We start from the raw sequence: 57,009 nt of genomic DNA, 5'->3' as shown, positions 1-57,009 counted from the left end.
GCCGACCAGGAGTACCCGGAGCCGGGCAAACTCGACAAGATCCAGGTCGAGGGATACGGATACCGGTGGATCCGGATGCGCAGAACCGCCTGACCACGACTAGCATCGGCCTCCGGTGAGTCTTCCTCGCGACCGGTGGCGATCTTGCGACTTGACTCGCGGATTCGCTACTCACAAGGTTGATCGCGTACAAGACTCAGTAGTCTGGATCACTACCGGAGGCCCGCAATGTCGCAGTCCGCAGCCAGTCGTGTCGCCGTCGTGACCGGGGCCGCGCGCGGCATCGGTGCGGCGATCGCCCGCAAACTCGCCGCCGGAGGCATGGCCGTCGCGGTCGTCGACCTCGACGAGAAGACTGGTGCCGAGACGGTCGACGCCATCGTCTCCGCCGGGGGCTCAGCGATCGCGGTCGGCGCCGATGTGGCCGACTCCGGTCAGGTCGCGGCCGCCGTCGAGAGGGTCGTCGCCGAGCTCGGCCCGCCGACCGTGCTGGTCAACAACGCCGGGGTGCTGCGCGACAACCTGCTCTTCAAGATGTCCGAGGACGACTGGGACACGGTCATGGGCGTCCACCTGCGCGGCGCGTTCCTGTTCAGCAAGGCGATCCAGAAACACATGGTCGACGCGGGTTACGGCCGCATCGTCAACCTCTCCAGCACGTCCGCTCTCGGCAACCGGGGCCAGGCCAACTACGCCGCCGCCAAGGCCGGCCTCCAGGGCTTCACCAAGACTCTCGCCATCGAGCTCGGCAAGTTCGGCATCACCGCCAACGCGGTCGCGCCCGGCTTCATCGTGACCGATATGACCAAGGCGACCGCCGCCCGCATCGGTGTCGACTTCGCCGACTTCGAGAAGGCCACGGTGAGTCAGATTCCCGTCGGGCGTGCGGGCCGTCCCGAGGACGTCGCGGCTACTGTGGCGTTCCTGACCAGCGAAGACGCCGGTTTCGTCTCCGGCCAGGTCATCTACGTGGCCGGCGGCCCGCAGGACTGACACGCCCTCGTCGCTGGCAACTTGCTGAGAAGAGTTACAAAGAAATCATGAACCGACGCATGAGTTCCCGGACCGTGTCGCTGACCAGCACCTTCCTCCTGCTGGCCGCGGGCGGTACGGCCGCGTGCGACAACGATGAGACCGTCGACGAGGGCTTCTACTGCGCCGACGCCAACGGGGTGATCGTCGACGAGGACCTGTGCGACGACGACGGCGGCGGCGGTGGCGGTAGCGGCTTCTTCATCTGGCACTCGTCGGCTTACCGGTCCGGTTACCCGGTCGGGCAGAGGCTGCCGGCCGGCGGGACCAAGTTCGCGTACAACGACTCGGCGGCCCGTTCCCGGTTCGGCTTGCCGTCCAGCGGCCGGATTCCCAACGGCACCATCAAGAGCAGCGTCGTCGGCAAGGGCGGCAGCGGCTCGTCCGGCAAGTCCGGATCGTCGGGAGGCTGACCGTGCGCCGGATTTCGAACGGGCCGGTGCGCGACGGGTGGCGGCTGACCAACTTCAGCCTCGGCCTGACGTACAACGACGACGTCCTGCCGGACGGGACCGCGTACTCGTACTGGCAGGAGGGGGCGTACTACGACTTCACCGCGGCCGAGATCGAGGAGCTGGAGACCGCCACCTCGACCCTCTACGCCATGTGCCTGGAGGCCGGCGACTGGATGGTCCAGCAGTGCCCGCGGCGCACCGTCGAGGGTCGCAAGCAGGGCTATTTCGCCTCGGTCTGCACCGCCGAGTCGTGTTTCCTGACCCGCATCGGGATCCCCGAGTACACCCATGAGCAGATCATCCGGACCTGGTTCGACGGCGACGCGGAGACGTGGACGCACTACGACAAGGACCCGGACATGCGCCTGCCCATGCAGACGCCGGACTACTCGCCGACCGTCTACGGCCGTTTCGACTTCTGGTACAACGGGGCCGGCACCGTCCCGAAACTGCTCGAATTCAACGCGCAGACCCCGACGTCGCTGGTCGAGGCCGCCGTCATCCAGTGGCACTGGATGGACCAGACCGGCGTCACCGAGCACCCGTGGCGTCAATGGAACTCCATCCACGAGCGCCTGACCGGCTGGGAACCCACCCCCGGCGAGCCGGGCGACCCCGGCGCCTGGCGGCGCAACATCGGCAAGCTGCGCGAGGCCCGGCACTGGCTCCCGGAAAAACCCAAGATCTTCTTCGCGTACGAGACGTCGGAGACCTCGGGCGAGGATCGGATGAACGTCGCCTACCTGATGGCCACCGCGGAGGAGGCCGGTTACCCGGTCGAGCTGATCGCGATGAGCCAGATCGGCTGGGACGTGGCCGGCGACCGGGTCCTGTTCGTCCCCGCGCCCGGCCAGGAACACCGCGCCGAGCCCATCGACGTGATCTTCATGCTGTACCCCTGGGAGTGGTTCTGGCACGAGGAAGGCGGCAAGGCCTTCTTCCGCAACATGGCCGACCCCGAGAAACGCGGCACCGTCTGGATCGAGCCCCCTTACAAGGCGGCCCTGCTCGGCAACAAGGCCCTGCTCCCGGTCCTCTGGAAGCTGTTCGGCGACCACCCTGAGCGCGGGAAGTACCTGCTCCCGGCCTACTTCGCCGAATCGTCCGGCGCCGCCACCCTCACGTCCTACGCGAAGAAACCCGTCTGGGGCCGTGAGGGCGGTTCGGTCACCCTGGTCCGCGACGGCGTCCCGATCACCGACGTCCCGTCCGAGTACGGGTCCGACGGCCGCTACGTCGTCCAGCAGCTCTGTGAGCTGCCATCGTTCGAAGGCCTGGAAGGCGTCGTCCACCCGGTGATCGGCTCCTGGCTGATCGACGGCGAACCGGCCGGCATGGGCATCCGCGAGGGCGTCGGCACCGCGGGCTTGGTGACGACGAACACCTGCAACTTCATCCCCCACGTAATCACCTGACCACCCCAAGAACGCCCAGCCCGGAAACCCGCCCCATAGTTTTCCAGTGCGCACGCCCCCACCAAACGGCCCGCAAAACGCCGCGGGTGACGTGGCGTGTTTTTTTCCAGCGCCGCGGGGTGTGCGGCGGTGGAAACTCACCCGCCTCGTCACCGGTAACCAGGCGTTTTGCCGCGGAGCGAAGCGGAGCAATCAAGCACAGCGGAGCAATCAAGCACAGCGGAGCAATTAAGCCCTGCGCCAGATCCACCAGAGGCCGATGAACGGCAGAACCAGCGGAATGTAGCCGTAGCCGCTGCCGAAACGGGACCACACCGTGTCGTCGGGGAAGGCGACGCTGTCGACGATGCTGAGAGTGCCGATGACCAGCACTCCGATCAGCTCGATGGTGCAGCTGACCAGGGCGAGGAGCCGGCCGCGAGGGCCGCCGCGGGCCAGTCCGACGGTGGCGGCGATGTAGACGAGGCCGGCCACGGCGGAGAGCAGGTAGGCCAGTGGCGCCTCGCCGAAGTGGGTGCTGATCTGCACCAGGGCGCGAGCGCTCGCGGAGAGCGCGAAGACGCCGTAGACGAGGAGCAGCACGCGCCCGATCCCGGAGCCGAGAGCGGCGTCGCGGGGGCGGCTGACGGCTTCCGCGGGGGTCTGGTCAGGCACCGGTCACCGACGCGATCTGCTGCAGGCGCAGCACGAGGACGGGCAGGACGAGGCAGCCGATGCCGAGGATCAGGTTGCCCCAGCGGGTCGGTTCCATCTTGGCCAGGATCAGCGCCGTCGGGACGAGGCCGATGGTCGTGATCAGGTAACCGGCGAACGTGCCGGTGTCGGTGGGGCGGCTGCCGTCGAAGAGGCCGGCTACGGCGACTACGACGAGGACGGCGACGAAGGCGCCGAGCACGCCGGCGGCGATCAGATCGAGACGGCTCGGCGCGCGGTCCAAGGCTGTCCGCAACAGGTACCAGGCGGCCAGGAGGAGGGCGGCGACGATCGTCGCCGTCGACAGGGCACCGTTCACCCGGTCAGGTTACTGAGGTGCCCGATGCCTGGTAACTTCCGGCCCGGGAGATCAATGATGCGAGGGCGGGCGATCCGGTGCGCTTCGGACTATTCGGTACGGGGCCGTGGGCTCATCAGGCGCACGCGCCGGCACTGGCCGCGCATTCCGGCGTGGAGTTCGCCGGAGTCTGGGGACGGGACCCGGAGAAGGCGGCCGATCTGGCCGGCCGGTACGGCGTACCCGTCTACACCGACGTCGATGCCCTGATCGCCGACGTCGACGCCGTGGCGGTCGCGCTGCCACCGGACGTGCAGGCGCCGATCGCGCTGCGGGCGGCGCGCGCGGGCCGGCACCTCCTGCTCGACAAGCCGGTCGCGCTGCGTACCGCGGATGCCGAAGCCCTCGCCGAGGCGGCGGCCGGCGTGGCGTCGGTGGTGTTCTTCACCCGCCGGTTCACGCCGGAGCTGGACGCCTTCGTGGCCGAGGCGGTGGAGACCGGCGGCTGGTCCGAGGCCCGGATCGACCATCTGGGCTCGATCTTCCAGCCGGGCAATCCGTTCGGGGCGTCGCCGTGGCGGCGTGAGCGCGGCGGCCTCTGGGACGTGGGCCCGCACGCGCTGGCCCTGGTGCTTCCGGTGCTGGGCCCGGTCACCGAGGTGACCGGGATCGCCGGTGACCGCGACCTGACGTACCTGCTGCTCAAGCATGCCGGCGGGGCGGTGAGCCGGCTCACCCTCGCGGTGGACGCGCCGCCCGCGGCGGCCCGGGAGGAGGCCGTCTTCGTCGGCGAGGCGGGGCTCCGGGAGGTGCCGCGCGGCCGGTGGGTGCCGTCGGAGTCGCTGGGGCGTGCTCTCGACCAGTTGATCGCGGCGGCTGCGGGCGGGCCCCGGCCGGCTTGCGACGTGCGGTTCGGCGCTCAGGTCACGGCGGTCCTGGCCGCCGCCGAGCGGGCGATCACCGACCGCGCCACGGTCAGCCTCTCTGTCTGATTCTGATAGCGCCTTCCGGGCGGATGGTCGCGACCCGTGACCGGGCCCGGCCGAACTGAGCGCTAACTGGACAGAACCTGCGCGTTACGGATGGACGCATAGTAGCGAGCCGAATACATTTTCGGCTTGTCACGTGTGCCGGGAGCCGGATTCCCGTCGGTGGCCGTCGCGGGCCCGCGACGCCGCCGGGCACGTGTCGGGGTGAGGGGATGCACTGCATGACCGATCGCACAGCCAGAGTCGTGAAACCGAAGCCGGGCGAGCGTGGGGGAGCGCGGGCATGACCGGTCTGTGGGACGCCGAGCGTGACGCTTCCGAGGCGGCACAGGCCCTGGCCGGCCTGGTCGCCCTGCTGCGTGAGGGTGTTCCGGCCGATCCCCGGATGCTGCTGAGCATCGCCGAGAACGGCGGCGCGGCGGCCGAGCGGGTCGTCGCCTATCTCCGGCAGCGCCGCGCGCCCGGGGACGGCGAGATGGCCGCGGTGCCGCCGCGGCTGGGGCCATGGCGCGACTGGACGCCGGCGCGTGGGCACCTGTTCGGAACGGCCGATGCGGGCCGTCACGCCGACGGAGTGCCGCAGCCGCGGCGGTGTGGCGACCCGGGCGAGTGACACCCGTTCAGGTGGCGGACCGCAGCGTCTCCGACGGTGACTCCCCGAACCGTTTGCGGTAGGCCGACGCGAACCGGCCGAGGTGCGCGAAGCCCCACCGGTGCGCGACGTCGGCGACCGTGACCGCGGCTGGGTCGCTCCGGCGCAGCGTCTCGTGGACCCGGGTGAGCCGGACCTGTTGCAGGTGCGTCATCGGGGCGCTGCCGACGTGCCGCCGGAACCCGGACTGGAGCGACCGGATGCTCGTTCCGGCGATCGCCGCGAGTTCGCCCACGGTGAAGGCGCGTTCCGGTTCGCCGCTGATCGCCTCCAGGACCCGCCGGATGGGCCGGGGCGGACCGGTCGCGGCCGGCGCCACCAATTCGTCGTGGTAGCGATGCGACACGCTGAGCAGCAGGCCGCTCAGGACGCTGCTGCAGAGCTGCTCGGCGATCAGCGGCTGGTAGATGAGGCTGGTCTCGTGCTCCAGCTCGTCGCGGAGCAGCCGGATGAGCCGGCTCCAGCTGTGCGCGGGGCCCTCGGTGAGGTCGAAGGCGGGCGGCAGGTCGATCGGCCCCTCGATGGGGTGGCCGAGCAGCCCGGCCAGTTCCGCCTCCAGCGCCCAGCTCTCGATCCGCACGTCGATCTCCGCGGTGTTCGGCTCGTGGCGCAGCTGGATCCGGTCGCCGGGGCGGAACGCGAGCGCGGTCGTGGGAGTGGCGACGACCTCGCGCCCGTCGCGGCTGGACCGGACGACCCCGCTGGTGGGCAGGGTGACGTGGTAGGCGGCGGCTTCGGAGAAGTCCAGAGTTGCGCTACGGGCGAACGTGAGGTGACCGACGGTCAGTGGTCCGAGTTGGATCACCTCGACGTCGAGCTGGAGGTCCGCTCCCGCGGACACCGGGTGATAGAAACGATTCAGGACGTCACGGACCCGGTCACGGTCGACGCTGTCGAAATAGACGCTGTCGAAGTAGACGGTGCCCGGCGCCGATGTGGCGCACGGCAGGGCGTCAACCATGCCGCCAGGTGCTCCAACGCATACGGTGAGTATTCGGTCAAAGTCAGTGGACAGTCAACGCGGGCGCCACGCACTGACCGTTCCAGCACATTCCGGCCATATGAACTACTCTGGCGTTCCGCGCCTACGTGGCGTAACTTGCAGACCAGCGGATTGTTGTAGGAACGCGGGTTCCGGTCGGCGTCCCTCAGCGAACGCCGCTCGCGCACGGCCCCCTCATCAGTGAGATCTCTAGATTGTGAAATCTCTCGGGAGCCGGCCGGCGCAAAAAACCGTGTCCCGCGGCAAATCGGCGTCGGCCCGAGGCCGGACGCCAGGAAGAGGGCAGCTGTGTATCTGCCGATCACGACCCGCCAGCTGGCCGACGGCACTGTTGAGATCGCCCCCAGCGGCGAGATCGATCTGGACAACGCTCACGTCATGCGGGACGCGGTCAACGACGTCCTGACCGCGATGACGCCGGGCAAGATCTGTCTGGACCTGCAGCGGGTCATGTTGATCGACAGTATCGGGATCGGCATCCTCGTCGCCTGCTTCCACACCGCCGCCGCGAGCGGCGTGAAACTGGTGGTCAGCCACCCCAGCGCCACGGTTTACCGGCAGCTCTGGGTGTCCGGGCTGGTCGGCCTGCTCGGCTGCGCCGAGCCGCCGACCCCGCGGACCTCGGTGGGCCTGCGCCCGTCCTGAAGCTTTTCACCCGTCCGGGAGGACCGGCCGACTGATTTCGACCGGTCCTCCCGCGCGGGCGCCGAGCGCCGAGGGCGCATCAATCGTTGAGCTGAGACCGCTCGATCTCCCCGAGCGCCGCCGTCCACCAGGGCGCGACCGGCCTTCCGGCCAGCAAGTCGGCGATCAGCACGGCGGCGTGCCACGCCAGTGCGCCGGGTTTCGGGCCCGGTGTCCCGTCCTCCTCCAGCACGCCGAGCGCCCCGGCCAGCAGCCAGAGCACCACCTGCGGATCGGCCTGTGGCCACGACCGGACACAACCGGTCAGAGCGGCCCGCACGTCGTCGGCGGTGAGCCCGTCCGGGTGCCCGTCCTCCAGCAACAGGCGCACCGCCGTGCCGAGGACCAGGCCGGTCTGCGCCGGATCGAGGGCGGCCAGTGTGGCGGCCGCCTCGTCGAGGGCCGCGGTGTCGTGCGCCTGGGCGGCGGCCACGGCCGAGGTGGCCGCGGCGGCGATGGGGCGGGCCGGTGCGGGCAGATGCCGCCAGGAATCGGTCATGAGGCCCGACCCTACGGCCCCGCGGCAGGAGGGTCGGTGTCACTCTCCGGGGCGAACCCCCGGCCGCCGGAAAGCGTGCCGGCGCGGGCCGAACCGGGCTCCGGACCACGCCGCCTATCCGGAATCGGCATTCGAACATGAAAAGTGAAGGTAATTCCGGTGCCACTCGGATGTGCGAATCGCCCGGCATTTAGGCAGACTGCGTCGGGTGGAGGCGGAGCGGAAACTCGGCGGGCGGTACCGGCTGGAGAACGAACTCGGCCGCGGTGGCATGGCGGTCGTCTGGCTTGCCATGGACGAGGTGCTGGACCGCCCGGTGGCGGTGAAGGTGCTGGCTGGGCGCTACGCGGGAGACCGCCGGTTCCGGGCCCGGATTCTGCACGAGGCGCGGGCGGCGGCGACCCTTTCGCATCCGAACATCGCACAGATCTACGATTTCGGGGAATCCCAGGAGAATGGGAGCCCGGTTCCCTACGTGGTCATGGAACTGATCAACGGGCCGACACTGCAGCAGCGGGTCTCCCGCGGCCGCATTCCGCCGAGAACGGTATTCCGGATCTGTGGTGAAGTGGCCACCGCGCTGGCCGTCGCGCACGAGGACGGGCTCGTGCACCGCGACATCAAACTCGCCAACATCATGGTCACGCCGGCCGGCGCCAAGGTGGTGGACTTCGGCATCGCCGCCGTCGCCGGACCCGCCTCGCCCGAGGACGCGCTGCTCGGCACCCCCGCATACCTCGCCCCGGAGCGTCTCCTCGGCGGCGCCATCGAGCCCGCCTCCGACGTCTACGCGCTCGGTGTGCTGCTCTATCGCCTGCTCGCCGGGACCGCGCCGTGGAGCGTGGAGACCACCACTCAGATGCTCAAGGCGCACGTCTATCTGGAACCGCTGCCGCTGCCCGGCCTCCCCGGCGTGCCGGCCGAGATCATCGACCTGGTCGGCCGCTGCCTCGCCAAGGACCCGGCCGGGCGGCCGGACGCGGCGGAGGTGGCGGGCCTGCTCGGCGACGCGGCCGAGGCCGCCAACATCACCAAGCCCTATCTGGTACGGGCGACCGCGTCCCGCTCCGGCGAACAGGAGCGGGACGGCCCCGGCGACGCGACGGTCCTGGTGGGTCCTGGCCCGGAGCGGACCGCGCTCACACCACGGCCGCGCGGAACGGCAGGGGGCGCCGCGGGACGGTCCGGTGCGGTGGTGGTGCGGGCGGCGCCCGTACGACATCGGTGGAGAAAAGCTCGGCTGCCGGCCGCCGCAGCCGTCGCCGCGACCCTGCTCGCCGCCGCGCCGTTCTTCCTCGCCGGCGGAAACGGTGACCAGCCGAGTGTGCCCGGGGTGGCCGCGCCGCCCGCCTCCGCGCCGGAGGCGGCCCGGAGCGTCGCCGGCGGACCGGGCGCCACGCCCCCGGCCGAGTCGACCACCCGCCCCGAGCGCACCCCCGCGACCAGCGGAGGCGCCCCCGTCCTGTGGCCCAGCCGACCGGACGCCCAGGACTCCCCGCCGCCGTCACAGGCCGTTCCGCGACCGAGCGGGTCGGCCGCCGCCCCGTCCGCTTCGGCGCCGGCGACCGGCACGTGGCTGGAATCGCCGGGTGGGTCGGTGCTGGCGCGGTGCGTGACCGCCGGCGCCGAACTGCTGGCCTGGGAGCCGCGGCCCGGCTTCGCCGTGAAGCGGGCCGATCCGGGCCCGGCCCTGACCACGGCGGTGGTGTTCGCCGGAGACCTGACGCAATACCGGATGACCGTGACCTGCGTGGGCGGCCGTCCCTCCGCGGTGGTTCTGCCGCTGTAGAGCCCGGTCCGTCCGCTCGCTACCGAGGTGCGCCCGATGTCCGACTAAACTGCGGCGGCACGCTGCGAAGGGACCTCGATGACGGCGACCGCGCCCACTGACTCCTGGCCGACCCGGTTCCGGGCCGCGCTCCGCCGCACCCCGCAGCCGGAGCCCAGGCCGGCGCCGGTCGTGCCGTCCGTGGTCAACCTGGTGCCGGACCCGGGATTCCGGGGCGCGATCGACCGGCCCGCGGAGTCCGGTGGTGTGGACGTGCCCCCGGCCGTGTCCGCCGAACCCACCGAGGTGCCCGGCCGGCCCGGCGTCACCGGACTGCGGGTGACCGCCCTGAGCGGCGACAACGACACGTGGATCGCGCCCGGCGGGATCCGCCTCGGCCTGCGTGCCGGCGGCACCTACACGGCGTCCGTCTCGGTCTTCCTGACCGAGCCGCTGGGCGGTCCGCTGCACCCGTCGGCGCTGCGCCTGGCGCCCGGCTGGACCACCGGCGAACCGGCCCCCGGGCTAGCGGCCCGGTCGATGCCGGCCCGCAACGAGTTCGGGCACCACCGGATCAGCGTGACGTTCACGATCCCGCCCGACGCCCGCGACGCCTGTGTGCGGCTGTGCTCCGGCATGACCGCCGGGCACGGCGCGGTGATCTGGTACGACTACACGCTCACCGAGACCGCCGCGCCGGTCGGCCACTTCGACGGCTCCACCCCCGACGACGCCTCCTACGTCCACCAGTGGACCGGTGAGCCGAACGCGTCACCGTCACGCCGCACGCTGCGCCCCGCACCGGCCGCCTTCCACCCGGAGACGCCGGAGGAGGCCGCCTTCCTGCGGTCGCTGGCCGTCGACGATCCGATGGCCGCCGCCCGGCTCGCGCTCGCCGCCGGCGACCGGGAGAGCGCGGTCTCCGAGCTGCGGCGGGTGGCCAAGGCCGGCGACCCGGACGGGGAGGCGGCGTACGAGCTGGGCCGGCTCGCGCTCGCCGAGCGGAAGTGGGCGACAGCGGAGCAGCTGCTGCGCGGCGCGGTGGCGAAACGTCCGGAGGCCTTCGAGCGGGGTTACGCGCTGGCGCTCGCCTACGACAAGCTCAAGCGCCGCGACGACAGCCGCCGGGCCTCGGCCGCCGCGCTGGTGCACGACACCAAACTGCCGTTCGACGGCCCGGCCCTGCTCGACTCCGACGTCACGTCCTTCGGCGCCCGCCGTGAGATCGGGATCTTCCTCGCCGAACACCTCACCCAGATCCGCACCCAGGCCGAGCAGCGGCTGGCCCGGCCGGTCCGGAGCACCTTCGACCAGCCGATCTTCGTCTACTGGGCGCAGGGTTTCGAGGCCGCCCCGCCGGTGGTCAAGGCCTGCCTGGCAGCGCTCAAGGCGAACAACCCCGGCTCCCGGGTGCACGAGCTGTCGCTGGACAACCTGGGCGGCTACGTCGACGTGCCGGAGGACCTGGCGGACGCGCTCGCGGACGACCACTTCCACTTCTCCGACCTGCTGCGCATGCTGCTGCTGGAGAAGTTCGGCGGCATCTGGGTGGACGCGACCTGCTTCGTCTCCGAGCCGCTGCGGCCGCACATCGACCGGGCGCTGGCCAAGGGGGGCGTCTTCGCCTTCAACTACACCGGGCCGTACCTGGTGAACTGGTTCCTGGCCAGCCGTCCGGACAGCTACGTCATGCACCTGTGGCGGGCCGCGTCGTTCCTGTGGTGGGAGAAGCGCGGCGAGATCGTCGATCCGCTGCTGCACCATCACGTCTTCGAGATGCTGCACCGGCTGGACGACCGTTTCCGCGCCGAGTGGGACGCCGGGTTGCGGCTCAACGCGACACCGCCGCACGCTCTGCAGTCGGTCATGCTGCGGCCGTACGAGCCCGAGATGCTCCAGACCATCATGGAGGGTGCGTTCGTGCACAAGCTGCGATACCAGGTGGACGGCATGACCAGCGAGTCCTACCTGGCCCGAATCATCCGCGGCGACCACGGAAACGGCGCCTGACCGCAAACGCCCAAGACCCCACCCCCGCCGCCGAAGAAGGCCGCCTCCGTGCTGCCCCCCCCTGGAAGTTGACATCGCGGGCGGGGCGTCACACATCAAGAACCGCAAGCAGAACCCCACCTTTGAGTACGAGTCAATCGGCATGCTTGGACTCGGCCAACCGCGCTAGGAAGCCCTCCAGCGCGTAGAGCTGATGCGGTTCGTCGGTCGGACGTTTGGTCCGGCGTGCCAGATTCTGTAGATCCAGATATGCCCGGCCGGCAACGGGACGGTACGTGCCTCGTGGGAGCGCCACGTCGATCATTGACGGAATCTCGTCGGTCAACCCGTGCCGGGCGGGGGCGGTAGTGAGGCACAGCGTTGCCGAGGACGCCCGTCGGGCGACACTCAGACGATCGACATCGGCAAGAGCATCCACATCGGTACGGCAAAAAGCCCGCGATCGATGACCTCGATGACGTCGTCATCCCTGAGTTGATACAGCTGACGATCGGACAGCCCGCCCAGGCGTGCTTCGGAATAAATGAACGTGACGGGAAGCCCGCGACGAGCGTCGTCCCACTTGACTGCCACGGAAGAAATCCTACGCACCTGGACCGTAACTAAAGCAACATTCCTCCGCATGGATGGCTCCGGCTAGGCGTGGGACGCCGCCTCTCAGAGACTGCGTCATACCCGCCCGAGCCCCCGAGGCGCTCGGCCAGAAAGCCGACTGACGGCTTACAAGACGAGGCGAAGGCGTGTCAGCCAAAGAGAAAGAGGCCGGACCAAGCCGCCCACCGCGACCACCGGCAGTGCGGGGTCCTGGGGGCGCGGCGCGGAGTTTGAGGCTTGGGCTTCAGGAAAGAAAATCACGGTGGGCACCAGTTCGCGTTTATCAGCGAACACAGGTGCCCACTCACATTGGGCCCCCGGCAGGATTCATCCCAAACCGGCTCCCCCGCATAGGCGAATAGCCATAGCGGCTGACGTGCCAATATAGGCTAAGACGGGCAATCTGTGGGCGGCGGTGTTGGAGTTCCAGGCGCGAAGGGAACGCCAGCGGGTGGGCCGCCGCCGCATCGCCGACGCGGTCCAAGCCGCAGACCTCCCTACTGACCCGGAGGCATTCTCAACGACGAGAATTTTCGTAGACATCAACGTATTGTTCCCGTTCTCGGTCATGGATCTCATGCTGGCCTTGACCGAGGACGGCGTGCGCGAGGTGTTGTGGACGCAGGCGCTGTAGCGGGTGGGAACGGGTCATCGTACGGCCGAGCGTCGATCCGCTGCCTCTGCTGCGGCCATCACGGCCGCCATCCGCGCATACTTCGCGGAGAGCGAGGTGCCTGAGGACGCCCATGCCGATCCGATCGCCCGGATGCCCGCCAAGGATCCCGATGATCGGGTTTACATGATCGCCGCCGTTGCCGCACACGTGGCTGCGATCGTGAACTGGAATCTTGCTGATTTTTCCGCCTAAACGTCGGCATCTCACGGAGTTCGTGTTTGCACGCCGGACGACTACCTTTGTTCGTTCGTCAGGCGAAAGCGCCGGCCGCCGATGACTCTGGTCGACCTTGCTAACTCACTTGCCAAGGCTGGCGCGCCGGCGTTCGCCCATAGGTTGCAGGCCGGACTAGCCGACCAGGGGCAACTTTAGCCAGCTGTGGGAGCTGACGTCCGGTGCAAATTGCCCAAGGCACGACCTGTTGACCGAGTCTTTGCGCCAAATTTACTCATAGGAGAGAAAGTGTAGCGAATTGCCTACTTTCAGCTGCGGCGAGATGTCTTCGAGTTGCCAATCGGACGCCGTGTCCGTTGAGCTCTTCCCGAGGAAAATACATTGACGGGTCATGAAGAGTGCTCCTCAGGGCGGCGTAATTCCTCCTAAATTATCAAGACGGCAAGCCGGGAAATACTTTATCGATACCGTTTTGCAGGTGTTGAATATGCGGCCAGCTCAGTTGTCTGCGCTTACTGGTCATGCCGCGGTCACCGTCTCGCGCTATCGCGCCGGAAAGCGCGTTCCGACAATGGGATTTATTCTCGACCTTGTCGACGCGGCGCCTAATGCGGGATTTACGGTCGATCAAGTTGCTCCGAGGTTGGGGCACCCGTGGAGGGCCACCAAAGATCCTGAACGTCACCGGACCTTCGCCGATTATGTAATCACCGTCCGTGTGCTGGCGAGACTTCCCGGGAATCAGTTTGCGATCAAGTCAGGCCTGACGATCGACTGCGTTCGGGATCTGGAGCGCGGTGTCCTACCGGATGATGCTGTGCTAAGAAAGTTTGTGCGCCACATTCCTGCGACCCGACTATTCGATTAAAGCCGTCATTGCTGCATTCCCTCAGTTGCGGCCGGATGAACGGGCGATAGAGCTTCGCGAGAAGTTCCTCAAGTTCCAGCATCTACCCAAAGGGGACTTGGTGAGAAGGGCGATGGATAATTCGATTATCGAGGAATGTGTACCGATGGCACAGAAAATAGCCCGGGCAGTCTCCGGGCGATATCGTCGGCCGGATTTGGCCGAAGAAATCTGGGGTCTAGGTCTAGTCCTCGCCGTCCGCGACCATGATCCGCGACGCGGATACTTACCTGGTTATTTAAAGGCGCGAATCCGGGGCCTCGCTCGTAGGATTATCTGGTCGCGGATGCAGACTGGCGTGAACGCCGCGTTGCGTGATTATGGCTTCGCGGTCAGGGAAACAGATGAATTTCTTCTCCAGGAATTCGGGCGAAGTCCCACCGAATTTGAAATCGCTCAGCATCTTGATGTCTCGGTGGAGGTCGTCCGCGAAGTCGCGCAGGCGCTGATCGCAAGTGATGCGCTGTTCACCGAACACCTTGACCTGCTGATGCAGGATGTCGTCGACTTGAGCGTCGCGTCTCGCGAGTGGGATGACAACGATGACGTGCTCGTCAGAAGATTTCGTCGACTTTCCCGAGAAGAGCAAGAAGTATTGTACCTCTTCTACTTCGATCAGTTCCCGATCGAAGAGATAGCACGTGTCACGGACGCCTCGGAGGCCGATGTATCGAATGCTTTGAAATGGGCGCTGGCGCAACTTTGCTCGGACGAAAGCTGAGTCTGTGTCGACGGCGCCTGAAGACTGGGTCGGCCGTCCTTGACAGGGTCGACCGTAGGTGGGGAACGAGGTCGGGCAGCAGAGCCGCCTCAGAGGTGGTTACGTGTGGTCTGGGCTTCGACTCCAGAAAGCAAAACGAGCGACCAAGCTCCGCGCCTTCCTGCGGACATGGGTCGCTCGGAGCTTGTGCCCTGCAGGATTCATCCCAGGCCTGCTCTCCTACATGGCCGGCTAGCCATAGCGGCTGACCTGCCCATGTGAGCTAGAAGGGCAATCGGTGAGAGGCGTGCGGCGGTGCGATCGGCCGCTGTTCCGGCGTGGTGGCAAACGTGTTCAAACGATGCGACTCCTAGCGCGCGGCGCTGTCCGCGCCAGGTACGGCAGGTTGGGCATAGGCATCAGTGCCGTCGCGGGTTACAGTTGTTTCGGATATCGTCGGTGTGAGGAGGCTTCGGTGGCGCGTTCAAGCGTTCTAGGAGAGGCGACCCGCGTTGAGCCGACCTCCGACGATCGTGATCGCGCGGCCGAGATCAGCCGCGCGGGGGCGAACCTTTCGCAGGCGGTCCTCCGGCTGCCCACCGGGGAGGAGATCGCGCTGCCCGAGTCCTTGGTGACCGTGCTGGTCGCATCCGCAGGCCAGTTGTCACAAGGCCATGGCGTCACAGTGCTCGCCACGGAGGTTTGTCTGACTCCGGCTGAGGTGGGCGAGTTGCTCGGATTGTCTCGTCCGTTCGTGGTCAGGTTGTTGGACGCCGGCGAGATCCCGTCGGAGCACCTTCCTGACAGCAAGCATCGCGTGGTGCGCTTGGTGGACGTGTTGGAGTTCCAAGCGCGCAGGGAACGCCGACGGGCGGGCCGCCGACGTATTGCCGACGCGGTTCAGGCCGCCGATCTTCCCTACTGAGCGCGGCCGCGATTTCGATGGCTAGGGTCTTCGTCGACACCAATGTGCTGTTCCCGTTCTCGGTCATGGATCTCATGCTGGCCCTGACCGAGGACGGCGTGCATGACGTGATGTGGACCCAGGCTCTGCTCGCCGAATGGGAGCGGGTCATCGTGCGGGAGCAACGCAGGTCCGCCGCCTCGGCCGCAGCGATCACCTCCGCGATCCGCGAGCACTTCGCCGACAGCGAGGTGCCCGAGTCCGCCTATTCCCCTCTGATCGAGCGGATGCCAGGCAAGGACCCCGACGATCGAGTGCACATGGCCGCTGCCGTTGCCGGTCGCGCGATTGCGATCGTGACGTGGAATCTCGCTGACTTTCCCGCCGCGGCGCTGGCATCTCACGGAGTCCGGGTCTGCACGCCGGACGACTACCTGTGCGGCCTGCTCGACGTCTGGCCAGGCGAGATTCTCGATACTGTTGTCCGGATGGCTGGCGAGAAGCGTCGCCCGTCGATGACTCCGGCCGATCTGGCTGACTCGTTGTCCAAAGCCGGCGTGCCGGCGTTCGCTCAACGACTACAGGCGACGTTAGTGGACCGGCGCGGTTGAGGTAATCGATCCCGATTCCGCTGGTGCTCGATATGACTGCGCAGGACAGGTCGAGTCTTCAATGGTGGTCCGACTCCGTGTCAAAGGTGTCGCCACGCGGTGGGTGTCCCTCCGCTGACGGTTTCACGGGGCGGTAGAGCGATTCAAGTCTTCTAGTACGGCAGCCGCCATTCGTGATCATGGTTGAAGTTCGAGGGTGAGGCGGCGGGCGTAATGGGCTCGTCTGGCTCGTGCCTGGTGTCGGCGTCGCCAGTTTGACATCTCAGACGGTAGGCGATGCTCCGGGTCGGCCGGATCAGCAGGACGTTGATCAGGCGACGGATCTCGTTGACGGTCAGCTCGATCATGTCGGGCTGAGCGTGGCGGTCTGCTGTTCGGGCGTCGGCGGCGCAGATCGCGAGAACGGCGAGGGCCGCGATGGCGAGGGTGGTGAACCGGTGCCAGGACGTCCAGCGGCGGACTTGGTGCTGGACGAGGCCGACCTGGCCCTTTCCGGCTTGGAAGCTTTCTTCCACGATCCAGCGAACTCCCGCCACCCGCACGAGCTGAGCGAGGGTAGCCGAGCCGGGTGTCCAGCAGCGGTAGAAAGCCAGCTCACCGGTGGTGTTGTTGCGGCGGATCAGCAAACTGTGCCGACCGTCGTCGTCGGGGTCACCGTCGGCGCCGACATCGGCCAGCCAGGCCCAGTCGTAGAACCGGGGACTCTCCGACCCGTCGCCGGCACTGCGGCGGGTCCACGCGGTGGCCGGCAGGTTCTCCACCAGCCGGTCGGCGCGGCAGCGGGTCTTACCGCCGTCGACCGGCACGAGATGATCACAGGAGACGGCCAGGACGTAACCCAGGCGGAGTTCCCGCAGCTCGGCCCGCAGGCTGGTGTTGTTGCCGTAGGCCTCGTCCGCGGCGACCCATCGAGCCGGGACCAGGGCCTTCACAGCGGCGTTGATCATGTCATCGGCCAGCTCGGATCGGGTGGCAAACGCGATGTCGTCCGGCACGCCGGCCTGTTCGCACCGCTGGGGGTCGCCGGTCCAGGACTTCGGTAGGTAGACCCGCCGATCGATCAGGGTGTGGCCGTGTCTGCTCGCGTAGGCCAGGAACACACCGACCTGGGCGTTCTCGATGCGTCCCGCGGTTCCGGTGTACTGGCGCTGGACACCGACGGTGTGCACACCCTTCTTCAGATCGCCGGTCTCGTCGACGACCAGGACCCCGTCCGGATCACCGAGCCGGTCGACGACGGCCTTGCGCACATCGTCACGCACCGCGTCGGCGTCCCACTTCGCCCGGTACAGCAACCTTTGCATCGGATCCGGGCGACCATGCCCGGCCTGCTCAGCCAGCTGCCAGCACGTCTTGATCTCCAGGTCGGCGAGCAGGCCGGTGACGAAGCCCGCGACCGCCCGGCGGGGTTCGCCCCGGGCGAACCGACCCGCGAACGCCCCGGTCACCAGGTCGATGGTTCGTCGCCACTGGGCGGGCTCTACGCTGCGGCTCTCGGCCACCGCAGGGTCGGATGTTGTGTCCACAACGCACAGACGATCATGCGGTGGCCGTCCTCGTTCCTGCGGGATCCGAGGTCGCCTCACGAACGGTGGCTGCCGTACTAGAATCGCCGCTGGCTGGGACTACTGCGAGCCATCGCCCGCGTTCGCCGTCCACGAAAGTGATCTCGTAGTCGAACCCCACGTTGCGTGACTTACCCATACTGCACCTGAGCACGGACAGCGCCGATGCGAAATGACGGTAACCCCAGTGGGTGACGGGAGTGAAGTCTGCCAGTAGCCGGCAGCGCCGACCGGCTCGCTGATGATGCGTCTGCGGCTCTAGCGTTTGAGGTGCGTACTCGCAGCTCAACTAGACTGATAGCGGATCACTCGATTCGAGATTAACCCGAAAGTGGTGCAAATGTGCCCCCGGCAGGATTCGAACCTGCGCTTTCGCCTCCGGAGGGCGACGCTCTATCCCCTGAGCTACGGGGGCTCAGTGAGGATGAGCCTAGCAGCACTCGCGCGGCCCCGGCCAACCGGTATGGGTCTTCGCGGGCGTTGCGGCCTTAAGGGGTTCCGGGCCCCGGGCGTCCCGCGGGGGGCCCGATCCCGTTCGCGCAGTTCAGGCGGCTGCTTCGATCTGTTGCTGGAGCGATTTCATGTCGGTGAGCTCGCGCTGCTGGCTGTTGATGGTCAGCTGCGCGGCCTCCACGACCTCCTGATCGTCGCTCAGTTTCAGGACTTCCTGGGCCATGTGGACGCCGCCCAGGTGGTGCTGAATCATCAGCTTGAGGAAGAGGCGGTCCTCGTCGAGGCCGGTGGCCTCGTTCAGCTGTTTCAGTTCCGCCTGGGTGGCCATGCCGGGCATCAGGCCGTTGACGACGCTCTGCTCACCGCCGGGCATCCATGCCATCGGGGGCTCGGACCTGGTCGGCTGCAGTTTCCACTCGCGCAGCCAGGCCTGCATCATGCCGATCTGGCCCTGCTGGTTGAGTGCGATGTCGACGGCCATGGAGCGGACGTCCGGGTTCTGCGCCCGGACGAACGCGACCAGGCCCATCTCGACCGCCTGCGTGTGGTGGGTGGTCATGTCCCGGGCGAAGCCGGCTTCCGGGGAATCGTCGGCCGGCAGGCTCGCGCCGCGCGGCACCACGAAACCGATGACGGCGCCCAGGATGAGCCCCACCACCAGGGCGACCGGAATCCAGTAGCTGATTCGCCGGGGCGCCGGGGCGGGGCCGTCCTCGTCGCCGGTCGGTGCCGGGCCGTCGTTCGTCAAGGTCAGGCCTGCGGGGTCGTGCCGGTGGCCGAGATGCCGCTGTCGCAGAGCGCGGTCGGGCCCTCGATGGAGGCGTTGATCCGCAGCGACTTGATGAACTCGTCGATCCGCGGGTCGTCGACCGTGTCGACCTTGAGCTGGTAGCCCCAGGCCTGCAGGGAGACGTTGTTGCTGAGGTCGGCCACCGGGCTCATCAGCATCTTCTCCAGGCCTTCGACCTTGGAGGCCAGGGTGGCGACCTGGTCGGCGGGGAGGCCCTGCTTGTAGGTGATCCAGACGGCGCCGTGTTCGAGGCTGTGCACGGCGTGCTCGTTGGCGATCGGTGCGGGATAGACGATGCCGTTGCAGTTCTGCCAGCGCGCGTTGTGCTCACCGGCGACCGGGGGCGACTGGTCGTACTTGAGCGGTCCGGCCTTGTGCTGGCTGCCCTTGACCAGGTCGGGGTTCGACTCGCGGTAGTTGACGACGCCGGCGATGGCGGCGGCCCGGTCGGCCCACGGGATCGCGTTCTTCTTGTCCGACTGGACGGAGGCGAACACGCCCCAGCCGATGATGCCGACCGCGATGAGCACCACGACGCCGACGACCGCGATCGGGCCCCAGTTGCGGCCGCCGTTCACCTTGACCGGGGTGACCGTCTTGCGGCCCTTGCCCTTGCCGCCCTTGCCGGTGGGACGAGGCCCACTTGGCCGGTTGGAGCCGGACTTGCCCGCAGGAGGCTTACCCTGACCGGTGGTCTTGTCGACCTTGACGGTGGACGGGACCCGTTCGGGCCCCGGCGTGCTCATGCTCATCGTGCCTCGTCGATTCTTCAATAAGGGGAAGGGGCGGGGCTCGGGTGGCCGCCGAACGCCGAAGTCTACCCCCGATAGCATGGTTGAGTGACTCCCGCCAACCTTGCTGACACCGTTCTCTCAGCCGCTCGTGCCGTTTTCGAGACGCGCGGACTCGACGTCGCGCTGTTGCCCGCCACGGCGACGGTGGAGCGGCCGCGCAACCCCGAGCACGGCGACTACGCCTCGAACCTTGCTCTGCAGCTGGGCAAGAAGGCCGGCGTCGTCCCGCGGGAGCTGGCCGCGGCCCTCGCCGAGGAACTCGGCCGCCGGGACGGCATCAAGTCGGTGGAGATCGCCGGTCCGGGCTTCCTGAACATCCGGCTGGACGCGGCCGCCGCCGGCGCGCTGGCCCGCGACATCGTGCTCGCCGGGGAAGCGTACGGCCGGACCGACCGGCTCGCCGGGGAACACGTCAACCTGGAGTTCGTCTCGGCCAACCCGACCGGCCCGGTGCACATCGGCGGGGTCCGGTGGGCGGCCGTCGGTGACGCCCTGTCCCGGCTGCTGCGCACCGCGGGCGCGCAGGTCGGCACCGAGTACTACTTCAACGACGCGGGTTCGCAGATCGACCGGTTCGCCCGGTCGCTGCTGGCCGCGGCGAAGGGCGAGCCCGCCCCGGAGGACGGCTACGGCGGCGCCTACATCGCCGAGATCGCGGCCGACGTGGTCAAGGCCGAGCCCGGGGTGCTGTCGCAGGACGACGCGGCGGCGCAGGAGACGTTCCGGCGGATCGGCGTCGAGCTGATGTTCGCCGAGATCAAGAAGTCGCTGACCGAGTTCGGCGTGCGGTTCGACACCTACTTCAACGAGAAGGACCTGCACGAGGGCGGCAAGCTGCAGGAGGCCCTGGACCGGCTGCGGGAGCAGGGCCACGTCTTCGAGCTGGACGGGGCGACCTGGCTGCGCACCACCGACTTCGGTGACGACAAGGACCGGGTGCTGCGCAAGTCCGACGGCGACTGGACGTACTTCGCCGCCGACTGCGCCTACTACCTGGACAAGCGCAAGCGTGGCTTCGATCGGGTCGTCATCATGCTCGGCGCCGACCACCACGGCTACATCGGCCGGATGAAGGCGATGGCGGCGTGTTTCGGCGACGACCCGTCGAAGAACCTGGAGATCCTGATCGGTCAGCTGGTCAACCTGGTCCGGGACGGCGAGCCGCTGCGGATGAGCAAGCGGGCCGGGACCGTGGTGACCCTGGAGGACTTCGTCGAGGCGCTCGGCGTCGACGCCGCGCGGTACGCCCTGGCCCGTTACTCGTCGGACTCGCCGATCGACATCGACATCGAGTTGTGGACCAAGGCCGGTAACGACAATCCGGTCTACTACGTGCAGTACGTGGCCGCCCGGACGGCGAACGTGGCCCGCAACGCCGCCGATCTCGGTCTGACCCGGGGCGACGCGGACGCCTTCAAGCCGGAGCTGCTCAGCCACGAGAAGGTGAACGCCCTCCTGAAGAGCCTGAACGAGTACCCGGACGTGATCGTCCGCTCGGCCGAGCTGCGGGAGCCGCACCACGTCGCCCGCTACCTGGAGAAGGTGGCCGGCGACTATCACCGGTTCTACGCCGACCCGGAGTGCCGGATCACCCCGATGGGCGACGAGGAGATCAACGACCGGCACGTGGCGCTGCTCTGGCTCAACGACGCCACTCGTACGGTGATCGCGAACGGTTTGGCCCTCCTCGGGGTCTCCGCTCCGGAGAGGATGTAAGGCATGCGCGCACACGAGGCCGGGGCACTGCACGGCGACCTCGGTAGTCGCGGGCCGGCCTGGTTGCGTACCCCCGAGGACGTGAACGCCCTCGTGCCGCAACTGTGGCCGCGGACCGTGACCCGCGGTGGCGCCGGGGCCCTGGAGATCGGCGGCGTGAGCGTCGCCGATCTGGCGGCGGACTACGGCACCCCCGCCTACCTGCTCGACGAGGACGACCTGCGGGCCCGCTGCCGGGACTTCGCGGCGGCCTTCGCCGGGGCCGACGTCTACTACGCCGGCAAGTCGTTCCTCTGCAAGGCCGTGGTCCGCATCGTCGAGGAGGAGGGGCTCTTCCTCGACGTCTGCTCCGGCGGCGAGCTGGCGGTCGCGCTGGCGGCCGGCTTCCCGCCCGAGCGGATGGGTTTCCACGGCAACAACAAGTCGGAGAACGAGCTGCGCCGGGCGCTGGACGCCGGGGTGGGCCGGATCATCGTCGACTCGTTCCACGAGATCGCCCGCCTGACGGCGCTGGCCACCGAGCTGAACAAGCGGCCCGGAGTGCTGGTCCGGGTCACGGTCGGTGTCGAGGCGCACACCCACGAGTTCATCGCGACCGCCCACGAGGACCAGAAGTTCGGGTTCTCGCTGGCCGGTGGGGCGGCGTTCACGGCGGCCGCGCAGATCATCGACGAGGGCGTGCTCGACCTGCGTGGCCTGCACTCGCACATCGGCTCGCAGATCTTCGACACCAGCGGGTTCGAGGTGGCCGCCCGGCGGATCCTGGAACTGCAGGCGCAGATCCGGGACGCCCGCGGGGTGGAGCTTCCGGAACTCGACCTGGGCGGTGGGTTCGGTATCGCGTACACGACGCAGGACGACCCGTCGACGCCGGGTGATCTGGCCAAGCGGATCAACAAGATCGTCGAGTCGGAGTGCGAGATGGCGTCGCTGCGCAAGCCGCACCTGTCGATCGAGCCGGGCCGGGCGATCGTCGGCCCGGCGGTGCTCACCCTCTACGAGGTCGGCACGGTCAAGGACGTCGACGGCATCCGGACCTATGTGAGCGTCGACGGCGGGATGAGCGACAACATCCGGACCGCGTTGTACGACGCCTCGTACTCGGCCACGCTGGCGAACCGGCAGAGCGTCGCGGAGCCGATGCTCGCCCGAGTGGTGGGAAAACATTGTGAGTCCGGGGACATTGTCGTGAAGGATGAATTCCTGCCCGCCGACGTGCAGCCCGGAGATCTTGTCGCGGTCCCCGGCACCGGTGCCTATTGCCGGAGCATGGCCAGCAACTACAACCACGTTCCTCGGCCGCCTGTGGTGGCGGTGCGCGACGGCGCCGCCCGCGTCATCGTGCGGCGGGAGACCGAGGACGACCTGCTTGCATTGGATGTTGGATGAGCCCCGCCGCTGTGCCCTCTGCCGCTGTGCCGGCCAAACAGCCGTCGGCTGACCGGCCGCCGGTCCGCCTCGCCCTGCTGGGCTGCGGCATCGTCGGTTCTGAAGTGGTCCGTCTCCTGCACGAGCAGCACGAGGACCTGACCGCCCGGATCGGCGCCCCGCTCGACATCGTCGGCATCGCGGTGCGGCGGGCCGGCCGCGAGCGCGGTGACCTCCCGGTCGACGCGTCACTGTTCACCACCGACGCGCTGGGCCTGATCAAGCGCGACGACGTGGACGTGGTGATCGAGGTCGTCGGTGGCATCGAGCCGGCCCGGACGTGGCTGCTCGAGGCGCTGCGGGCGGGCAAGAGCGTGGTCACGGCGAACAAGGCGCTGCTCGCCGAGGACGGCGGCGCGCTGCACGACGCCGCAGCCGAGGGCGGCGCGGACCTCTATTACGAGGCGTCGGTGGCCGGCGCGATCCCGCTGCTGCGCCCGCTGCGCGAGTCGCTGCACGGCGACCGCGTGACCGCGGTCACCGGCATCGTGAACGGCACCACCAACTTCATCCTCTCCTCCATGGCGTCCACCGGCGCGGGCTTCAACGAGGCTCTGGAAGAGGCCACCGAGCTGGGGTACGCGGAAGCCGACCCCACCGCCGACGTCGAGGGCTTCGACGCCGCCGCGAAGGCCGCCATCCTCGCGTCCCTGGCCTTCCACACCCGGGTCACCGCCGCCGACGTGTTCCGCGAGGGCATGACCGGGGTGACCGCCGGCGACATGGCCAGCGCCAGGGAGATGGGCTGCACCATCAAGCTGCTCTGCATCGCGCAGCGTGGTGAGGATTCCGTCTCGGTGCGCGTGCACCCGGCGATGATCCCGCTCACTCACCCGCTGGCGAGCGTGGGCGACGCGTTCAACGCGGTGTTCGTGGAGACCGAGGCGGCCGGCCCGCTGATGTTCTACGGCCGGGGCGCCGGCGGCCGGCCGACGGCCAGCGCGGTGCTCGGCGACATCGTCGCGGCGGCCCGCAACAAGCTGTCCGGCACCCGCGCGCCGAGCGAGAGCAACTACGCCCAGCTGCCGGTGCGCCCGATCGGCGAGTCGATGACCCGCTACCACATCAGCCTCGACGTGGCGGAGAAGCCGGGCGTCCTGGCCACCGTCGCCGGGGTCTTCGCCCAGCACGAGGTCTCCATCGCGACGGTCCGCCAGTCCGGCCGCGAGGACGACGCGAAGCTGGTCATCGTCACCCACAGCGCGCCGGACGCGGCCCTGGCCGCTACCGTCGAGGCGCTGTCGCGGCTGGACATCGTCCGGTCGATCGCGAGCGTGCTGCGTGTCGAGGGAGGAGCCGGCTGATGCTCGACCACGTGGGATTCCAGTGTGCCGATCTGGCGGCGAGCGCCGCGTTCTACGACGCGGTGCTGGCGCCGCTGGGCGGGCGCCGGATGCTCGACCACAAGGTCGCGATCGGCTACGGGACCGACCACCCGGACTTCTGGATCGGTGAGCTGACCGAGGGCGAGGGGTTCGTCGAGGCCCACATCGCCTTCGTCGCCGCCGACCGGGCCGCCGTGGACGCCTTCCACGAGGCGGCGGTGGCGGCCGGGGCCGAGGTGCTGCACGCGCCGCGCCTGCACCCGGAGTACCACGAGCATTACTACGGCGCATTCGTGCGCGATCCGGACGGCAACAACGTCGAGGCCGTCTGCCATCGCCCGGAAGAACCAGCAGCGTCCTGAATAGTGGGCACCCGGTCCCACGGGCCGGATGGATCGGGCACGCTGTGCCCGACTTCCCAGCGTGAGTGAGGAGTACGGCCATGTGGCGGGGCTTGATCGAGGCGTACCGGGACCGGCTGCCGGTCACCGACGCCACTCCGGTGGTCTCGTTGCACGAGGGGAACACCCCGCTGGTGCCGGCGCCGGTGCTGTCGGCGCGGGTCGGCGCGGACGTCTACCTGAAGGTGGAGGGCGCCAACCCGACCGGTTCCTTCAAGGACCGGGGTATGACGATGGCCGTCTCCAAGGCCGTCGAGGAGGGCGCGAAGGCGATCATCTGCGCGTCCACCGGCAACACCAGCGCTTCCGCCGCGGCGTACGCGGCCCGCGCCGGCATCACCTGCGCGGTGCTCGTGCCGCAGGGCAAGATCGCGCTCGGCAAGCTCGCGCAGGCGCTGGTGCACGGCGCCCGCCTGCTTCAGGTGGACGGCAACTTCGACGACTGCCTGGCGCTCGCCTCGAAGCTCTCCCAGGACTACCCGGTGGCGCTGGTCAACTCGGTGAACATCTTCCGCCTGCACGGGCAGAAGACGGCGTCCTTCGAGATCGTCGAGGCGCTCGGCGACGCGCCCGACATCCACTGCCTGCCGGTCGGCAACGCCGGCAACATCTCCGCCTACTGGATGGGCTACCAGGAGGACTACGAGGCCGGCAATGCCACGAAGCTGCCGAAGATGTACGGCTTCCAGGCCTCCGGCGCCGCCCCGATCGTGAACGGCAAGGTCGTCGAGCAGCCGTCGACGATCGCCACCGCGATCCGGATCGGCAACCCGGCGAGCTGGACCAAGGCCCTGGACGCCCGGGACGCGTCGGGTGGCCTGATCTCGGCGGTCACCGACCGGGACATCCTGAACGCGTACCGCCTGCTGGCCCGTGAAGTGGGTGTCTTCGTCGAGCTGGGCAGCGCGGCCAGCGTGGCGGGTCTGCTGCAGCAGTCGGCGGCCGGGAAGATCCCGGCCGGTTCCCGGGTGGTCTGCACGGTGACCGGGCACGGCCTGAAGGACCCGGAGTGGGCCATCTCCACGGCTCCGTCGCCGACCGTCATCGCGAACGACGCGCTGATCGCGGCGAAGGCCCTCGACCTGGCTTAGTCCTCTGGTTCACCGGTTTGCGGATCGGCCGCGGCATGGTCTGAGAGACTGGCTGCGGCCTCGTCCGTTTTCTGGCATCCCGCCTCGCGGACCAGGATGTCCATGGCTTTGGACACGATCGCGAGCTCCTCGGCTGAGAGCCTGCTGAGGAGTTCGCGCTGTTTGGCCACGCCCGCCGTGATGATGCCCTCGATGACTTCGGTCCCTGCCCTGGTGAGCCCGATCCGGCGTACCCGCCGATCGCTCAGGTCCTCTGTGCGCGTGACCAGGTCCTGCACGACGAGGCGGTCGACCATGCCGCTGAGCGCGGCGGCGCCGACCCCGAGCGACCGGGCCAGCTCGCCGCCGGCGAGGGTGCCGCGCCGGGACAGCAGCAGCAGGATCTTGAGCTGCGACATCGTCAGGTGCGACGAGAAGAGCGGGTGCGACCGGTCGTCGGCGAACAGATGCTCCAGCCGGATCTGCGCGCCCATGATGTCCGCGATGAGCTTCTCTTTCTGGCTCAGCGCCCACTCCTCTGGTGACATGCCGGTGGCCTGTTTGTCTCCACCTGGTGACGGACGCTACCAGTGGGCCTCGTCCACGACCTACGTCGAGCCGCGTCTTACCCGCGGGAAGCGCCACGTCTCCACCGTCGTGAGCAGGTCCCTAGGGGGCCCGGCCGAAAATCATTTGTTCGTGTCATGCAAACTATCAATATCGACCGAACCATTCTCGGGGGAGCGCCCATGTCAGCTCTGACACGGCTCAGCCTTGCCAACCGAGGTCTCGTCGCCCTGATCGCCCTGGTGATCAGCGGCTTCGGAATCTATGCGATCCCGTCACTCAAGCAGCAGCTCTTCCCCTCGATCGAGCTGCCCGCCGCGTTCGTCAGCGCGGTGCTGCCAGGAGCCTCGCCGGAAGCGGTCGAGGCACAGGTGACCAAGCCGATCGAGGACGCGGTCAAGGGCATCGACGGCATCGACACGGTGACGTCGACGTCGCGGGAGAACGTCTCGAGCGTCGTGGTGATGTTCGAGTTCGGCACCGACATCGAGTCCGCCGTCAACCAGGTCACCACCTCGGTGAACCGGATCCAGGCGCAGCTCCCGGAGAACGTCGACCCGACGGTCTTCGCCGGCGGCACCGACGACATCCCGGCCATCGTGCTCGCCGCCTCCGGTGGCTCCGACGAGGCCGACCTGCTCAACAAGCTCAACCAGACCGTCGTACCGGAACTGAACTCGATCGAGGGCGTCCGTGACACCCAGATCACCGGGGCCCGGGCCAAGCAGGTCGTGATCACCCCCGACCTGGCGAAGATGGGCGCGGCCGGGGTCGCCCCCACCTCGCTCACCACGGTGCTCCAGGCCAACGGCGTCTCCATCCCGGCCGGGGCGGTCGTGCAGGGCGACAAGTCGCTCACCGTGCAGGTCGGCACCCCGATCACCACGGTCGGCCAGCTCAAGGACGCCTATCTCACCGGCGCGCGCGGGCCGGTCCGGCTCGGTGACATCGCGGCGGTGGAGAGCAAGCTGCCGGCCGCCGAGTCCTACACGCGGACCGACGGGATCGACAGCCTCGGCATCGCGGTGACGGCCCGCCCGGACGGCAACCCGGTCTCGATCTCGCACGAGGTCCGGGACATGCTCGATCAGCTCCAGAAGGACTCCGGCGCCACGCTGAAGGTCATCACCGACCAGGCGCCGTACGTGGAGCGGTCCATCGAGAGCCTGACCACCGAAGGCCTGCTCGGTCTCCTGATGGCCGTCGTGGTCATCCTGGTCTTCCTGCTCAGCGTGCGGTCGACCCTGGTCACCGCGGTGTCCATCCCGCTGTCGGTGCTGGTCGCGCTGATCGCCCTGTGGATCGGTGACTACACGCTCAACCTGCTCACCCTCGGCGCGCTGACGATCGCGGTCGGCCGGGTGGTGGACGACTCGATCGTGGTGCTGGAGAACATCAAGCGCCACCTCGAGTACGGCGAGGAGAAGGTGCACGCCATCCTCGGCGCGGTCCGGGAGGTGTCCGGCGCGGTCGTCGCCTCCACGCTCACCACGGTCGCCGTCTTCGCCCCGATCGCCTTGGTCGGCGGTCTGGTCGGCCAGATCTTCGCGTCCTTCGCGATCACCGTGACGGTGGCGCTGCTGGCCTCGCTCCTGGTGGCGCTGACCATCGTGCCGGTGCTGGCGTACTGGTTCCTCAAGCCGCCGGCCGCCGGCGCCGACACCGCGGAGTTCCGCAAGGCCGCGGAGGCGAAGGAACTGCGCAGCCCGCTCCAGCGCGCCTACCTGCCGGTGATCAACTTCGCCACCACCAAGCGCTGGACCACGGTCCTGATCGGCCTGCTGGTCCTGGGCGGCACTGTCGGCCTCGGCCGGAACCTGGAGACGAACTTCCTCGACGAGTCCGGCCAGGACAGCCTGACGATCACGCAGGAGCTGCCGGCGGGCACCAGCCTGGCGGCCACCGACGCGGCGGCGAAGAAGGTCGAGGCGGTGCTCGCCGCCCGCGCCGAGATCACCACCTATCAGGTCACCGTCGGCGGCAACGCGGCCAACCCGTTCGCCGGGGGCGGCGGCGCCGGCAACGCCACCTTCAACGTGGCGCTCGGCGAGGACGTCGACGGCGAGAAGCTCTCCGACGAGCTGCGCGAGCAGTTCGCCCAGCTCACCGACAAGGGTGAGATCAAGATCGGCCAGGAGGGCTCCGGCCTGGGCAGCAGCCAGCTCTCCGTCCAGGTGTCCGCGGCCGACAACGTCGCGCTCGCCGCGGCCACCGAGCAGGTGCGGGCCGCGATGGCCGGCATCGCCGGTGTCACCGACGTGGACACCAGCCTGAAGGCCAGCGTCCCGCGGTTCGACGTGGTGGTGGACCGCAAGGCAGCCGCGACCGCCGGGCTGACCGAGGCGCAGATCGCTCAGACCGTGGCCGGCATGTTCCGCAGCGCCCCGGCCGGTGAGGTCAGCATCGACGGCACCGCCCAGGACGTGGTGATCTCGTTCGGGACGGCTCCCGCCGACCCGGCCGCGCTTCGCGCCCTGCCGCTGACCACCGCCCGTGGCGTGGTCCCGCTGGACCAGGTGGCCGACGTCAAGGAGGTCGGCGGCCCGGAGACCGTCACCCGGGTCGACGGCAACCGCACCGCCACCGTCACCGGCACGGTCACCGGCTCCGACCTCACCGCGGTCAACAAGGACCTCGCCGAGAGGCTGGACGCCCTCCAGAAGCCGCCCGGCGCCGAGACCACGGTCGGCGGTGTCAGCGCCGACCAGGCGGAGGCGTTCGAGCAGCTCGGCCTGGCCGTGCTGGCCGCGATCGCGATCGTCTTCATCATCATGGTCGCCACCTTCCGCAGCCTGCTGCAGCCGGTGATCCTGCTGGTGTCGATCCCGTTCGCGGCGACCGGCGCGATCGGCCTGCTGCTGATCACCGGCACTCCGCTCGGCGTACCGGCGTTGATCGGTGTGCTGATGCTGGTCGGCATCGTGGTCACCAACGCGATTGTGCTGATGGACCTGATCAACCACTACCGGGCCGAGGGGTACGGCGTGAAGGAGGCCGTGATCGAGGGCGGCCGGCACCGGCTGCGCCCGATCCTGATGACCGCCATCGCGACCATCTTCGCGCTGATCCCGATGGCGCTCGGCCTCACCGGCGAGGGCGGCTTCATCTCGCAGCCGCTCGCCATCGTGGTGATCGGTGGCCTGGTCAGCTCGACGCTGCTGACCCTGGTGCTGGTGCCGACGCTCTACACCATGGTGGAGAACCGCAAGGAGAAGAGCCGGGCCAAGCGCCAGGCGAAGCGGCTCCGCAAGCGCCAGGGCCCGGGCGCCCCGAAGCACGCCGCCGACGAGCCGGCCGACGACCTGGTTCCGGCCGGGGCGGCGCCGGACTCCAGCGGCGGCGCGCACGAGGCCCGGTCCTAGGCCGGTGGCCGGTCCGCGCCGCGCGGCATCACCGACCGGTTCGAGGTGCTCAAGGCTCCGCGCGGGCCGGTGAACCCGGCCGAGTAGTCAGCGTCACATAGTCAGGCCCGGTCCCGCGAGGGGCCGGGCCACGTCTATATAGGGTCGGTACGTGCCAGCCTCGTTCTCGGTCCTTACCCGCAACCGTGACTTCCGTCGCCTCTTCGGGGCCGAGCTGGTGGTCTTCGGCGCCGACTGGTTCGTCATGGTGCCGCTGCTCGTGCTGCTTCCCGAGCTCACCGGCGACGGCACCCTGGGCGCGCTGGTGCTGGCCGTGGACACCGGCATCCTGGCGCTGCTGCTGCCCTGGACCGGCACGGTCGCCGACCGGATGGACCGCCGGAAGATCCTGATCTGCTCCAACGTCGCCGCCTTCGTCTCGGTGCTGCTGCTCTTCGCGGTCCGGTCCGAGGCCACCGCCCCGCTGGCGCTGGTGGCGGTCGGGGCGATCGCGGTGTCGAAGGCCTTCTACTCGCCGGCGGCGTCGGCGGCGCTGCCGAACCTCGTGGACGCCCGCGACCTGGCGGCGGCGAACACCGTCGCCGGCTCCGCCTGGGGCACCATGACGGTGGTGGGCGCGTCGCTCGGTGGCGTGGTGAGCAGCGTCTTCAACCCGTACATCTGCTTCGCTGTGACCGCGGTCTGCCTGCTCACCGGAAGCCTGCTGACCGCGTTGATCCGGCGCCCGATGCAGGCGCCGCGCAGCGGCGGCGCCGAGCCGGCCCGTGCTCTGCCCGCGCTGCTGGAGTCGCTGCGCTACATCGCCGGCCGCCCGCGCATCCGGGCGCTGGTCACGGTGAAGTCCGCGGTCGGCCTCGGCAACGGGGTGCTGGCGGTGTTTCCGCTGATCGCGGCGGCGCACGGAGTGGGTGCGCTGGGCACCGGCCTGCTCTTCGCGCTGCGCGGGGCGGGTGCGCTGGTCGGCCCGCTGGTGATGCGCCCGGTGCTGAACCGCCCGTCCTGGCTGCTGCCGGGTCTGGCGATCTCCATGGGCCTGTACGGCGTCGGCTATCTCGGTGTCGCCTTCGCGCCGTGGTTCCCGCTGGTGCTGACCCTGGTCTTCGTCGCGCACTTCGCCGGCGGCAGCAACTGGGTGCTCTCCAATTTCGCGCTCCAGGGCGAGGTGCCGGACGCGCTGCGTGGCCGGGTCTTCGCCACCGACATGATGCTGGCGACGCTCGCCATCGCGATCAGTCAGCTCCTCGCGGGCGCGGCCATCGCGCACGTCGAACAGAAGTGGATCATCGCGGGCTGTGCGTCGATCACGCTCACCTATGCGATCGGCTGGCGGATCGCCACCCGGCGTCTGCGGCCGTCCCCGGCCGAGCCGACATTCGGGACTGCCGGGACCGGGGAGCCTCCCCGCCAATGATCAAGCCCTAGCATGTGGCGATGGGCTTGACCTTCGGCACCGAACCGGTCTCCGTCAGCACGCCGGCGACCAGCGCCAACCTCGGACCGGGCTTCGACGCCCTGGGCCTCGCGCTGACGCTCTACGACGACCTGACCGCCCGCGTGACCGGCGGCGGGTTCACGGTGACCCTGCACGGTGAGGGCGCCGGTGAGCTGCCCACCGACGCCCGTCACCTGGTCATCCGCGCGATGCTGGCGACGTTCGACGAGGCGGGGGAGAGGCCGCCGGGCGTGGCCCTGGAGTGCGTGAACCGGATCCCGCAGGCGCGTGGCATGGGCAGTTCGTCCGCGGCCATCGTGGGTGGCGTCCAACTGGCCCGTGGACTGATCAAGGACGGACAGAAGCTGATCGATGACGCGGCCGCGCTGCGCATCGCGGCCCGGCTGGAGGGCCACCCGGACAACGTCGCTCCCTGCCTGCTCGGCGGATTTACGATCGCGTGGACCGAGCCGGGCGGGGCACGTGCGGTCAAACTCGCGCCCGCCGCGGGCGTACGCCCCATGGTTTTCGTTCCCGCGGAACTTGGGTACACCGCCTCGGCGCGTGCGGCGCTGCCGTCCGAGGTGCCGCATCCCGACGCGGCGTTCAACGCCGGGCGGGCCGCGCTGCTCACACACGCGCTCACAGTTGATCCGTCGCTGCTGTTCCCGGCCACCGAGGACCGGCTGCACCAGGGTTACCGCGCTTCCGGCATGCCGGGCACGGCCGCTCTGGTGGCGGCGCTCCGGTCGGCCGGGGTGGCCGCCGTGGTCAGTGGCGCCGGGCCGACCGTGCTCGCGTTGACCGAGGTCCCGGGCGATTTCGCGCCCGGTGCGCACTGGCGCGGCGAAGTGCTGGGCGTGGATGACGCCGGTGCTTGTGTGAAAGGGGGTATGGTGGAACACGCCTAGCGGGGTCCTGTTGCCGCAGGTCGCACGAGTTGACTACGCTCATGGACCTGGCACGGTTTCATAGACATGCCGCGAAGCAAGCGATCTCTGCGGTTCGGCGCACCCGAGATTTCTGGGCCAACGCCCTTTCTCAACTCTCTCAAGGCATACGCCGAGCAGCAGTCGATTGATTGCTGCACTCGCCCGAGACCTACCCGTCAAGCCCTGACGGGAGGGATACCGGTCGAGCAGCCGTGCTGCACAAACTCCCGCGCCGCTGTTGCGAAGCGGGTTCCGAGGGCACCCGGCCCAAAGCCGAGTTTCCGGGTGATCTCGGGCTTTTTCCGACGGAAGGAATCCATTGAGCGACACCACCGACGTGACGTCGGGTGTTTCTGACGTCGCTGACGGCGCCGGCACCACCGCGACCGCTACGAAGCGCCGCCGGGGCGGCACCGGGCTGTCCGCGATGCTGCTGCCCGAGTTGCAGAGCCTCGCCGCCTCCCTCGGCATCTCCGGCACCGCCCGGATGCGCAAGGGCGAGCTGATCGCCGCGATCACCGAGCGTCAGAGTGGCGGCACCCCCGCCGCTGCCGCCGAGCCGGCCCCGCGCCCGCGCACCAACGGTTCCGAGGCCGTCGCCGCTCCCGTCCAGGCCGCTCCGGCCCAGTCGGCCCCGGTCCAGGCAGCCCCGGTCCAGGCAGCCCCGGTTCAGGCCGCTCCGGTTCAGGCCGCTCCGGCCGAGGCGCCCCAGACCGCAGCAGCTCCGGCCGAGACCGCTCCGGCTGAGCGCCCGTCCCGGAGCCGCCGCGAGCGTGGCTCCCGGGATTCGGCGGCCCGCGAGACGGCTCCTCGTGAGTCGGCTCCGCGGGAGACCGCTCCCCGCGAGACCGCCCCGCGTGACACCGCTCCGTCGGACGCCGCTCCGGCCGTCGCGGCCGAGGCGCCGGCGCCCGCCGCCGAGACCGCCGAGCGTCCCGAGCGGGGCGACCGGCCCGAGCGTGGCGAGCGCAACCGTGACCGGCAGCGCAACCAGCGCGACGGTCAGCGTGACGGCGGTCCGCGTGACGGCCAGCGTGACGGCGGCCAGCGTGACGGCGGTTCACGTGACGGCCAGCGTGACGGCGGCCCGCGTGACGGCGGTTCACGTGACGGCCAGCGTGACAGCGGCCCGCGTGACAGCGGCCCGCGTGACAGCGGTCCGCGTGACGGTCAGCAGCGTGACGACCGCGGCAACGACCGTGGTCAGCGCACCGACCAGGGTCACGACGACGACGACAGCGACGGCGAGGGTGGCCGCCGCAGCCGCCGCAGCCGCTTCCGGGACCGTCGTCGCGGCCGTGACCGTGACGAGAACCCGCGTGAGGACAACCGGCCCTCGGGCGGCCGGGAGCCGCACGTGTCCGAGGACGAGGTGCTCGTCCCGGTCGCCGGCATCCTGGACGTGCTGGACAACTACGCGTTCGTCCGCACCACCGGCTACCTCTCCGGCGCCAACGACGTCTACGTCTCGATGTCACAGGTCAAGAAGTACGGCCTGCGGCGCGGCGACGCGGTCACCGGTGCGGTGCGGTCGACCCCGCGCGAGAGCGGCACCGGCGACCAGCGGCGGGACAAGTACAACCCGCTGGTCCGGCTGGACACCATCAACGGGATGGAGCCCGACGAGGCCCGCCGGCGTCCCGAGTTCTACAAGCTCACGCCGCTCTACCCGCAGGAGCGCCTGCGCCTGGAGACCGAGCCGCACATCCTGACGACCCGCATCATCGACCTGGTGATGCCGATCGGCAAGGGCCAGCGTGCCCTCATCGTCTCGCCGCCGAAGGCCGGTAAGACGATGGTGCTGCAGGCTCTGGCCAACGCGATCACCCGCAACAACCCCGAGTGCCACCTGATGGTCGTGCTCGTGGACGAGCGGCCCGAAGAGGTCACCGACATGCAGCGCACGGTCAAGGGCGAGGTCATCGCGGCCACGTTCGACCGCCCGCCGCAGGACCACACCACGGTCGCCGAGCTCGCCATCGAGCGGGCCAAGCGGCTGGTCGAGCTTGGCCACGACGTGGTCGTGCTGCTCGACTCGGTGACCCGGCTCGGCCGGTCCTACAACCTGGCCGCTCCGGCCTCCGGCCGCATCATGTCGGGTGGTATCGATTCGACCGCTCTCTACCCGCCGAAGCGGTTCCTCGGCGCGGCGCGCAACATCGAGAACGGTGGCTCGCTCACCATCCTCGCGACCGCGCTGGTCGAGACCGGGTCGATGATGGACACGGTGATCTTCGAGGAGTTCAAGGGCACGGGCAACGCCGAGCTCAAGCTGGACCGCAAGATCGCCGACAAGCGTGTCTTCCCGGCCGTGGACGTCTCCGCCTCCAGTACCCGTAAGGAAGAGATCCTTCTGGGCAAGGAGGAGCTGGCGATCATCCACAAGCTCCGCAAGGTGCTCAGCTCGCTGGAGTCCGGCGCGGCACTGGACCTGTTGATGGACCGGCTCAAGCAGACCCGGACCAACATCGAGTTCCTGATGCAGATCGCCAAGTCGACACCTGGCGAGTAACCGTACAAAAGCGACGCGGCCCACCCAATCGGGTGGGCCGCGTCGTTTTCGTCGCACAGCTTGTCTGATTCAGCCCATCAAGGGCCGTGCGAACCTCCGGTATCCCCATCCTCAAAAATCCGGAGGCGCTCGATGATCGTGCCCGGCTACCGGGACTGCCCGGCCGAGCCATGGGATCCGAGCTCACCGGTGGACCCCGGCGAAGCCGAGGAGTTCCTGCGCCGCTGCTACACCGAGAATCCCAGGCTCGGACCGGTCGAGCCCAGGCTCGCCATCGTCCGCGCCCAGGTCGCCGCCACCGGCACGTACGTGCACACCACCGACGAACTGACCCACGGCGCGAAGATGGCCTGGCGCAACGCCAGCCGGTGCATCGGGCGCCTCTACTGGCGCAGCCTAATGGTGCTGGACCGGCGACGAGCCCGCACCGCCGACGAGATCTACTCGCTGCTGGTGCAACACCTCCAGACCGCCGGGACCGGGCAGATCCGGCCGGTGATCAGCATCTTCGCGGCCGCCCAGCCCGGCCAGCCCTACGCCCGCGTGTGGAACGACCAGCTGATCCGCTACGCCGGGTACCGCACCGAGGACGGCAGCGCCGTCGGCGACCCGAAGCAGGTCGGGTTCACCTCGGCCGTGCGCGGCTTCGGCTGGCGGGGCAAGAGCGAGGCCTTCGACGTCCTGCCGCTGGTGATCGAGACGCCGTCCGAGGGGGTCCGCGTCTACGAGCTGCCGGAACGCGCCATCCGCGAGGTGCCGCTCAGCCATCCCGAGTTCGCGTGGTTCGCCGAACTGGGGCTGCGCTGGCACGCGGTACCGGCGATCTCCAACATGCGCCTCACCATCGGCGGCGTGCACTATCCGCTGGCCCCGTTCAACGGGTGGTACATGGGCTCCGAGATCGGTGCGCGCAACCTCGCCGACGCCGACCGCTACAACCTGCTGCCGCTGGTCGCCGCACGGATGGACCTCGACACCAGCCGCGAATCCACCCTGTGGCGCGACCGTGCCCTCGTCGAGCTCAACCGTGCCGTCCTGCACAGCTTCGAGGTCGCCGGCGTCAAGATGAGCGACCACCACACCGAGTCGCAGCGCTTCATCACCCACCTGCGCAACGAGGAGAAGGCCGGCCGCCGCGTCCCCGCCGACTGGACCTGGATCGTCCCACCCATCTCCGGCGGCCTCACGCCGGTCTTCCACCGCTACTACGACGAGTTCGACGAACGGCCCGCGTTCTACCTCGACGACGAGGCGGCGTTCCTCGCGCAGCACGGCACCCGCTGTCCCCGCCGGGCCTTCCCGGGCTGACGCCTTTCCCCACTTTCGTACGGCCACCGAACGGCCCCTAGGTGCCACCTCGCGCGACGTCCCGCTCCCCACCCGGTCCGTGGCGCGGGCGGCGAACCGCTCCGCCCGGCAACCCTCGGTAGGCAGTGACCGAAATCACCACTCAGGCCACCCTGTCGCCAGCCACCGCGCCCGCTACTGCGGCACGGCCGATTCCGTGATCGTGGCTGTCCCTTCCCTGCCCGCGCCGGCGGGCTTGCCGCGAGGGCGGTCGGCCTGAAGGGTTCGCCCGAGGCGGGTGTTGGCTGGCTACTTCTGAATACTTTCGACACCCGCTGCGGGTGTGAAGTACACCCGCAGCGGGTGTCGAGTTTCGGGATGACCATCGCGCGAATTCGTCGAGACGCCCGCGCTGCGGCCGTGACCACGGTGGACTTTGCGGGGAAGCGCGGGGCCGTTCGGTAGGCGTACATGAAAGGGAAGGGTGAGAGGCGCGCGGCGGCCGCGGCAGCGAGGGGATGAGGGGAGAGCCGCGGCAGCGAGGGCATGAGGGGGCAGCCTCGGCCGCGGCGTGAGGGGTCGGGAAGCCGTCAGGCGAATTCGTTGAGGGCGAAGTCGTCGCGGTGGCGCCAGGAGGCCTCGGTGCGGACGTGGTCGGAGCGGACCCACTTGAGGACCTTGTGATCGAAATCGGACGCGGGGATGCGGCCGGCGGCGCGGACGACGAAGCCTTCGGAGGTTTCCGGGCTGTGCCGGGCGGCCCAGGCGGCGCGGGCCTCGGAGAGGCTGCCGCCGCGGTAGAGGACCGGGACGACGGGCAGTTCGAGGCGGCGGGCCCAGTCGACGGTGTCGTCCCAGCCGAGCAGCGTGTTCGTCTCGTCCCAGATGCCGAAGACCAGGAAGACGCCGGGCAGGTCGGTGTAGGCGACGCTGCGGCGAGCCCACATGGACTCGCCGCAGACACGCCAGTCGTCGGGTATGCGGTAGGCGGTCATCGCCCACAGCGCCTTGGCCGGGCGGTCCCAGGGCTGGGTGCCGGAGTCGAGCGAGCGGGCGAACATGGTGTCGCGGGTGAAGGTGAGGTTCCCGCCGTCCATCTTCTCGGTTACCACGATCTCGCCGTCCAGCCAGGACAGATCGTGCTGAATCCGGTCGTCGGCGGTCGCTCCCGGTGAATCGGGAAGATGGAACGTCCGCGGATACTTCACCCTAGAAATCCCCCTCCGCGACCTGGAAGACCGTCAGGCCGAGCTGCCGCCACATGCGTACCACCTGTTGACGGTCGTCGAACACCCCGACGATCCGCCAGCGATCCCTGACCTCCTGGTCGAAGATCTCCCGCTTGACGATCGAGTCTTTCCGGCTGTCGCCTTCGGCACGCATGAACAACGCCTCGTACGGGACGCCGACGAACAGGTCGAGCCATGCCTCCGTCTCGGCGCGGCACACCGCGTCGCGGCCGGAGCAGAAGACGATCGCGTGGCCGGCCGCGTGCATTGCCCGGACCGCGGTGATGACCGCCGGGTTCGGCTCGTCCTCGCCGACCCGGCCCCAGTCGTAGGGGCTGCGGCCGGCCATCAGCGCGACCGTCCCGTCGATGTCGACCAGCACCGCCTCGGGCAGGTCCGGGTCGGGCCGGTAGACGACGCCGGGCCCGCCGCGGTCGACGAACGGCACCGCCAGCGGCAGGTTCTTGCCGGCCAGATAGCGGCCGTGCATCCGGCGGATGGCGTCCTCACCGACCCGCTCGTCCTCGGGCCGGTCGGCGTCGCGCCGGACGCACTCGTCGACCGGCACGTCGGTGAAGTCGTGCACCTCGAACGACGCGTCGAACCGGGCGGCCATCTCAGCCCACTCCCGGACCGTCTTGGCGCGCAGATTGGTGTCGTCGACGATGACGCTCGCCCGGACCCGCAGCAGCGCCTCCACGGACGCGCGCTGGGCGTGCGTCACCTGCGACTCGGAGTGCTGCGTGAAGAGACGCCGGCCGTGCAGCATGCGCCGCAGGTCGTCGCGGTTGACCCGGACCACGTCCGGTTGCAGCTTGCGCGCGAACGTGGTCTTGCCGGACGCGGGCAGGCCGCGCGTGATCAGAAGTCGCGTCATTGTTCGTTTTCCCATCCGGTGCGATCGCCGGCCGGCCGCACCCGCTGCCACAGGCCGGGACGGTAGTCCTTGCCGTCGAGCCGCAGGAACAGCTCACCCCGGTACTCGGTGCGCAGCGCCGCGGCCGCGAACTCCTTGCGGCCCCAGCCGTCCGGCATCCCGGCGACGATCTTGTCGTAGGCGGCCTCGACCGCGGCCGCCCGTGCGTCGACCGCCGCGATGAGCTCGTCGGCGATGCCGCGGACCCAGACGTGGAACTCGTCCGGGAGCGGCTCGGTGAGCGCCTCCAGGTCGCCGCCGTTGGCGAGGATGTCCCACACGGTGCGCGGCGTGAGCCCCGTCACCAAGCGGTGCAGCCGCACGTAGTCGGCGTACTTGATCTTCACTCGCTGATCGGCCTCGGTGAAGTGGACGACCAGTCCTTCCTGCCCGTCACGCGGCGGGGCGGCGAGCGCCTCGGCGAGCGTCGCGTAACCGAACGTCTCGACCACCGGGCCCGGCCAGTCCGGGACCGCTGCCGGCCCGTGGCTGCGGCCCGTCGCGATCTCCACCGCGCCGAGCAGGATCAGGTCGTCCATGCCCTGGTAGTCGATGACGATCCGGTTGCCCGGGTAGACGATCTCGACGAGCACGGTCAGGCCGGCCGGGGGCACGAACGCGCCGTACCGGGCGCGCAGCACCTCGGTGGCGTGCCGTGCCTGGTCGGAGGCGAAGGACCCCCGGGTGGCGACGGCGTAACCGGAGCCATCGTGATAGATCACACCCAGGCTGCCGTCGGCCTTGTCGGTGACCGACACCCGCGCGCCCGGGTCGAGCACCGGCGCCTGCGGCTGGTCGTGGTTGAAGAACTTCGGGAACGGCCGCGCGACGATCCGGCCGTCCGAGTCCACCACCAGGCCGCGGCAGGCCAGCGTGACCGGCGTCCAGGCCCCGCTGTACTGGCAGGCCTCGGTGTAGTTGTAGATCACGAAGGGCCGGGTGGGATGACGCTGCGGGCGCACCAGGCCGTTGTCGATCGCGGCGGTCAGCTCGCCCGGATCGAGGACGTCGTGGAGCAGCGTCATGGGAGTGCCTTCCAGGGGTGGGAATGTCAGGAGGGACGCTCACGTTAACCAGCGTGAATCCAGTTGCGCCTCCTGATTTCCGGTCGGTATGTCAGGCATGGCAGACTGGTACATCGGCCAGTAGGGGTTCCGGTTCACGTCTCTCCATCAGGAAGACGACCCGGCGGCCCGAACATCTGAGAGGGACCGAGAAGACATGAAGAGCGGCATTCACCCCGAGTACACGACGACCGAGGTCGTCTGCTCCTGCGGCAGCACCTTCAGCACCCGCAGCACCGCCAAGGGCGGCGAGATCCGCGTCGAGACCTGCAGCGCCTGCCACCCGTTCTACACCGGCAAGCAGCGCGTCCTCGACACCGCGGGCCGGGTCGCGAAGTTCCAGGCGAAGTACGCCAAGGTCACTGCCGCGAAGAAGAAGTAACTGCTTCAACGGCGCCCGTCCCGGTTCTCCGGGGCGGGCGCCGTTCGCATGTGGGTCCGCATCCACCGCTTGGGAGAGTTCGATGAGCAACGACCGTTTGAGCGCCCTTCTCGCCGAGTACGCGGACCTGGAAAAGCGGATGGAGGACCCCTCGATCCACGCCGACCAGGCGCTGGTCCGGCGGGTCGGCCGCCGCTTCGCCGAGTTGGCGCCGCTCAACACCACCCACCAGGAGCTGGAGGCGGCCCGTGCCGACCTGGCCGCCGCGAAGGAGCTGGCCGCCGAGGACCCGGCGTTCGCCTCCGAGGTCGAGGCCGTCGCCGCGGTGATACCGGCGCTGGAGGAGAAGCTCAGCGAGATGCTGATGCCGCGTGACCCCAGCGACGCCAAGGACGTGATCATTGAGATCAAGGCGGGCGAGGGCGGCCAGGAGTCCGCGCTCTTCGCCGGTGACCTGTTGCGCATGTACACCCGGTACGCGGAGCGCCGCGGCTGGGTGGTCGAGGTGATCGACTCGCAGGAGTCGGACCTCGGCGGCGTCAAGGACATCTCGGTCGCGGTCAAGACGAAGGGCGTGCCCGAGGGCGGTCACGGCGTGTGGTCCCGGATGAAGTGGGAGGGCGGCGTGCACCGGGTGCAGCGGGTGCCCGTCACCGAGTCGCAGGGCCGCATCCACACCTCCGCGGCCGGCGTGCTGGTGCTGCCCGAGGCCGAGGACGTCGACGTCCACATCGAGCCCGGCGACCTGCGGATCGACGTGTACCGCTCGTCCGGCCCCGGTGGCCAGTCGGTCAACACCACCGACTCCGCGGTGCGGATCACCCACCTGCCCACCGGCACCGTGGTGAGCTGCCAGAACGAGAAGAGCCAGCTGCAGAACAAGGAGTCGGCAATGCGCATCCTGCGCTCCCGGCTGCTGGTGCAGGCCCAGGAGGCTGCGAACGCGGCGGCCTCCGACTCCCGTAAGGCCCAGGTGCGCACGGTCGACCGCTCCGAGCGGGTCCGCACCTACAACTTCCCGCAGAACCGGATCACCGACCACCGGATCGGCTACACCGCTTACAACCTGGATCTGGTGCTCGGCGGCGAACTGGACGGGGTGCTGGACGCGCTCGCCGACGCGGACCGGGCGGCCCGGCTGGCCGGGGACCCGGAGCTCAGCCGACGGCAGTGACCGTCAGAGTGGTTTCCACCTGACAGGCCAGATAGCGTCCCTCACCGGTGCAGAAGCGGTCGTCTCTGATCGGGAGGGCGCCGAGTGTCACGGCCCGGCCGGTGACCGGGTCGAGCCGGCTGACCGCCATCCGGTTCAGGTCCGGGAAGAGGCCGCGGAGCAGGAACAGCGCGCCGGTCCGGTCGTCCCGGTAGAGCAGCCGGCCGCGGCCGGCGCCACCGACCGGCCGGCCGGTGGCCACGTCGACGATCGTCTGCTGGGGGGCGTCGTCGTTGCCGCTCACCAGCAGCCGGTCGTTCGGCAGGAGCAACCCGAAGGCCGCGTTGCCGTCACCGGACCAGCGCGCCTCGCCGGTCGCGGGGTCGACCGCCGTGAAGAAGTTGCCGCCGCCGACACAGAGAACCGGGCCACAGTCCTGCACATGCGCCGAGTCGGTGAACTCCCGCGTCCAGAGCTCCTCCAGGGTGGTCGCCCGGTAGGCGGTCACCGTGTTCGTGTCCCGGGTGATGTGCAGAACCATCACCAGGCCGGGCGCGGTGGCGATCATGCTGCCCGTGCCGTCGGACGACGACGTCGGGCTCCACGGGACCTGCGCGGAGGCCACCGTGGTCCCGTCGGAGTAGCGCAGCACGGTGATCTCGCCGGTGGGGGTGGCGGTGACGATGTGGGCCGCGACCCCGTTCTCCGACTGGACCTCCACGCGGTCGACGCCGGCGGGCGCGCGCTGTTCCCACACGATCGACCCGTCCCGGGCGCCGACCAGCCGGAACGCGGTTATCTGGCCGTCACCGCCGCTCTCATGCAGCAGCACCTTGTCGCCGTCGTCGCCGTAGACCTGCATGCCCGGCCGCTCCCACAACCTGTTGCCGGTGGCCGGGTCGATGGCGGTGAGGGTGCCCCCGTAGGCGTACGAGACGACACTGCCGTCCTCGAGCGTGAGCGCGGTCACCTGCTCGTCGCTGGGCAGCAGGATCACACCCGGCTGGGTCGCGGCGTCGATCCAGACCGGGCTCTCGTCGCTCGCGCGGGTCCAGCGGAGCGCGCCGGTCGCCATGTCGTAGGCCGTCAACTCGGACCCGCCGGTGACGGCGCGATTCACGAAGAGCAGGCCCCCCTGCGCCGACATGGAGTCGTTGTCGCTGAACGGAACCGACCACACCTCGCGGAGGACGGGCGGGCCGGGCAACGCCGAGCCACCGAGCAGCAGCGCGCACACGCCGGCGATCACGGCCGTCGTCAGCCGGCGCAGGGTGGCCCGGTCGAACTCGTGACGGCGGGCCGGCGGGTACTCGTCCAGCCTCGCCGAGGGGTCGCTGACATCGCCGAGATCGATCACGGACACGCTCACGTCGGTTTCCTGCCGGCGGCCGCGGCGGCCAGGGCGGCGCTCAGCCCACGCCCGTTGGCGCCCACCTCCGACCAGCCCGAGGCCAGCCCGATCGGGGTGCCCGGCACCAGAGCCTGCCAGTTCTCCGCCATGGCGGCCGAACCTATCCGCCGTGACACCTCGGCGGCCTGGTGCGGGCCGGCTCCCGGCAGGACCAGCACGAACTCGTCACCGGCGAACCGGGCCACGAAGTCACCGCGCCGCATCACCCGGTGCAGCACCCCGGCGATCCGCTGCAGCACCAGGTCGCCGAGATGCCGGCCGTGCCGCATGTTCACCGTGGTGAAGCCGACCACGTCGCAGACGCCGATGGCGGCCCGCTCACCACGGGCCAGCAGCGAGTCCACGTACCGCTCCAGCTGGCGGCGGTTGGGCAGGCCGGTGAGCGGGTCGGCCAGGGTCTCGTCGCCGTAGCGGCCGGGATCACGGTGCGTCTCCTGCGCGTCGAGGCGGGCGGCCACCCCGTCGAGATAGCCGTCCCGGAGCTGGTCGATGCGCAGGGCGGCGAGGCGGAACGCGTACCGGTCGGCGGCGTGCGCGGCGGCGTGGTCACCGGCGCTGGCGTGACAGATGCTGCGCAGCCGGGCCGGTTCCGGAGCGCCCAGCACCTCGGCGGAGACCGGCACCGCCTCCAGCATGGCCAGCGCCTGCTGCGGGCGGCGGGCCGCGATGGACAGGCAGACCGAGCCGAGGTGCCGCAGGTCACGGGTGCGGGCGCTGTCACCGCCGCCGGTCAGCCAGCGGGCCGCGTCGGAAGCGGTGGCGTCACCCAGGGCGGCGCGGCGGGCGAGGGCGTAGCCGTACACCGTGCGGCTGCCGGGCCGCAGCTGGTCGGTGGCGAGGTAGCGGGACAGCTCGGCGTCGATGTCGCGCAGCACCCGCAGGCAGCCGTCGGTGTCGCCCTGGTGGTCCAGGGCGACGGCGTTGCGCAGCCGGATGCCGGGAGCGGCGAAGACCTCCGACGCCAGCCCCGCGCTGGCGCCGACCTCCCGCGCCTGCTCGATGGCGGTCAGCGCCTGACCGTGGAAACCCAGGTATGAGTACGCCATGGCGAGGTCGTGCCAGCCCCAGGCGGTCTCCGAGTCGCGCTCGGGCACCGCGGCCAGCGCCCGGGACGCCTGGACCAGGTGGGTGACGCCACGGTCCAGGTTGCTCTGCAGATGAGCGCCGAGCGCGGCGAAGGCGTGCATCTGCCCGCGCAGATAGGGGTCGGGAACCTCGCGGACCGCCTCGGAGGCGGCCGCCATCGCGGCCGCCAGCTCGCCCGCCCGGCCCAGGTTGATCAGGGCGCCGAAGCGCTGGACCAGCGCGTAAGCCCGGGTGGCGGGATCGGACGCGGAGGCGAGCACCGCGTCGAGGATCGGCAGAGCAGGCGCGGACTGGCCGTGCTGTTGCAGGTCCCCGGCACGGCGCAGATCCTCGACATGTTCCGCGAGCTGGTCCAACCAACTCACCAGGCGCCTCCCACGGCATCGGCGGGTCGCCGGCGACCCCGCGTGCGCGACGTTCCATGATTATGCCGTGACACCGCGACACGAACACCCCTGCGAGGGCACGGATCGGGTACGGCTGGCCCCGGAGCTGGCAGCGGCCACCGCCGATCTCTCGAAGGCCGGGGTGGCGTCGCCGCGGGTCGACGCGGAACTTCTGGTCGCGCATGTGCTCGGGGTGTCCCGTGGCCGGCTGCTGCTGATCGACTCGATCCGCGCCGGCGAGGTGGACCGGTTCCGCGAGTTGGTGGCCCGCCGGCGCCGGCGCGTCCCGTTGCAACATCTGCTCGGTACGGCCGCGTTCCGGCACGTCGAGCTGGCCGTGGGCGACGGCGTGTTCGTGCCGCGGCCGGAGACCGAGCTGCTGGCCGGCTGGGGAGTGGAGCGGACCGCGCCCGGCGCCCTGGTGGTCGACCTGTGCAGCGGCAGCGGGGCGATCGCGGTGTCGGTCGCCGACGAGACCGCGGCCGGCCGGGTGATCGCGGTGGAGCGGTCGCCGGCCGCGCTGCCCTGGCTGCGCCGCAACGCCGCCGCGTTCCCGGTCGTCGAGGTGGTGGCGGGCGACGTCACCGAACCCGGGCTGCTGTCCGATCTGCACGGTCAGGTGGACGTGCTGCTCTGCAACCCGCCGTACGTGCCGGACGGCACCGAGGTCCCGCCGGAGGTCGCCGACCACGACCCGGCGGAGGCCGTCTTCGGCGGCGGTGACGGGCTGACGGTGATCCGGCCGGTCATCGCGTTGGCCGCCGCCCTGCTCAGACCGGGTGGGTCAGTCGGCATCGAGCACGATGACGTGCACGGCGAGACGGTTCCCGCCCTGCTGCGCGCGGACGGGCGGTTCGATGAGGTGACGGCGCACGACGATTTCACCGGCCGTCCCCGTTACGCGACCGCCCGCCGCCGGTAGGGCCTTCTCCCGCCGCATGGCACACTGCATCTCGTGATGCTCTACGACTGCGCCACCGTCGCGGACCGGGACCGTGGCATAGCCGCCGCCGTCGAGGCGGCCAAGAGCGGCGAGCTCGTGGTCTTTCCCACCGACACGGTCTACGGGGTGGGCGCCGACGCGTTCGCCACCCACGCGATCACCCAGCTCCATCACGCCCGCGGCTCCGACCGCCGGGTGCCGCCGCCGGTGCTGGTCGGCTCCCGGCACACGCTGGACGGGCTGGTCTACTCGCTGCCGCGGGCGGCCCGGGAACTGGCCGACGCGTTCTGGCCGGGTGCGCTGACCATCATCGTGGAGCACTCGCCCAGCCTGCAGTGGGACCTCGGAGACACCGGGGGCTCGGTGGCCGTGCGGATGCCGCTGCACCCGGTCGCTCTGGAAGTGCTGCGCGAGGTCGGCCCGATGGCCGTCACCACCGCCAACAAGCTCGGCTCGCCCGCCCCGCTCACCGCCGACGAGGCCCGCGACCAACTGGAGTACGCGGTCCGCGTCTACCTGGAGGCCGGCCCCGCCGCCGACCCCGCGCCGAGCACGATCGTCGACGTCACCGGCGATGTGCCGAGGGTGCTCCGGGCCGGCGCGATCCCGCTCGGGAAGCTTCGTGACGTGGTTCCGGACATCACCGATGGGCAGGACTGAGTTGCCGCCGTTCACCGTCCTGCACGTCTGCATGGGCAACATCTGCCGGTCCCCGATGGCCGAGCGCTTGCTGGCCCGCGCCGTCCGCGAGCGCGCCGGTGACGCCGACGGCGCGCAACTGCTGCGCAGCGTCAGCGCCGGCACCGGCGGCTGGCACGAGGGCGAGCAGATGAACCCGCCGGCCGCCCGGCTGGTCCGCGCCCGCCGCGGTTCCGACGAGAACTTCCTGGCCCGCAAGCTGCGCGGTGACTTCATCGACGAGGCCGACCTGATCCTCACGGCCACCGTCGACCAGTACGACTACGTGGTGGCGCTGCGCCCCGAAGCGGCCTCCCGCACGTTCGTGCTCGGCGAGTTCGGCCGCCTGCTCGGCGCGGTCGACGGCGCCGCGCTGCCGCCGGCCGAGCCGGCGCCGGACGCGGTGCACGCCCGCGGGACCGCGATCGTCGAGGCCGTGGCCGGGCTGCGCGGCTCGGAGTCCCCGCAGGCCGGCGACGATCTGGACGACCCGTGGGGTCGCGGCGACCAGACGTTCCAGCGGGTCGCCGATGAGATCGAGGACACCACGATGCCTCTCGCCGCGCTTCTCCTGCCGTGACCTCGGTGGTGCGGCCCGACGCCGAGGGACTGCGGCGGGCGGTGGAGATCCTGCGCGCCGACTCGGTGGTGGCGTTTCCCACCGAGACCGTCTACGGCCTGGGCGCGAACGCGTTCTCCGAGAAGGCGGTCGGCGAGATCTACCGGCTGAAGCAGCGGCCGAGCTGGAACCCGCTGATCGTGCATGTCGCCGACGTGGCGGCGGCTCGTTCTCTCTCCGACGAATGGCCCGATCTCGCCGACGACCTCGCGGCCCGGTTCTGGCCCGGCCCGCTGACCCTGGTGGTGCGCCGGGCCGCGCGTCTGCCCGGCATCGGCGCCGCCAACGACACCGTCGCGGTGCGGGTCCCGGCCCATCCGGTCGCCCTCGACCTGCTGCGGGCGTCCGGACTGCCGCTGGCCGCGCCCAGCGCCAACCGCTCCGAGAGCATCTCGCCGACCACCGCCGGGCACGTGCTCCGCAGCCTGCCGGACGTGCCGCTGGTGCTCGACGGCGGCGTCTGCTCGTGGGGCATCGAGTCGACCGTCCTGGACCTGACCGGTGACGTGCCGCGACTGCTGCGGCCGGGCGCGCTCGGCCTGCGGGTGCTGCGCGACGCGATCGGGACGATCACCCTGCCCGACGCCGAGACCGTGGACGGCGCGGCCCGGCCGTCGCCGGGCATGAGCCGGCGGCACTACGCGCCGCGCGCCGAGGTCATCCTCTGCAAGGACGTCCGCGACCTGGACCGGTCCGGCCTGGCGGAGCCGATCGGCGTTCTGGCGTACGAGGGGAGCGAGGGCACCGAGATCCTGTCGGCCGATCCCCGGGAGTACGCCGCCGACCTGTACGCCGCCCTGCACCGCCTGGACGACGCCGGGGTCGCGACGATCCTGGTCCAGGAGCCGCCGCAGACCGAGGACTGGCTGGCCGTCCGCGACCGGCTGTCCCGCGCCGCCGCCTGACCGCCGCGGCGGCTCTCACCCGCGGCTCTCACCCCCGCGGCGACTGCTCCGCGGTGCGGGTGATGTTGCGGGCCATGCCGTTGAAGACGATGCCGTGGAAGGGCAGCACCGCCGCCCAGTACAGGTGCCCGGCCAGCCCTCGCGGCAGGAACACCGCCCGCTGCCGGTAGACGCTTCTGCCGTCGCCGTCGGTCTCGGCGCGCATCTCCAGCCAGGCCCGGCCCGGAACCCGCATCTCGGCCCGCAGGCGCAGCAGCGATCCGGGTTCGATCTCCTCGACCCGCCACCAGTCCAGCGCCTCACCGACGCGCAGCCGGTGCTGGTCGCGCCGGCCGCGGCGCAGCCCGACCCCGCCGGCCAGCCGGTCCAGCCAGCCGCGGACGGACCAGGCGAGCGGGAACGAGTACCAGCCGTTCTCGCCGCCGACGCCCTCGATGACCCGCCACAGCCGGTCGGCGGGCGCGGTCACCGGGCGGGACCGCTCGTCGACGTAGACGCTGGCGCCCGACCAGTCCGGGTCGCTGGGCAGCGGCTCGGCGGCGGCGTCCCCGCCCGCGGCGTTGGACCATCGGGTCTCCACGTCGGCTTCGCGGATCCGGCCGAGCGCGAGACGTGCCGCTTCGTCGAAACCCAGTGGCGCGGGTCCCGGGAGCAGCGCGGCCAGGTCGTTCTCGTGCGCGATCGCCTCGTGGACCAGGCTGGCGACGAGGGGGCGGGCGATGGCGTTCGGGACCGGGGTGATCAGGCCGACCCAGTGCGCGGAGAGCCAGGGGCTGAGCACCCGTACCGGGATGACGATCCGGCGGGGCAGGCCGGCCACCCGGGCGTAGCGCTGCATCATCTCGGCGTACGTGAGCACGTCGGCGCCGCCGATGTCGAAGCCGCGGTTGACCTCGGGCGGGAGGGTCGCCGCGCCGATCAGGTAACGCAGCACGTCCCGTACCGCGATGGGCTGGATCCTGTTCTTCACCCACCGTGGAGTGATCATGGCTGGCAGGCGTTCGGTGAGGTGGCGCAGCATCTCGAAGGACGCCGAGCCGGAGCCGATGATCACCGGGGCCCGGAGCACCACCGTGGGCACGCCGCTGTCCAGCAGGATCCGGCCGACCTCGGCGCGCGAGCGCAGGTGCGGGGACGGCCGGTCGCCGGGCGGCAGTTCCGGGCCGCCCAGGTAGACGATCCGGCGGACACCGGCGGCCCGGGCCGCGGCGGCGAAGTTCCGGGCCGACTCCCGGTCGAGTCGTTCGAAGTCGGGCCGGCCGAGGGAGTGGACGAGGAAGTAGGCGACGTCGACGTCCCGGAAGGCGGCCGGCAACGTCGCCGGATCGGTGAGATCGCCCTCGATGATCTCGGCGCGGCCGGCCCACGGGGCGTCGCGGAGCCGGGCCGCGCTGCGTGCCAGGCAGCGCACCTGGTGACCGGCGTCGAGCAGCCGGGGGGCGAGGCGGCCGCCGATGTAGCCGGTGGCTCCGGTGATGAGGTAGCGCATGCCTGTGTCTCCCCGTGGCGGAAAACCGAAGTAACCCCGTAGTGAAGACTGTGCCCACGAACCGACCCCTCGAAGCCATATGCTCGAACCGGCCACTTCCTCGATCTCGGGAGGCCAGGTGGGCACCTTCTGGGGTCCGGACTTCACGGCACTGGAGCGCGACGATCCGGAGATCGCCGCCGTACTCGTCGGCGAGGTGGCCCGGCAGCGGGGCACTCTGCAGCTGATCGCGAGCGAGAGCTTCGCGTCGCCGGCTGTGCTGGCGGCACTCGGCTCCACCCTGTCGAACAAGTATGCCGAGGGCTATCCCGGGCAGCGCTATTACGGCGGCTGCGCCCAGGTGGACCGGGCCGAGTCGCTGGCCGTCGAGCGCGCGACGGGCCTGTTCGCCGCGGAGCACGTCAACGTGCAGCCGCACTCCGGGGCGTCGGCGAACCTGGCGGCGTACGCGGCCCTCGCCGAGCCCGGCGACGTGGTCCTCGCCATGGGGCTCCCGCATGGCGGGCACCTCACCCACGGCAGCCGGGCCAACTTCTCCGGCCGGTGGTTCCATCCGATCGCCTACCGGGTCGCCCCGGACACCGAGGAGATCGACTACGACGAGGTCCGCGACCTGGCGCTGGCGCACCGGCCCAAGGTGATCGTGTGCGGCGCCACCTCGTACCCCCGGTTGATCGACTTCGCCCTGTTCCGGGAGATAGCCGACGAGGTGGGCGCCTACCTGCTGGTCGACGCCGCTCACTTCATCGGCCTGGTGGCCGGCCGGGCGGTGCCCTCGCCGGTGCCGCACGCCGACGTGGTCACCGGCACCACCCACAAGGCGCTGCGCGGCCCGCGCGGCGGGATGATCCTCTGTCGTGCCGAGCTGGCGCAGCGCATCGACAAGGCGGTCTTCCCGTTCGCTCAGGGCGGTCCGATGATGCATGCCATCGCGGCGAAGGCGGTCGCCTTCCGCGAGGCGGGCACGCCCGCCTTCCGGGGGTACGCGAACCAGACGGTCCGTAACGCGAGGGTCCTCGCCGCCGGCCTCGCGTGCGAGGGGATGCGCCCGGTCACCGGCGGCACCGACACCCATCTCGCGGTGCTCGACCTGAGCGAGCTGAGCATCACCGGGCGCGACGCCGAGACCCGCTGCGCGCGGGCGGGCATCGCCCTCAACAAGAACCCGGTGCCGTACGACCCGGAGCGCCCGGCAGTGACCTCGGGTGTGCGGGTCGGCACGCCGAGTGTCACGTCGCAGGGGATGCGCGAGGACGAGATGCGGCGGATCGCCGACCTGATCGGCCGGGTGGTCCGCGACGGTGTGGACTCCCCGGCCGGGGAGGAGGTTCTGCGCGAGGCGGCCGCCGAGGTGGCCGAGATGGTGTGCGCCTTCCCGCCTTATCCACTCGACACGGAATCGTCGGCGGATTCGGCGTTCGCCCGGTGAAGTACGACGCCTTTCGAATTTTCGGAAAGGATTCCGGGAACGTCACCTGAACGATGAATAACCGGAGGTGGACGTGTTTCCGGGGCGATCCGGGCGCGGTGATAACGTGACCCGCCGCTGTCGGCCTCGACGGTGGAACGCCAGGGGAGGTAATGGTGAGCCAGCTGCCGCCCGAGGAGCATCCGGCCACTGAGGCTCCGGCCGAGCCCGCGCCCCAGGACCCGAGCTGGCGGATCGAGCACCTGCCCCTGCTCTCCGGGGTCTCGACCGCGCTGCTGCTCTGCGCGGCGTCGGTGGGCTTCTTCACGGGCGGGGCCGACTCGGCCGTGGGCGCGGCGGCCGGAGTTCTGATCGTGACGATCAGCTACACGATGTCCACGCTGGTCATCGCCTGGGCGGACACGGTGCGGCCGGCTTTGCTGTTGCCGCTCGGAATGCTTACTTATGTGGTCAAATACTCCTTGTTGGGAGTCATCCTGGCCATCGGCGTGAACATCAAGTGGCCGGGGTGGATGGCGCTCGGTTACGGCATCATCGCCGGGGTGGTCGTCTGGACCGGCGTGCAGGCCTGGTGGGTACACCGGCGGACCATGCGCAGAGTGATCTAGCGCACCTCATCGCCGCTGGTCAGCGAAGGGGGAATCGGTCACGCCGCCACGATTCGGTGACCTCTTCGCTCGCGCCGTGTTCCGATCTGGCGCGACAGGAGTACCGTGTCCACACAGTTGCGAGACCCCTGACGCCTGGACAACCACGGTTGTGCGGGGGGTCCCGCTTAGCTTCGTGTTTCCTGCTGATATCGTTCGGGCCGTCATGACCGGCCAGAAACCACCTTCAGAATCTCGCGGTGACGACGGTTCCGACCCGCCTCCCGACTCGGGTGCGGGGATGACCGCACTGTCGTATCTCATCGCGGGAATCTTGTCCTGGGGCGGGATCGGCTGGCTTGTAGACCACTTCGTCGGAACCACGGGCATCTTCGCCGGCATCGGCGCTGTCCTCGGGGTCGCCGGTGGTGTGTACCTCATCGTGCGCCGGCTCGGCGCCTGACAGGAAAGGGCCAAGGTGATCAGTCAGTCGACGGTCCTCGCGGCGGCGTTCCCGCCCAGCGTCGAGGACTTTTACCTGCCCAGCATCCTGCCGTGGAACCAACACGGTTACTGGTTCACCAAGATCACAGTGCTGGTCTGGGTCGCGGTCGCGGCGATCATCGTCTTCTTCCTGATGTCGTACCGGAAGCCGCAGCTCGTACCGACCAAGAAGCAGTGGCTCGCCGAAAGCCTCTACGGCTTCGTGCGGAACAACATCGCCGTCGACATGATCGGTCCGCAGGGCGTGCGGTTCGCGCCGTACCTGACGACGCTCTTCATGTTCATTCTGGTGAACAACTTCTTCGGCATCCTGCCGCTCGTGCAGATCTCGCCGATGTCGCACATCGCCTTCCCCGCGATTCTTGCGGTGATCAGCTACGTGATGTTCATCTACATCGGCATCAAGAAGCACGGCATCGCGTACTTCAAGCATGCGGTGGTCCCGAACGCGCCGCTCGGTATCCTGCCGCTGCTGGTGCCGATCGAGATCTTCTCGAACTTCCTCGTTCGGCCGTTCTCGCTGGCGGTGCGTCTCTTCGCCAACATGTTCGCGGGCCACATGCTGTTGCTCGTGTTTACTCTCGGCGGGTTCGCGATGCTCAGCGAGAACGTCTGGCTGGCGCCCGTCTCGGTTCTCTCCTGGGTGCTCACCATTGCGATCACCTTCCTCGAGTTCATGGTGATCTGCCTCCAGGCCTACGTCTTCACAGTGCTGACCGCGAGCTATGTCCAGGGTTCGCTCGCCGACGAGCACTGAGTAGTACCGAACTAGTCACACCCCGTTTGTCGTCCCGCGTGATAGTCACGCGAGATACCAGGAGGAACTGAGAATGCTTGTCGCCGAAGTTGTCGGTAGCACCGCCGCCATCGGTTACGGCCTCGCGGCCATCGGCCCCGGTATCGGTGTCGGTCTGGTCTTCTCGGCCTACATCCAGGCCACCGCCCGTCAGCCCGAGTCGTCCCGTCTGACCCTGCCGTTCGTCTGGATCGGCTTCGCCGTCATCGAGGCGCTGGCCCTGCTGGGCATCGCGTTCGGCTTCATCTGGGCCGGCCAGTAGTCCTTTCCACCTCGTTGGGAGGTCTCCATGCTCACCTATCTTGCTGCTGAGGGTGCCAAAGAACCGCACAACCCGATCATTCCTGTCTGGGAAGAGATCGTCGTTGGCTCGGTGGCCTTCGCGGTGCTCTGCTTCGTGCTGATCAAGTTCGTCTTCCCGCAGATGGAGAAGACGTTCCAGGCGCGGGTGGACGCGATCGAGGGCGGCATCAAGCGCGCCGAGGCCGCTCAGGCCGAGGCCAACCAGCTGCTCGAGCAGTACAAGACGCAGCTGGCCGAGGCTCGTACCGAAGCCGCTCGCATCCGCGACGAGGCCCGGGCCGACGCCGAAGGCATCCGGCAGGATGTGCTGGCCAAGGCCCGCGAGGAGTCGGACCGCATCATCGCGGCCGGCAACGAGCAGCTGTCCGCCCAGCGTGAGTCCATCGTCCGGGAACTCCGGTCCGAGGTCGGCACGCTCGCGGTCGACCTGGCCAGCAAGATCGTCGGCGAGGCGCTGGCCGACGAGGCCCGCACCCGTGGCACCGTCGAGCGCTTCATCGCCGACCTCGACACGACGGCCGGGCGGCGCTGATGACGTCGAGCGTAAGCCGCGAGGCCTACGGCGAGGCGTCGGAGCGGCTCGCCGCGAACACCGCGTCGGCCACGGCCCCGCAGCTGGTGACGATCGCCGACGAGATCCTGTCGGTGGCCGGCCTGCTGCGGGCCCAGCCCCGGCTGCGGCGTGCGCTGACCGACCCGTCCCGTCCCGGCACCGACCGTGCCGGGCTGCTGAAGTCGCTGCTGGCGGGCAAGCTTTCCGACAGTGCGATGAACGCGTTGACCGCTCTGGTCGCCGGCCGGTTCTCCCGTCCGGCCGACCTGCTCGACGCCACCGAGCGGCTGGGTGTCGAAGCCCTGCTCAACGCGGCGGAGCGGGACGGCAAGCTGGCCGAGGTCGAGGACGAGCTGTTCCGATTCGGTCAGATCGTCTCCGGCGACTCCACGCTGGCGGTCACGCTCAGTGACGCCGGTGCTCCGGTCGATCGGCGCGTTAAGCTGGTGCAGGACTTGCTCAAGGGCAAGGTGCACGTGGCCACCGGCCGCCTCGCCGAGGTCGCGCTCACCGGTTTCGGTGGTCGTGGCTTCGAGGCCTCACTGGCCCGGCTGGTCGAGACGACTGCCGCGAAGCGTGACCGCGAGGTGGCGTATGTGACGGTGGCGAAGCCGCTCACCGACGCCGAAGAGCAGGCACTGGGCGCGAAACTGGCCTCCATCTACGGCCGTCAGGTCTCGGTGAAGGTCGACGTCGAGCCCGCTGTTCTCGGCGGTGTCAGCGTCCGGGTCGGTTCCGATCTCTACGACGGCACGATCCTGCGCCGGCTGAACGCAGCCAAGCAGGCGTTCGCTAAATAGTCTTTTCCCCTCGACTCCGATCGAGAAGCCCCCTCGGCGGCGGTGACGTCCCGAGCTAGACAGAGAAGGCAGAGGATGGCCGAGCTGACCATCTCCTCGGATGAGATCCGTGGGGCGCTAGAGCGCTACGTCTCGTCCGCTACGCATGATCTCACGCGCGAAGAGGTCGGCATCGTCTCCGATGCGGGCGACGGCATCGCGCACGTCGAGGGCCTGCCCTCGACGATGGCGAACGAGCTGCTGGAATTCGCGGACGGGACTCTGGGCGTCGCCCTGAACCTCGACGTCCGCGAGATCGGCGCCGTGATCCTGGGTGACTACACGAAGATCGAGGAGGGCCAGCCGGTCAAGCGCACCGGCCGCGTCCTCTCCGTCCCGGTGGGCGACGCCTTCCTGGGCCGTGTGGTCGACGCCCTCGGTAACCCGATCGACGACCGTGGCGAGATCGCGAACGAAGGTTTCCGCGAGCTCGAGCTGCAGGCGCCGAACGTCATGGCCCGTCAGCCGGTGAAGCAGCCGCTGCAGACCGGCATCAAGGCGATCGACGCCATGACGCCGATCGGCCGTGGCCAGCGCCAGCTGATCATCGGCGACCGCAAGACCGGTAAGACCACGGTCGCGCTCGACACGATCATCAACCAGAAGGCGAACTGGGACTCCGGCGACCCGGAGAAGCAGGTCCGCTGCATCTACGTCGCGATCGGCCAGAAGGCCTCCACCATCGCCAGCATCCGCGGCGTGCTGGAGGAGCAGGGCGCTCTGCAGTACACGACCATCGTGGCCGCACCGGCGTCCGACCCGGCCGGCTTCAAGTACATCGCCCCGTACACCGGCTCGTCCATCGGACAGCACTGGATGTACAACGGCAAGCACGTCCTGATCGTCTTCGACGACCTGACGAAGCAGGCCGAGGCGTACCGCGCCGTGTCGCTGCTGCTGCGCCGCCCGCCGGGCCGTGAGGCGTACCCCGGTGACGTCTTCTACCTGCACTCCCGCCTGCTGGAGCGTTGCGCCAAGCTCTCCAACGAGCTGGGCGCGGGCTCGATGACCGGCCTGCCGATCATCGAGACCAAGGCCAACGACATCTCGGCCTACATCCCGACCAACGTGATCTCGATCACCGACGGTCAGATCTTCCTCGAGTCGGACCTGTTCGCCTCGGGTGTGCGTCCCGCCATCAACGTCGGCACCTCGGTGTCCCGCGTGGGTGGTTCGGCGCAGGTGAAGGCGATGCGTACGGTCTCCGGCCGTCTGCGCCTCGACCTGGCCCAGTTCCGTGAGCTGGAGGCCTTCTCGGCCTTCGCCTCCGACCTGGACAAGGCGTCGCGTGCTCAGCTCGACAAGGGCGTCCGCCTGGTCGAGCTGCTGAAGCAGCCGCAGTACTCGCCGTACTCGACGGTCGACCAGGTCATCTCGATCTGGTCCGGCACCACCGGGCAGCTCGACGACATCCCGGTCGGTGACGTGCGCCGCTTCGAGCAGGAGTTCCTGCAGTGGTTCAAGCAGCACAAGAGCGACGTCTACACCGCGATCGAGTCGACGAACCTGCTGAGCGACGACAACATCGAGAGCCTGAAGGCCGGCGTCGTCGAGTTCAAGAAGGTCTTCCAGAGCGGCTCGACCGAGAGCGGTAGCTAGTCATGGCCGGTCAGGTACAGGCGCTGCGGCGGCGTATCAAAACCGTCAAGTCGACCAAGAAGATCGCCAAGGCGCAGGAGCTGGTCGCCACCAGCCGGATCGCCAAGGCGCAGGAGCGGGTGAACGCCTCCCGGCCGTACTCGGAGGCCATCGCCAAGGTCCTGGGCGCCCTGGCTGCCAACGCTTCGGTCGACAACCCGCTGCTGGTCGCGCGTGAGCGCGTCCAGCGGGCGGGTGTCGTGCTGATCACCAGTGACCGGGGCCTGGCCGGCGCCTACAACGCCAACGCCATCCGCACCGCCGAGCAGCTGATCACTCGGCTGAAGTCGGAGGGCAAGGATGTCGCGGTGTACATCGTTGGCCGCAAGGGTCTCGGCTACTACAAGTTCCGGAACCGGCCGGTCGCGGCCAGTTGGACCGGCTTCTCCGAGCGCCCGTCGTTCGCCGACGCCAAGCGCATCGGTGACGCGCTGATCGAGGCGTTCGCCGCGGGCTCCGAGGGCGACGGCACGTACGGCCCGGAGAACATCGTGGGCGTGGACGAGCTGCACATCGTGAGCACCGAGTTCAAGTCCCTGATGACCCAGAGCGCCAACGCGAAGCCGCTGGCGCCCGTGCAGGTCGAGGTACAGGACGAGGAGCCGGGCCTGCGCCCCGCTTACGAGTTCGAACCGGACGCCGACGAGTTGCTCGACGCGCTGCTGCCGAAGTACCTCAACACGCGCCTCTACGCGGCGCTGCTTGACTCGGCGGCCAGTGAGTCGGCCTCGCGCCGGCGGGCGATGAAGAGCGCGTCGGACAACGCCGACGACCTGCTCAAGCGGTACACGCGCGAGATGAACTCCGCGCGGCAGGCTGCGATCACCCAGGAAATCAGTGAGATCGTCGGCGGCGCCAACGCGCTGGCCGCGGCGGGAAGTGATGTGTGATGACTGCTGTTGCTGAGCCCATTAAGGCGGAGACCGCTGTCGGCCGCGTCGTCCGGGTCATCGGCCCGGTCGTCGACGTCGAGTTTCCCCGTGACGCGATTCCGGCCATCTTCAACGCGCTGCACGTGGAGGTCACCCTCTCCGGCGGCACGAAGAAGCTGACCATGGAGGTCGCCCAGCACCTGGGTGACAACCTGCTCCGCGCCATCTCGATGCAGCCGACCGACGGTCTGGTCCGCGGTTCCGCGGTCACCGACACCGGCGCGCCGATCTCGGTGCCCGTCGGTGACGTGACCAAGGGCCACGTGTTCAACGCCCTCGGCGAGGTGCTCAACGTCGACCCGTCGACGCTGGACATCCAGGAGCGCTGGTCGATCCACCGCAAGCCGCCGGCGTTCGCCGACCTCGAGCCGAAGACCGAGATGCTGGAGACCGGCATCAAGGTGCTCGACCTGCTCGCGCCGTACGTGCGTGGTGGGAAGATCGGCCTGTTCGGTGGCGCGGGCGTGGGCAAGACGGTGCTCATCCAGGAGATGATCATCCGAGTCGCCCGTAACTTCGGTGGCACCTCGGTGTTCGCCGGCGTCGGCGAGCGCACCCGTGAGGGCAACGACCTCATCCTGGAAATGGACGAGGGTGGCGTTCTCGACAAGACCGCCCTGGTCTTCGGCCAGATGGACGAGCCGCCGGGCACCCGTCTGCGGGTCGCCCTGACCGCTCTGACCATGGCGGAGTACTTCCGGGACGTCCAGAACCAGGAGGTGCTGCTCTTCATCGACAACATCTTCCGGTTCACCCAGGCCGGTTCCGAGGTCTCCACCCTGCTCGGCCGCATGCCGTCCGCCGTGGGTTACCAGCCCACGCTGGCCGACGAGATGGGCGAGCTCCAGGAGCGGATCACCTCGGTCCGTGGCAAGGCGATCACCTCGCTGCAGGCGATCTACGTGCCCGCCGACGACTACACCGACCCGGCGCCGGCCACCACCTTCGCCCACCTGGACGCGACGACCAACCTCGAGCGGTCGATCTCCGACAAGGGCATCTACCCGGCCGTGGACCCGCTGGCCTCCAGCTCGCGGATCCTCGCCCCCGAGTTCGTCGGTGCCGAGCACTACGCGGTCGCCCGCGAGGTGCAGCGGATCCTGCAGAAGTACAAGGACCTGCAGGACATCATCGCCATCCTCGGTATGGACGAGCTCTCCGAAGAGGACAAGGTCACGGTGCAGCGGGCTCGCCGCATCGAGCGGTTCCTGTCGCAGAACACCTACGCGGCGGAGCAGTTCACCGGCGTCCCCGGCTCGACGGTCCCGCTGAAGGAGACCATCGAGGCGTTCAAGAAGATCGCCGAGGGTGAGTACGACAACTACCCGGAGCAGGCCTTCTTCATGTGCGGTGGCCTCGAGGACCTCGAGAAGAACGCGCACGAGCTGATGAAGGGCTGACCTAGGTCAGTCTGGAAAGCGAGAGCCGCGGCCGGCTAGTAACCGCGGGGGGCACGCGGGTAGGGAAGG

At 69.6% G+C, this 57,009-nt stretch carries 54 protein-coding genes, 1 tRNA gene and 2 pseudogenes (1 of these 57 only partly in view); 41 read left to right on the top strand and 16 right to left on the bottom strand.

Translation table 11 applies throughout. From position 1 onward, the window contains the following. From QLQ12_RS04435 to QLQ12_RS04420, 4 genes are all read left to right on the top strand, one after another. Positions 1-93, top strand: partial view of an alpha-amylase family protein gene (locus tag QLQ12_RS04435; RefSeq protein ID WP_282757237.1) — the end only. 1,554 nt of this gene lie to the left of the window's left edge; 93 of the gene's 1,647 nt are visible here — the last part of the coding sequence; the start codon falls outside the window, past its left edge; it ends in the stop codon at positions 91-93. Between the two features lie 135 nt (positions 94-228). Beyond that, entirely contained in the window at positions 229-993 is a 765-nt protein-coding gene (fabG, locus tag QLQ12_RS04430) for a 3-oxoacyl-ACP reductase FabG (protein WP_282757236.1), read from the top strand. Positions 994-1,040: 47 nt separating this feature from the next. Then, positions 1,041-1,445, top strand: coding sequence for a hypothetical protein (locus tag QLQ12_RS04425; protein ID WP_282757234.1), 405 nt, complete (start codon positions 1,041-1,043; stop codon positions 1,443-1,445). A 2-nt stretch (positions 1,446-1,447) separates the two neighbouring features. Beyond that, positions 1,448-2,902 (top strand): glutathionylspermidine synthase family protein, encoded by a 1,455-nt coding sequence (locus QLQ12_RS04420; protein ID WP_282757233.1) that lies wholly within the window; start codon positions 1,448-1,450, stop codon positions 2,900-2,902. A gap of 228 nt (positions 2,903-3,130) precedes the next feature. Here the strand turns inward: QLQ12_RS04420 and QLQ12_RS04415 are convergent, their stop codons facing one another. Together QLQ12_RS04415 and QLQ12_RS04410 are read right to left on the bottom strand one after the other, a co-directional pair. Next, entirely contained in the window at positions 3,131-3,556 is a 426-nt protein-coding gene (locus QLQ12_RS04415; RefSeq protein WP_282757232.1) for a hypothetical protein, read from the bottom strand. Beyond that, a complete protein-coding gene (locus tag QLQ12_RS04410) occupies positions 3,549-3,914 on the bottom strand; it encodes a hypothetical protein (protein ID WP_282757231.1) in 366 nt (121 codons plus the stop codon). The genes QLQ12_RS04415 and QLQ12_RS04410 overlap by 8 nt, the downstream gene beginning before the upstream one ends. Before the next feature lie 77 nt (positions 3,915-3,991). Here QLQ12_RS04410 and QLQ12_RS04405 point away from each other — a divergent pair, with 77 nt between their 5' ends. Both QLQ12_RS04405 and QLQ12_RS04400 read left to right on the top strand, forming a co-directional pair. Then, positions 3,992-4,885, top strand: a complete 894-nt coding sequence (locus tag QLQ12_RS04405; protein WP_282757229.1) for a Gfo/Idh/MocA family protein — start codon at positions 3,992-3,994, stop codon at positions 4,883-4,885. Between the two features lie 280 nt (positions 4,886-5,165). Continuing rightward, positions 5,166-5,495, top strand: coding sequence for a hypothetical protein (locus QLQ12_RS04400; RefSeq protein ID WP_282757228.1), 330 nt, complete (start codon positions 5,166-5,168; stop codon positions 5,493-5,495). A 7-nt stretch (positions 5,496-5,502) separates the two neighbouring features. Here the strand turns inward: QLQ12_RS04400 and QLQ12_RS04395 are convergent, their stop codons facing one another. Then, the gene (locus QLQ12_RS04395; RefSeq protein ID WP_282757226.1) at positions 5,503-6,495 is read right to left on the bottom strand and encodes a helix-turn-helix transcriptional regulator; all 993 of its coding nucleotides are present in this window, start codon (positions 6,493-6,495) and stop codon (positions 5,503-5,505) included. Positions 6,496-6,825: 330 nt separating this feature from the next. Between QLQ12_RS04395 and QLQ12_RS04390 the strand changes: the two genes are divergently transcribed. After that, a complete protein-coding gene (locus QLQ12_RS04390; RefSeq protein ID WP_282757224.1) occupies positions 6,826-7,182 on the top strand; it encodes an STAS domain-containing protein in 357 nt (118 codons plus the stop codon). Between the two features lie 79 nt (positions 7,183-7,261). Here the strand turns inward: QLQ12_RS04390 and QLQ12_RS04385 are convergent, their stop codons facing one another. Continuing rightward, a complete protein-coding gene (locus QLQ12_RS04385; protein WP_282757223.1) occupies positions 7,262-7,720 on the bottom strand; it encodes a hypothetical protein in 459 nt (152 codons plus the stop codon). A 208-nt stretch (positions 7,721-7,928) separates the two neighbouring features. Here QLQ12_RS04385 and QLQ12_RS04380 point away from each other — a divergent pair, with 208 nt between their 5' ends. Both QLQ12_RS04380 and QLQ12_RS04375 read left to right on the top strand, forming a co-directional pair. Beyond that, the gene (locus QLQ12_RS04380; protein ID WP_282757222.1) at positions 7,929-9,509 is read left to right on the top strand and encodes a serine/threonine-protein kinase; all 1,581 of its coding nucleotides are present in this window, start codon (positions 7,929-7,931) and stop codon (positions 9,507-9,509) included. 78 nt (positions 9,510-9,587) lie between these two features. Continuing rightward, a complete protein-coding gene (locus QLQ12_RS04375; RefSeq protein WP_282757220.1) occupies positions 9,588-11,498 on the top strand; it encodes a capsular polysaccharide synthesis protein in 1,911 nt (636 codons plus the stop codon). A 387-nt stretch (positions 11,499-11,885) separates the two neighbouring features. On the opposite strand, the gene QLQ12_RS04370 is transcribed toward QLQ12_RS04375, so the two are convergent. Continuing rightward, the gene (locus QLQ12_RS04370) at positions 11,886-12,071 is read right to left on the bottom strand and encodes a hypothetical protein (protein ID WP_282757218.1); all 186 of its coding nucleotides are present in this window, start codon (positions 12,069-12,071) and stop codon (positions 11,886-11,888) included. A gap of 436 nt (positions 12,072-12,507) precedes the next feature. Between QLQ12_RS04370 and QLQ12_RS04365 the strand changes: the two genes are divergently transcribed. The 6 genes from QLQ12_RS04365 (at position 12,508) to QLQ12_RS04340 (ending at position 16,064) form a co-directional block, all read left to right on the top strand. Further along, complete coding sequence (locus tag QLQ12_RS04365) at positions 12,508-12,726, top strand: hypothetical protein (RefSeq protein ID WP_282757216.1); 219 nt, start codon at positions 12,508-12,510, stop codon at positions 12,724-12,726. A gap of 96 nt (positions 12,727-12,822) precedes the next feature. After that, positions 12,823-12,960 (top strand): hypothetical protein, encoded by a 138-nt coding sequence (locus tag QLQ12_RS04360; RefSeq protein ID WP_282757214.1) that lies wholly within the window; start codon positions 12,823-12,825, stop codon positions 12,958-12,960. Between the two features lie 373 nt (positions 12,961-13,333). Further along, entirely contained in the window at positions 13,334-13,810 is a 477-nt protein-coding gene (locus QLQ12_RS04355) for a hypothetical protein (protein ID WP_282757213.1), read from the top strand. Next, a complete protein-coding gene (locus QLQ12_RS04350) occupies positions 13,773-14,570 on the top strand; it encodes a sigma-70 family RNA polymerase sigma factor (RefSeq protein WP_282757211.1) in 798 nt (265 codons plus the stop codon). The genes QLQ12_RS04355 and QLQ12_RS04350 overlap by 38 nt, the downstream gene beginning before the upstream one ends. Positions 14,571-15,024: 454 nt before the next feature. Next, positions 15,025-15,474 (top strand): helix-turn-helix domain-containing protein, encoded by a 450-nt coding sequence (locus QLQ12_RS04345; RefSeq protein WP_282757209.1) that lies wholly within the window; start codon positions 15,025-15,027, stop codon positions 15,472-15,474. 17 nt (positions 15,475-15,491) lie between these two features. Beyond that, the gene (locus QLQ12_RS04340; protein WP_282757207.1) at positions 15,492-16,064 is read left to right on the top strand and encodes a PIN domain-containing protein; all 573 of its coding nucleotides are present in this window, start codon (positions 15,492-15,494) and stop codon (positions 16,062-16,064) included. Between the two features lie 177 nt (positions 16,065-16,241). On the opposite strand, the pseudogene QLQ12_RS04335 reads toward QLQ12_RS04340, so the two are convergent. From QLQ12_RS04335 to QLQ12_RS04320, 4 genes and pseudogenes are all read right to left on the bottom strand, one after another. Then, positions 16,242-17,521: pseudogene (locus QLQ12_RS04335) on the bottom strand (IS701 family transposase). 451 nt (positions 17,522-17,972) lie between these two features. Continuing rightward, positions 17,973-18,044, bottom strand: a tRNA-Arg gene (locus tag QLQ12_RS04330). A gap of 129 nt (positions 18,045-18,173) precedes the next feature. Next, positions 18,174-18,836 (bottom strand): DUF305 domain-containing protein, encoded by a 663-nt coding sequence (locus QLQ12_RS04325; RefSeq protein ID WP_407651408.1) that lies wholly within the window; start codon positions 18,834-18,836, stop codon positions 18,174-18,176. Next, entirely contained in the window at positions 18,833-19,624 is a 792-nt protein-coding gene (locus QLQ12_RS04320; protein WP_282757204.1) for a DUF3105 domain-containing protein, read from the bottom strand. Before QLQ12_RS04320 ends, QLQ12_RS04325 begins: the two co-directional genes overlap by 4 nt. Before the next feature lie 87 nt (positions 19,625-19,711). On the opposite strand from QLQ12_RS04320, the gene argS reads away from it, so the two are divergent. The 5 genes from argS to thrC all read left to right on the top strand — a co-directional run bounded on the left by argS (position 19,712) and on the right by thrC (position 25,627). Continuing rightward, positions 19,712-21,382: an arginine--tRNA ligase gene (argS, locus tag QLQ12_RS04315; protein WP_282757202.1), complete on the top strand. Its 1,671-nt coding sequence runs from the start codon at positions 19,712-19,714 to the stop codon at positions 21,380-21,382. 3 nt (positions 21,383-21,385) lie between these two features. Next, positions 21,386-22,771 (top strand): diaminopimelate decarboxylase, encoded by a 1,386-nt coding sequence (gene lysA, locus QLQ12_RS04310; RefSeq protein ID WP_282757201.1) that lies wholly within the window; start codon positions 21,386-21,388, stop codon positions 22,769-22,771. Beyond that, positions 22,768-24,114 (top strand): homoserine dehydrogenase, encoded by a 1,347-nt coding sequence (locus QLQ12_RS04305; protein ID WP_282757200.1) that lies wholly within the window; start codon positions 22,768-22,770, stop codon positions 24,112-24,114. Before lysA ends, QLQ12_RS04305 begins: the two co-directional genes overlap by 4 nt. Further along, positions 24,114-24,497: a VOC family protein gene (locus QLQ12_RS04300; RefSeq protein ID WP_282757199.1), complete on the top strand. Its 384-nt coding sequence runs from the start codon at positions 24,114-24,116 to the stop codon at positions 24,495-24,497. Before QLQ12_RS04305 ends, QLQ12_RS04300 begins: the two co-directional genes overlap by 1 nt. Before the next feature lie 80 nt (positions 24,498-24,577). Beyond that, positions 24,578-25,627 carry a threonine synthase gene (gene thrC / locus QLQ12_RS04295; RefSeq protein WP_282757197.1) on the top strand — a complete coding sequence of 350 codons (1,050 nt, stop codon included), beginning with the start codon at positions 24,578-24,580 and terminating at the stop codon, positions 25,625-25,627. Here thrC and QLQ12_RS04290 read toward each other — a convergent pair. Further along, positions 25,624-26,154, bottom strand: a complete 531-nt coding sequence (locus QLQ12_RS04290; RefSeq protein ID WP_282757196.1) for a MarR family winged helix-turn-helix transcriptional regulator — start codon at positions 26,152-26,154, stop codon at positions 25,624-25,626. The two genes, thrC and QLQ12_RS04290, sit on opposite strands and share 4 nt — an antisense overlap. Before the next feature lie 201 nt (positions 26,155-26,355). Between QLQ12_RS04290 and QLQ12_RS04285 the strand changes: the two are divergent. From QLQ12_RS04285 to QLQ12_RS04265, 5 genes and pseudogenes are all read left to right on the top strand, one after another. Continuing rightward, positions 26,356-29,622, top strand: a pseudogene (locus tag QLQ12_RS04285) (efflux RND transporter permease subunit). Between the two features lie 64 nt (positions 29,623-29,686). Next, a complete protein-coding gene (locus QLQ12_RS04280) occupies positions 29,687-30,946 on the top strand; it encodes an MFS transporter (protein ID WP_282757195.1) in 1,260 nt (419 codons plus the stop codon). 20 nt (positions 30,947-30,966) lie between these two features. After that, a complete protein-coding gene (gene thrB / locus QLQ12_RS04275) occupies positions 30,967-31,878 on the top strand; it encodes a homoserine kinase (protein ID WP_282757193.1) in 912 nt (303 codons plus the stop codon). Positions 31,879-32,218: 340 nt separating this feature from the next. Next, a complete protein-coding gene (gene rho, locus QLQ12_RS04270) occupies positions 32,219-34,411 on the top strand; it encodes a transcription termination factor Rho (RefSeq protein WP_282757191.1) in 2,193 nt (730 codons plus the stop codon). Between the two features lie 132 nt (positions 34,412-34,543). Continuing rightward, positions 34,544-35,719 (top strand): nitric oxide synthase oxygenase, encoded by a 1,176-nt coding sequence (locus tag QLQ12_RS04265; protein ID WP_282757190.1) that lies wholly within the window; start codon positions 34,544-34,546, stop codon positions 35,717-35,719. 569 nt (positions 35,720-36,288) lie between these two features. Here the strand turns inward: QLQ12_RS04265 and QLQ12_RS04260 are convergent. From QLQ12_RS04260 to QLQ12_RS04250, 3 genes are read right to left on the bottom strand one after another with little or no spacing between them, the layout of a single operon-like run. Continuing rightward, positions 36,289-36,906: an RNA ligase family protein gene (locus QLQ12_RS04260; protein ID WP_282757189.1), complete on the bottom strand. Its 618-nt coding sequence runs from the start codon at positions 36,904-36,906 to the stop codon at positions 36,289-36,291. A gap of 1 nt (position 36,907) precedes the next feature. Continuing rightward, positions 36,908-37,804, bottom strand: coding sequence for a phosphatase domain-containing protein (locus QLQ12_RS04255; protein WP_282757188.1), 897 nt, complete (start codon positions 37,802-37,804; stop codon positions 36,908-36,910). Further along, a complete protein-coding gene (locus QLQ12_RS04250; RefSeq protein WP_282757187.1) occupies positions 37,801-38,868 on the bottom strand; it encodes an RNA ligase in 1,068 nt (355 codons plus the stop codon). The genes QLQ12_RS04255 and QLQ12_RS04250 overlap by 4 nt, the downstream gene beginning before the upstream one ends. A 196-nt stretch (positions 38,869-39,064) precedes the next feature. Between QLQ12_RS04250 and rpmE the strand changes: the two genes are divergently transcribed. Continuing rightward, complete coding sequence (gene rpmE, locus QLQ12_RS04245; protein ID WP_282757186.1) at positions 39,065-39,289, top strand: 50S ribosomal protein L31; 225 nt, start codon at positions 39,065-39,067, stop codon at positions 39,287-39,289. An 82-nt stretch (positions 39,290-39,371) separates the two neighbouring features. Beyond that, complete coding sequence (prfA, locus tag QLQ12_RS04240; protein WP_282757185.1) at positions 39,372-40,463, top strand: peptide chain release factor 1; 1,092 nt, start codon at positions 39,372-39,374, stop codon at positions 40,461-40,463. Here the strand turns inward: prfA and QLQ12_RS04235 are convergent. Then, positions 40,447-41,811 (bottom strand): outer membrane protein assembly factor BamB family protein, encoded by a 1,365-nt coding sequence (locus QLQ12_RS04235; protein WP_282757184.1) that lies wholly within the window; start codon positions 41,809-41,811, stop codon positions 40,447-40,449. The genes prfA and QLQ12_RS04235 overlap by 17 nt on opposite strands. Then, positions 41,808-43,304 carry a GGDEF domain-containing protein gene (locus QLQ12_RS04230; RefSeq protein ID WP_282757183.1) on the bottom strand — a complete coding sequence of 499 codons (1,497 nt, stop codon included), beginning with the start codon at positions 43,302-43,304 and terminating at the stop codon, positions 41,808-41,810. The genes QLQ12_RS04235 and QLQ12_RS04230 overlap by 4 nt, the downstream gene beginning before the upstream one ends. A gap of 67 nt (positions 43,305-43,371) precedes the next feature. Between QLQ12_RS04230 and prmC the strand changes: the two genes are divergently transcribed. From prmC to QLQ12_RS04210, 4 genes are read left to right on the top strand one after another with little or no spacing between them, the layout of a single operon-like run. After that, positions 43,372-44,247: a peptide chain release factor N(5)-glutamine methyltransferase gene (prmC, locus tag QLQ12_RS04225; RefSeq protein ID WP_407651406.1), complete on the top strand. Its 876-nt coding sequence runs from the start codon at positions 43,372-43,374 to the stop codon at positions 44,245-44,247. A 36-nt stretch (positions 44,248-44,283) separates the two neighbouring features. Beyond that, positions 44,284-44,928, top strand: coding sequence for an L-threonylcarbamoyladenylate synthase (locus QLQ12_RS04220; RefSeq protein ID WP_282757351.1), 645 nt, complete (start codon positions 44,284-44,286; stop codon positions 44,926-44,928). Position 44,929: 1 nt separating this feature from the next. Continuing rightward, positions 44,930-45,526, top strand: a complete 597-nt coding sequence (locus QLQ12_RS04215) for an arsenate reductase/protein-tyrosine-phosphatase family protein (protein WP_282757350.1) — start codon at positions 44,930-44,932, stop codon at positions 45,524-45,526. Continuing rightward, the gene (locus tag QLQ12_RS04210) at positions 45,523-46,470 is read left to right on the top strand and encodes an L-threonylcarbamoyladenylate synthase (protein WP_282757182.1); all 948 of its coding nucleotides are present in this window, start codon (positions 45,523-45,525) and stop codon (positions 46,468-46,470) included. Before QLQ12_RS04215 ends, QLQ12_RS04210 begins: the two co-directional genes overlap by 4 nt. Before the next feature lie 28 nt (positions 46,471-46,498). Here QLQ12_RS04210 and QLQ12_RS04205 read toward each other — a convergent pair whose 3' ends face one another. Further along, a complete protein-coding gene (locus QLQ12_RS04205) occupies positions 46,499-47,959 on the bottom strand; it encodes an SDR family oxidoreductase (protein ID WP_282757181.1) in 1,461 nt (486 codons plus the stop codon). A 118-nt stretch (positions 47,960-48,077) separates the two neighbouring features. Between QLQ12_RS04205 and QLQ12_RS04200 the strand changes: the two genes are divergently transcribed. The 10 genes from QLQ12_RS04200 (at position 48,078) to atpD (ending at position 56,940) form a co-directional block, all read left to right on the top strand. Beyond that, positions 48,078-49,388: a serine hydroxymethyltransferase gene (locus tag QLQ12_RS04200; RefSeq protein ID WP_282757180.1), complete on the top strand. Its 1,311-nt coding sequence runs from the start codon at positions 48,078-48,080 to the stop codon at positions 49,386-49,388. A 155-nt stretch (positions 49,389-49,543) separates the two neighbouring features. Then, positions 49,544-49,996, top strand: coding sequence for a hypothetical protein (locus QLQ12_RS04195; protein WP_407651405.1), 453 nt, complete (start codon positions 49,544-49,546; stop codon positions 49,994-49,996). Positions 49,997-50,276: 280 nt separating this feature from the next. Beyond that, a complete protein-coding gene (locus tag QLQ12_RS04190) occupies positions 50,277-50,438 on the top strand; it encodes an AtpZ/AtpI family protein (RefSeq protein WP_239143765.1) in 162 nt (53 codons plus the stop codon). 15 nt (positions 50,439-50,453) lie between these two features. After that, positions 50,454-51,236 (top strand): F0F1 ATP synthase subunit A, encoded by a 783-nt coding sequence (gene atpB / locus QLQ12_RS04185; RefSeq protein WP_282757178.1) that lies wholly within the window; start codon positions 50,454-50,456, stop codon positions 51,234-51,236. Between the two features lie 73 nt (positions 51,237-51,309). Further along, positions 51,310-51,537 carry an ATP synthase F0 subunit C gene (locus QLQ12_RS04180; protein ID WP_282757177.1) on the top strand — a complete coding sequence of 76 codons (228 nt, stop codon included), beginning with the start codon at positions 51,310-51,312 and terminating at the stop codon, positions 51,535-51,537. Positions 51,538-51,564: 27 nt separating this feature from the next. Beyond that, on the top strand, positions 51,565-52,110 hold the full coding sequence (locus tag QLQ12_RS04175) for a F0F1 ATP synthase subunit B (RefSeq protein ID WP_282757176.1): 546 nt from the start codon (positions 51,565-51,567) through the stop codon (positions 52,108-52,110). Then, complete coding sequence (locus QLQ12_RS04170; protein WP_282757175.1) at positions 52,110-52,931, top strand: F0F1 ATP synthase subunit delta; 822 nt, start codon at positions 52,110-52,112, stop codon at positions 52,929-52,931. The genes QLQ12_RS04175 and QLQ12_RS04170 overlap by 1 nt, the downstream gene beginning before the upstream one ends. A gap of 75 nt (positions 52,932-53,006) precedes the next feature. After that, positions 53,007-54,569: a F0F1 ATP synthase subunit alpha gene (atpA, locus tag QLQ12_RS04165; RefSeq protein WP_282757174.1), complete on the top strand. Its 1,563-nt coding sequence runs from the start codon at positions 53,007-53,009 to the stop codon at positions 54,567-54,569. Positions 54,570-54,571: 2 nt separating this feature from the next. Beyond that, positions 54,572-55,498 carry a F0F1 ATP synthase subunit gamma gene (locus QLQ12_RS04160; protein ID WP_282757173.1) on the top strand — a complete coding sequence of 309 codons (927 nt, stop codon included), beginning with the start codon at positions 54,572-54,574 and terminating at the stop codon, positions 55,496-55,498. Beyond that, entirely contained in the window at positions 55,498-56,940 is a 1,443-nt protein-coding gene (gene atpD / locus QLQ12_RS04155; RefSeq protein WP_407651404.1) for a F0F1 ATP synthase subunit beta, read from the top strand. The genes QLQ12_RS04160 and atpD overlap by 1 nt, the downstream gene beginning before the upstream one ends. The last annotated feature ends 69 nt before the right edge of the window (positions 56,941-57,009 follow it).

Source organism: Actinoplanes sandaracinus, assembly GCF_030009775.1.
In the GTDB taxonomy this organism is placed as follows: Bacteria; Actinomycetota; Actinomycetes; order Mycobacteriales; family Micromonosporaceae; genus Actinoplanes; species Actinoplanes sandaracinus.
Note: the sequence above shows the minus strand (reverse complement) of the source record. Positions and strands in the feature narration are given on the sequence as shown.

What these genes read in the sequence shown, in the direction of transcription:
- fabG (WP_282757236.1), top strand. Translation starts at nt 229, where the DNA reads ATGTCGCAGTCCGCAGCCAGTCGTGTCGCCGTCGTGACCGGGGCCGCG.
- QLQ12_RS04425 (WP_282757234.1), top strand. Translation starts at nt 1,041, where the DNA reads ATGAACCGACGCATGAGTTCCCGGACCGTGTCGCTGACCAGCACCTTC.
- QLQ12_RS04400 (WP_282757228.1), top strand. Translation starts at nt 5,166, where the DNA reads ATGACCGGTCTGTGGGACGCCGAGCGTGACGCTTCCGAGGCGGCACAG.
- QLQ12_RS04395 (WP_282757226.1), bottom strand. Translation starts at nt 6,495, where the DNA reads ATGGTTGACGCCCTGCCGTGCGCCACATCGGCGCCGGGCACCGTCTAC.
- QLQ12_RS04385 (WP_282757223.1), bottom strand. Translation starts at nt 7,720, where the DNA reads ATGACCGATTCCTGGCGGCATCTGCCCGCACCGGCCCGCCCCATCGCC.
- QLQ12_RS04375 (WP_282757220.1), top strand. Translation starts at nt 9,588, where the DNA reads ATGACGGCGACCGCGCCCACTGACTCCTGGCCGACCCGGTTCCGGGCC.
- QLQ12_RS04355 (WP_282757213.1), top strand. Translation starts at nt 13,334, where the DNA reads ATGAAGAGTGCTCCTCAGGGCGGCGTAATTCCTCCTAAATTATCAAGA.
- QLQ12_RS04340 (WP_282757207.1), top strand. Translation starts at nt 15,492, where the DNA reads ATGGCTAGGGTCTTCGTCGACACCAATGTGCTGTTCCCGTTCTCGGTC.
- QLQ12_RS04320 (WP_282757204.1), bottom strand. Translation starts at nt 19,624, where the DNA reads ATGAGCATGAGCACGCCGGGGCCCGAACGGGTCCCGTCCACCGTCAAG.
- lysA (WP_282757201.1), top strand. Translation starts at nt 21,386, where the DNA reads ATGCGCGCACACGAGGCCGGGGCACTGCACGGCGACCTCGGTAGTCGC.
- QLQ12_RS04305 (WP_282757200.1), top strand. Translation starts at nt 22,768, where the DNA reads ATGAGCCCCGCCGCTGTGCCCTCTGCCGCTGTGCCGGCCAAACAGCCG.
- QLQ12_RS04300 (WP_282757199.1), top strand. Translation starts at nt 24,114, where the DNA reads ATGCTCGACCACGTGGGATTCCAGTGTGCCGATCTGGCGGCGAGCGCC.
- thrC (WP_282757197.1), top strand. Translation starts at nt 24,578, where the DNA reads ATGTGGCGGGGCTTGATCGAGGCGTACCGGGACCGGCTGCCGGTCACC.
- QLQ12_RS04290 (WP_282757196.1), bottom strand. Translation starts at nt 26,154, where the DNA reads ATGTCACCAGAGGAGTGGGCGCTGAGCCAGAAAGAGAAGCTCATCGCG.
- thrB (WP_282757193.1), top strand. Translation starts at nt 30,967, where the DNA reads ATGGGCTTGACCTTCGGCACCGAACCGGTCTCCGTCAGCACGCCGGCG.
- QLQ12_RS04265 (WP_282757190.1), top strand. Translation starts at nt 34,544, where the DNA reads ATGATCGTGCCCGGCTACCGGGACTGCCCGGCCGAGCCATGGGATCCG.
- QLQ12_RS04255 (WP_282757188.1), bottom strand. Translation starts at nt 37,804, where the DNA reads ATGACGCGACTTCTGATCACGCGCGGCCTGCCCGCGTCCGGCAAGACC.
- QLQ12_RS04250 (WP_282757187.1), bottom strand. Translation starts at nt 38,868, where the DNA reads ATGACGCTGCTCCACGACGTCCTCGATCCGGGCGAGCTGACCGCCGCG.
- rpmE (WP_282757186.1), top strand. Translation starts at nt 39,065, where the DNA reads ATGAAGAGCGGCATTCACCCCGAGTACACGACGACCGAGGTCGTCTGC.
- prfA (WP_282757185.1), top strand. Translation starts at nt 39,372, where the DNA reads ATGAGCAACGACCGTTTGAGCGCCCTTCTCGCCGAGTACGCGGACCTG.
- QLQ12_RS04220 (WP_282757351.1), top strand. Translation starts at nt 44,284, where the DNA reads ATGCTCTACGACTGCGCCACCGTCGCGGACCGGGACCGTGGCATAGCC.
- QLQ12_RS04205 (WP_282757181.1), bottom strand. Translation starts at nt 47,959, where the DNA reads ATGCGCTACCTCATCACCGGAGCCACCGGCTACATCGGCGGCCGCCTC.
- QLQ12_RS04190 (WP_239143765.1), top strand. Translation starts at nt 50,277, where the DNA reads ATGACCGCACTGTCGTATCTCATCGCGGGAATCTTGTCCTGGGGCGGG.
- QLQ12_RS04180 (WP_282757177.1), top strand. Translation starts at nt 51,310, where the DNA reads ATGCTTGTCGCCGAAGTTGTCGGTAGCACCGCCGCCATCGGTTACGGC.
- QLQ12_RS04175 (WP_282757176.1), top strand. Translation starts at nt 51,565, where the DNA reads ATGCTCACCTATCTTGCTGCTGAGGGTGCCAAAGAACCGCACAACCCG.
- QLQ12_RS04170 (WP_282757175.1), top strand. Translation starts at nt 52,110, where the DNA reads ATGACGTCGAGCGTAAGCCGCGAGGCCTACGGCGAGGCGTCGGAGCGG.
- atpA (WP_282757174.1), top strand. Translation starts at nt 53,007, where the DNA reads ATGGCCGAGCTGACCATCTCCTCGGATGAGATCCGTGGGGCGCTAGAG.
- QLQ12_RS04160 (WP_282757173.1), top strand. Translation starts at nt 54,572, where the DNA reads ATGGCCGGTCAGGTACAGGCGCTGCGGCGGCGTATCAAAACCGTCAAG.
- atpD (WP_407651404.1), top strand. Translation starts at nt 55,498, where the DNA reads ATGACTGCTGTTGCTGAGCCCATTAAGGCGGAGACCGCTGTCGGCCGC.